The sequence below is a fragment of the Burkholderia sp. AU4i genome, assembly GCF_000466765.1.
Taxonomy (GTDB): domain Bacteria; phylum Pseudomonadota; class Gammaproteobacteria; order Burkholderiales; family Burkholderiaceae; genus Burkholderia; species Burkholderia cepacia.
Genome location: NZ_ASSI01000033.1, coordinates 1 through 46,245 on the forward strand (window position 1 = coordinate 1; position 46,245 = coordinate 46,245).

General features: G+C 66.3%; 42 protein-coding genes and 1 other RNA gene. 14 read left to right on the top strand and 29 right to left on the bottom strand.

Annotated elements, in window-relative coordinates; translation table 11 throughout:
- The 5 genes from L810_RS05845 to L810_RS05865 all read right to left on the bottom strand — a co-directional run.
- The coding region (locus tag L810_RS05845) for an electron transfer flavoprotein subunit alpha/FixB family protein (protein ID WP_042973425.1) at nucleotides 1-703 on the bottom strand (703 nt) is incomplete at its 3' end.
- A 16-nt stretch (nucleotides 704-719) separates the two neighbouring features.
- A complete protein-coding gene (locus L810_RS05850; protein ID WP_021157446.1) occupies nucleotides 720-1,469 on the bottom strand; it encodes an electron transfer flavoprotein subunit beta/FixA family protein in 750 nt (249 codons plus the stop codon).
- A 228-nt stretch (nucleotides 1,470-1,697) separates the two neighbouring features.
- Nucleotides 1,698-2,492, bottom strand: a complete 795-nt coding sequence (locus L810_RS05855; RefSeq protein WP_021157447.1) for a MetQ/NlpA family ABC transporter substrate-binding protein — start codon at nucleotides 2,490-2,492, stop codon at nucleotides 1,698-1,700.
- A 31-nt stretch (nucleotides 2,493-2,523) separates the two neighbouring features.
- Nucleotides 2,524-3,177, bottom strand: coding sequence for a methionine ABC transporter permease (locus L810_RS05860; RefSeq protein WP_006486982.1), 654 nt, complete (start codon nucleotides 3,175-3,177; stop codon nucleotides 2,524-2,526).
- Nucleotides 3,167-4,201 carry a methionine ABC transporter ATP-binding protein gene (locus L810_RS05865; protein WP_027788053.1) on the bottom strand — a complete coding sequence of 345 codons (1,035 nt, stop codon included), beginning with the start codon at nucleotides 4,199-4,201 and terminating at the stop codon, nucleotides 3,167-3,169. Before L810_RS05865 ends, L810_RS05860 begins: the two co-directional genes overlap by 11 nt.
- 216 nt (nucleotides 4,202-4,417) lie before the next feature.
- Between L810_RS05865 and L810_RS05870 the strand changes: the two genes are divergently transcribed.
- Entirely contained in the window at nucleotides 4,418-5,338 is a 921-nt protein-coding gene (locus L810_RS05870) for an alpha/beta hydrolase (RefSeq protein ID WP_021157449.1), read from the top strand.
- Nucleotides 5,339-5,368: 30 nt separating this feature from the next.
- On the opposite strand, the gene L810_RS05875 is transcribed toward L810_RS05870, so the two are convergent.
- Complete coding sequence (locus L810_RS05875; RefSeq protein WP_021157450.1) at nucleotides 5,369-6,292, bottom strand: histone deacetylase family protein; 924 nt, start codon at nucleotides 6,290-6,292, stop codon at nucleotides 5,369-5,371.
- Nucleotides 6,293-6,335: 43 nt separating this feature from the next.
- Here L810_RS05875 and mltB point away from each other — a divergent pair, with 43 nt between their 5' ends.
- A complete protein-coding gene (gene mltB / locus L810_RS05880; protein WP_081712802.1) occupies nucleotides 6,336-7,679 on the top strand; it encodes a lytic murein transglycosylase B in 1,344 nt (447 codons plus the stop codon).
- Between the two features lie 78 nt (nucleotides 7,680-7,757).
- Here mltB and cysM read toward each other — a convergent pair whose 3' ends face one another.
- The 16 genes from cysM to gyrA all read right to left on the bottom strand — a co-directional run bounded on the left by cysM (nucleotide 7,758) and on the right by gyrA (nucleotide 25,504).
- Nucleotides 7,758-8,660 carry a cysteine synthase CysM gene (cysM, locus tag L810_RS05885; protein WP_042973431.1) on the bottom strand — a complete coding sequence of 301 codons (903 nt, stop codon included), beginning with the start codon at nucleotides 8,658-8,660 and terminating at the stop codon, nucleotides 7,758-7,760.
- Between the two features lie 214 nt (nucleotides 8,661-8,874).
- Complete coding sequence (locus L810_RS05890; RefSeq protein WP_021157453.1) at nucleotides 8,875-9,222, bottom strand: ComEA family DNA-binding protein; 348 nt, start codon at nucleotides 9,220-9,222, stop codon at nucleotides 8,875-8,877.
- A gap of 73 nt (nucleotides 9,223-9,295) precedes the next feature.
- Nucleotides 9,296-10,288 carry an ADP-glyceromanno-heptose 6-epimerase gene (gene rfaD, locus L810_RS05895; protein WP_021157454.1) on the bottom strand — a complete coding sequence of 331 codons (993 nt, stop codon included), beginning with the start codon at nucleotides 10,286-10,288 and terminating at the stop codon, nucleotides 9,296-9,298.
- 63 nt (nucleotides 10,289-10,351) lie between these two features.
- Nucleotides 10,352-11,302, bottom strand: coding sequence for a D-glycero-beta-D-manno-heptose-7-phosphate kinase (gene rfaE1 / locus L810_RS05900; protein ID WP_021157455.1), 951 nt, complete (start codon nucleotides 11,300-11,302; stop codon nucleotides 10,352-10,354).
- A 7-nt stretch (nucleotides 11,303-11,309) separates the two neighbouring features.
- Entirely contained in the window at nucleotides 11,310-12,710 is a 1,401-nt protein-coding gene (locus L810_RS05905) for a UDP-glucose dehydrogenase family protein (RefSeq protein ID WP_021157456.1), read from the bottom strand.
- A gap of 90 nt (nucleotides 12,711-12,800) precedes the next feature.
- Nucleotides 12,801-13,973 carry a lipopolysaccharide assembly protein LapB gene (gene lapB / locus L810_RS05910; RefSeq protein ID WP_021157457.1) on the bottom strand — a complete coding sequence of 391 codons (1,173 nt, stop codon included), beginning with the start codon at nucleotides 13,971-13,973 and terminating at the stop codon, nucleotides 12,801-12,803.
- Between the two features lie 53 nt (nucleotides 13,974-14,026).
- Nucleotides 14,027-14,320 carry a lipopolysaccharide assembly protein LapA domain-containing protein gene (locus L810_RS05915; protein ID WP_021157458.1) on the bottom strand — a complete coding sequence of 98 codons (294 nt, stop codon included), beginning with the start codon at nucleotides 14,318-14,320 and terminating at the stop codon, nucleotides 14,027-14,029.
- A 210-nt stretch (nucleotides 14,321-14,530) separates the two neighbouring features.
- Nucleotides 14,531-14,854 (bottom strand): integration host factor subunit beta, encoded by a 324-nt coding sequence (locus L810_RS05920; RefSeq protein ID WP_006486894.1) that lies wholly within the window; start codon nucleotides 14,852-14,854, stop codon nucleotides 14,531-14,533.
- A 22-nt stretch (nucleotides 14,855-14,876) separates the two neighbouring features.
- Entirely contained in the window at nucleotides 14,877-16,589 is a 1,713-nt protein-coding gene (gene rpsA / locus L810_RS05925) for a 30S ribosomal protein S1 (RefSeq protein ID WP_027788061.1), read from the bottom strand.
- 142 nt (nucleotides 16,590-16,731) lie between these two features.
- On the bottom strand, nucleotides 16,732-17,418 hold the full coding sequence (gene cmk / locus L810_RS05930; protein ID WP_006476573.1) for a (d)CMP kinase: 687 nt from the start codon (nucleotides 17,416-17,418) through the stop codon (nucleotides 16,732-16,734).
- A gap of 14 nt (nucleotides 17,419-17,432) precedes the next feature.
- The gene (gene aroA / locus L810_RS05935; RefSeq protein ID WP_042973433.1) at nucleotides 17,433-18,737 is read right to left on the bottom strand and encodes a 3-phosphoshikimate 1-carboxyvinyltransferase; all 1,305 of its coding nucleotides are present in this window, start codon (nucleotides 18,735-18,737) and stop codon (nucleotides 17,433-17,435) included.
- 13 nt (nucleotides 18,738-18,750) lie between these two features.
- Nucleotides 18,751-19,677: a prephenate dehydrogenase/arogenate dehydrogenase family protein gene (locus L810_RS05940; protein ID WP_042973435.1), complete on the bottom strand. Its 927-nt coding sequence runs from the start codon at nucleotides 19,675-19,677 to the stop codon at nucleotides 18,751-18,753.
- Nucleotides 19,678-19,863: 186 nt separating this feature from the next.
- Nucleotides 19,864-20,946 (bottom strand): prephenate dehydratase, encoded by a 1,083-nt coding sequence (pheA, locus tag L810_RS05945; protein ID WP_021157461.1) that lies wholly within the window; start codon nucleotides 20,944-20,946, stop codon nucleotides 19,864-19,866.
- 33 nt (nucleotides 20,947-20,979) lie between these two features.
- Complete coding sequence (serC, locus tag L810_RS05950; RefSeq protein ID WP_021157462.1) at nucleotides 20,980-22,062, bottom strand: 3-phosphoserine/phosphohydroxythreonine transaminase; 1,083 nt, start codon at nucleotides 22,060-22,062, stop codon at nucleotides 20,980-20,982.
- Nucleotides 22,063-22,217: 155 nt separating this feature from the next.
- The gene (locus L810_RS05955; protein ID WP_021157463.1) at nucleotides 22,218-22,817 is read right to left on the bottom strand and encodes a DUF2059 domain-containing protein; all 600 of its coding nucleotides are present in this window, start codon (nucleotides 22,815-22,817) and stop codon (nucleotides 22,218-22,220) included.
- A gap of 83 nt (nucleotides 22,818-22,900) precedes the next feature.
- The gene (gene gyrA, locus L810_RS05960) at nucleotides 22,901-25,504 is read right to left on the bottom strand and encodes a DNA gyrase subunit A (protein WP_042973437.1); all 2,604 of its coding nucleotides are present in this window, start codon (nucleotides 25,502-25,504) and stop codon (nucleotides 22,901-22,903) included.
- 527 nt (nucleotides 25,505-26,031) lie between these two features.
- Here gyrA and ompA point away from each other — a divergent pair.
- The 4 genes from ompA to ssrA all read left to right on the top strand — a co-directional run bounded on the left by ompA (nucleotide 26,032) and on the right by ssrA (nucleotide 28,670).
- A complete protein-coding gene (ompA, locus tag L810_RS05965; RefSeq protein ID WP_021157465.1) occupies nucleotides 26,032-26,700 on the top strand; it encodes an outer membrane protein OmpA in 669 nt (222 codons plus the stop codon).
- A 154-nt stretch (nucleotides 26,701-26,854) separates the two neighbouring features.
- Nucleotides 26,855-27,553: a bifunctional 2-polyprenyl-6-hydroxyphenol methylase/3-demethylubiquinol 3-O-methyltransferase UbiG gene (gene ubiG, locus L810_RS05970; RefSeq protein ID WP_021157466.1), complete on the top strand. Its 699-nt coding sequence runs from the start codon at nucleotides 26,855-26,857 to the stop codon at nucleotides 27,551-27,553.
- 13 nt (nucleotides 27,554-27,566) lie between these two features.
- Nucleotides 27,567-28,283 carry a phosphoglycolate phosphatase gene (gene gph / locus L810_RS05975; RefSeq protein WP_021157467.1) on the top strand — a complete coding sequence of 239 codons (717 nt, stop codon included), beginning with the start codon at nucleotides 27,567-27,569 and terminating at the stop codon, nucleotides 28,281-28,283.
- 17 nt (nucleotides 28,284-28,300) lie between these two features.
- Nucleotides 28,301-28,670: a transfer-messenger RNA gene (gene ssrA, locus L810_RS44280) on the top strand.
- Nucleotides 28,671-28,939: 269 nt separating this feature from the next.
- Here ssrA and L810_RS05980 read toward each other — a convergent pair.
- The 3 genes from L810_RS05980 to L810_RS05995 form a co-directional block, all read right to left on the bottom strand.
- The gene (locus L810_RS05980) at nucleotides 28,940-29,293 is read right to left on the bottom strand and encodes a DUF4148 domain-containing protein (protein ID WP_011351324.1); all 354 of its coding nucleotides are present in this window, start codon (nucleotides 29,291-29,293) and stop codon (nucleotides 28,940-28,942) included.
- 377 nt (nucleotides 29,294-29,670) lie between these two features.
- The gene (locus tag L810_RS05990; RefSeq protein ID WP_042973441.1) at nucleotides 29,671-29,940 is read right to left on the bottom strand and encodes a hypothetical protein; all 270 of its coding nucleotides are present in this window, start codon (nucleotides 29,938-29,940) and stop codon (nucleotides 29,671-29,673) included.
- Nucleotides 29,941-30,041: 101 nt separating this feature from the next.
- Nucleotides 30,042-31,148, bottom strand: a complete 1,107-nt coding sequence (locus L810_RS05995; RefSeq protein ID WP_021157471.1) for a substrate-binding domain-containing protein — start codon at nucleotides 31,146-31,148, stop codon at nucleotides 30,042-30,044.
- Nucleotides 31,149-31,279: 131 nt separating this feature from the next.
- On the opposite strand from L810_RS05995, the gene L810_RS06000 reads away from it, so the two are divergent.
- From L810_RS06000 to L810_RS06015, 4 genes are read left to right on the top strand one after another with little or no spacing between them, the layout of a single operon-like run.
- Nucleotides 31,280-31,780, top strand: coding sequence for an NAD(P)H-dependent oxidoreductase subunit E (locus tag L810_RS06000; protein WP_021157472.1), 501 nt, complete (start codon nucleotides 31,280-31,282; stop codon nucleotides 31,778-31,780).
- Nucleotides 31,777-33,354, top strand: a complete 1,578-nt coding sequence (locus L810_RS06005; protein WP_021157473.1) for a formate dehydrogenase beta subunit — start codon at nucleotides 31,777-31,779, stop codon at nucleotides 33,352-33,354. Before L810_RS06000 ends, L810_RS06005 begins: the two co-directional genes overlap by 4 nt.
- Nucleotides 33,355-33,371: 17 nt before the next feature.
- The gene (gene fdhF, locus L810_RS06010) at nucleotides 33,372-36,323 is read left to right on the top strand and encodes a formate dehydrogenase subunit alpha (RefSeq protein ID WP_021157474.1); all 2,952 of its coding nucleotides are present in this window, start codon (nucleotides 33,372-33,374) and stop codon (nucleotides 36,321-36,323) included.
- Nucleotides 36,324-36,330: 7 nt separating this feature from the next.
- Nucleotides 36,331-36,582, top strand: coding sequence for a formate dehydrogenase subunit delta (locus L810_RS06015; protein ID WP_021157475.1), 252 nt, complete (start codon nucleotides 36,331-36,333; stop codon nucleotides 36,580-36,582).
- An 8-nt stretch (nucleotides 36,583-36,590) separates the two neighbouring features.
- Here the strand turns inward: L810_RS06015 and L810_RS06020 are convergent, their stop codons facing one another.
- Nucleotides 36,591-38,234 (bottom strand): FAD-dependent monooxygenase, encoded by a 1,644-nt coding sequence (locus tag L810_RS06020; RefSeq protein WP_021157476.1) that lies wholly within the window; start codon nucleotides 38,232-38,234, stop codon nucleotides 36,591-36,593.
- 130 nt (nucleotides 38,235-38,364) lie between these two features.
- Here L810_RS06020 and L810_RS06025 point away from each other — a divergent pair, with 130 nt between their 5' ends.
- Entirely contained in the window at nucleotides 38,365-40,203 is a 1,839-nt protein-coding gene (locus L810_RS06025; protein WP_021157478.1) for a tetratricopeptide repeat protein, read from the top strand.
- Between the two features lie 89 nt (nucleotides 40,204-40,292).
- Here L810_RS06025 and L810_RS06030 read toward each other — a convergent pair whose 3' ends face one another.
- Complete coding sequence (locus L810_RS06030; RefSeq protein WP_042973445.1) at nucleotides 40,293-41,588, bottom strand: MFS transporter; 1,296 nt, start codon at nucleotides 41,586-41,588, stop codon at nucleotides 40,293-40,295.
- 358 nt (nucleotides 41,589-41,946) lie between these two features.
- Here L810_RS06030 and L810_RS06040 point away from each other — a divergent pair, with 358 nt between their 5' ends.
- A complete protein-coding gene (locus tag L810_RS06040) occupies nucleotides 41,947-42,885 on the top strand; it encodes a hypothetical protein (RefSeq protein WP_021157480.1) in 939 nt (312 codons plus the stop codon).
- A gap of 78 nt (nucleotides 42,886-42,963) precedes the next feature.
- Here L810_RS06040 and L810_RS06045 read toward each other — a convergent pair whose 3' ends face one another.
- Both L810_RS06045 and L810_RS06050 read right to left on the bottom strand, forming a co-directional pair.
- Nucleotides 42,964-43,656 (bottom strand): DUF2968 domain-containing protein, encoded by a 693-nt coding sequence (locus L810_RS06045; RefSeq protein WP_021157481.1) that lies wholly within the window; start codon nucleotides 43,654-43,656, stop codon nucleotides 42,964-42,966.
- Nucleotides 43,657-43,771: 115 nt separating this feature from the next.
- Nucleotides 43,772-44,962 carry a gamma-glutamyl-gamma-aminobutyrate hydrolase family protein gene (locus L810_RS06050; protein WP_021157482.1) on the bottom strand — a complete coding sequence of 397 codons (1,191 nt, stop codon included), beginning with the start codon at nucleotides 44,960-44,962 and terminating at the stop codon, nucleotides 43,772-43,774.
- Between the two features lie 279 nt (nucleotides 44,963-45,241).
- Here L810_RS06050 and L810_RS06055 point away from each other — a divergent pair, with 279 nt between their 5' ends.
- Both L810_RS06055 and L810_RS06060 read left to right on the top strand, forming a co-directional pair.
- Nucleotides 45,242-45,922: a GntR family transcriptional regulator gene (locus L810_RS06055; protein WP_021157483.1), complete on the top strand. Its 681-nt coding sequence runs from the start codon at nucleotides 45,242-45,244 to the stop codon at nucleotides 45,920-45,922.
- A 6-nt stretch (nucleotides 45,923-45,928) separates the two neighbouring features.
- Nucleotides 45,929-46,245: amidase family protein (locus tag L810_RS06060; protein ID WP_042973450.1), on the top strand; the 317-nt coding region annotated here is incomplete at its 3' end.

The following is a 46,245-nucleotide window of genomic DNA, read 5'->3' on the forward strand; positions in this document are numbered from 1 at the left end:
CGGCGTCGACTGCCGCGCGCGACGCGCCGAGCGCCGCCGACAGCTTGTCGGCCAGCGGCTCCAGCACCTTCGTGTAGTTCTCGCCGCTGCCCAGACCGCGGCCGCCCGACACGATGATGCTTGCGCTCGTGAGTTCCGGACGGTCCAGCTTCGTCACCTCACGGCTCACGAACTGCGACTTGCCGGCGTCTGCCGCCGCTTCGATCTTCTCGACCGCTGCGCTGCCGCCTTCCGCTGCCACCGGATCGAAACCCGTCGCGCGCACCGTGATGACCTTGATCGGGTCGCTCGACTGCACCGTCGCGATCGCGTTGCCCGCGTAGATCGGGCGCTCGAAAGTGTCGGCACTGTCAACCGCCGTGATGTCCGAGATCTGCGCGACGTCCAGCTTCGCGGCGATGCGCGGCGCGATGTTCTTGCCGTACGCAGTCGCAGGCGCGAGGATGTGCGAGTAGTCCTTCGCAATGTTCAGCGCAGTCGCTTCGACGTTTTCCGCGAGGCCCGCTTCGAGCTGCGGCGCGTCGGCCAGCAACACCTTCGACACACCTGCGATCTTCGCTGCCGCATCGGCCGCGCCTTGCGCGTTGTGGCCCGCGACCAGCACGTGAATGTCACCGCCGATCTTCGCTGCCGCCGCCACCGTGTTCAGCGTCGCGGCCTTGATCGACGCGTTGTCGTGTTCTGCAATCACCAGAATCGTCATTTCTTTCCGCTCCCTCTTACAGCACCTTGGCTTCGGTCTTCAGCTTCTCGACCAGCGTCTTCACGTCCGGCACCTTCACGCCGGCTGCGCGCTTCGGCGGCTCGGCCACCTTCAGCGTCTTCAGACGCGGCGCGACGTCCACACCGAGGTCTTCCGGCTTCACCGTTTCCAGCGGCTTCTTCTTCGCCTTCATGATGTTCGGCAGCGTCACGTAACGCGGCTCGTTCAGGCGCAGGTCGGTCGTCACGACCGCCGGCAGCGTCAGCGACAGCGTTTCCGCGCCGCCGTCGACTTCACGCGCGACCGTTGCCTTGCCGTCCGCGATCGTGACCTTCGATGCGAACGTCGCTTGCGGCAGGCCCGCCAGCGCGGCCAGCATCTGACCCGTCTGGTTCGAATCGTCGTCGATCGCCTGCTTGCCGAGGATCACCAGTTGCGGCTGTTCCTTGTCGACCAGCGCCTTCAGGATCTTCGCGACGGCCAGCGGCTCGACGCTGTCGTTCGATTCGACGAGGATCGCGCGATCCGCGCCGATCGCCAGCGCCGTGCGCAGCGTTTCCTGCGCTTGCGTGACGCCCACCGACACGGCGATCACTTCGGTCGCCACGCCCGCTTCCTTCAGGCGCACCGCTTCTTCAACCGCGATTTCGTCGAACGGGTTCATCGACATCTTCACGTTCGCGATGTCGACGCCCGTGTTGTCCGACTTCACACGGACCTTCACGTTGTAATCGACCACTCTTTTCACTGGCACCAGGATTTTCATGCACACGCTCCAAAGTTACGAATACGACCAGAGGCCATTCTATAGCGAGGCCTCATGACTGCGCGGCCAAGCGGACCCAACCATCATGGTTGTCGAGGATACCGCTTCTTGACGACGCGCCAATGATAGCGAACGATCGTTCTATTTTAAAAGAGAAAAAACCCGGACGCAAAGCCCGGGTTTTCGATCATCGACTCTAATCCCGCCGGGCGTCCCGTGCTCTGCCCGTTACCAGGCGGCAATGACCGCGCCGCCGAACTTGCCTTCGATGAACTGCTTCACGTCGGCCGAATGATAGGCCGCGATCAGTTTCGCGACCCACGGCTTGTTCCGGTCCGCCTCGCGGATCGCGAGGATGTTCGCGTACGGGCCGTTCGGCCCTTCGATCGCGATCGCGTCCTGTTTCGGTTTCAACCCCGCTTCCATCGCGTAGTTGGTATTGATCGCGGCCGCATCGACGTCGCCGAGCGAGCGCGGAATCTGCGCCGCGTCGAGCTCGACGATCTTCAGCTTGCGCGGATTGTCGACGATATCGAGCGGCGTCGCCTTCAGTCCCGCGTCCGCGCGCAGTTTCAGGAGACCCTGCTTTTGCAGCAACAGCAGCGCACGGCCGCCGTTGGTCGGATCGTTCGGGACCGCGATACGCGCGCCCGGCTTCAGTTCGGTCAGCGACTTCACGCGCTTCGAATAGATGCCCATCGGGAACGTGACGGTATCCGCGACCTTGATCAGCTTGTAGCCGCGATCCTTCACCTGCGCCTGCAGATACGGATCGTGCTGGTAGCTGTTCGCGTCGAGGTCGCCCGACGCGAGCGCCGCGTTCGGCTGCACGTAGTCGGAGAATTCGACGATGCGGATCTCGAGGCCGCTCTTCGCCGCGACCTTCTTCACCGCTTCCATGATCTGCGCGTGCGGCCCGCCCGTCACACCCACCTTGATGGTTTCGGCCTGTGCGTGCGCGCCCGCGAACAGCGCGGCTGCGCCCAGTGCCACCGCGAACTTCAGCATGAAGCGTCGTTGCATCGTCTGTCTCCCCTAACGGATCAATTTCGTCTTATTTGTGGCTCAGCCGGCGGACGAGCCAGTCGCCGAACGACTGCACGATCTGCACGAACACGATCAGGATCGCGACGACCGTCCACATCACTTCCGGCAGATAGCGCTGGTAGCCATAGCGGATCCCGAGATCGCCGAGCCCGCCGCCGCCGATCGCGCCCGCCATCGCCGAATAGCCGACCAGCGACACGAACGTGATCGTCAGGCCCGCGACAACACCCGGCAGCGATTCGGGCAGCAGCACCTTGAAGACGATCTGCGACGTGGTCGCGCCCATCGATTGCGCGGCCTCGATCAGCCCGCGGTCGACTTCGCGCAGCGCCGTCTCGACGAGACGCGCGATGAACGGCGCGGCCGCGAGCGTCAGCGGCACGACCGCCGCGGCCGTGCCGATCGACGAACCCGTGACGAGCCGCGTAAACGGAATCACCGCGACCAGCAGGATGATGAACGGCGTCGAGCGGACGGCATTCACGATGCCGCCGAGCACGCGATTCACCGCGAGGTTCTGCAGCACGCCCTGGCGGTCGGTCAGGTAAAGCAGTACGCCGAGCGGCAAGCCGACGAGCGCGCCGACCGCCCCGGAGATGCCGACCATGATCAGCGTCTCCCAGAACGACTGCACGAACATATCGAACATCTCACTCAACATACGAAAGCTCCTCTACCACCACACCTTGTTCGCGCAGGAACGCGAGCGCCTGCCCGACCTTGCCCGGCTCGCCGCCTGCGAGCACCGCGAGCGAACCGAATGCCTGCCCCTGGATCTCGTCGATCTGGCCGTGCAGGATGTTGAAATCGAGTTCGTACCGACGGATCGTTTCCGACAGGATAGGCTGGTCGACACCCGAGCCCGTAAACGCAAGCCGCAGCAGATGACCGCTGCCGGTCTTCAGCCGCTCGGCCACGCGCGCCTTCAGCGCGGGCGGCAACTCCTGCGCGATCACGTCGCCGATCAGCGCGCGCGTCACCTCGTGATGCGGCTGCAGGAACACGTCGATCACGCGGCCTTCCTCGACCACGCGCCCCGCATCGAGCACCGCGACGCGATCGCACACCTGCTTGATCACTTCCATCTGGTGCGTGATCAGCACGATCGTCAGGCCGAGTTCGCGGTTGATGCGCTTCAGCAGGTCGAGGATCGAGCGCGTGGTCTCGGGATCGAGCGCGGACGTCGCTTCGTCCGACAGCAGCACCTTCGGCTGGCTCGCAAGCGCGCGGGCGATGCCGACGCGCTGCTTCTGCCCGCCGCTGATCTGCGACGGATAGCGATCCTTCTGCGCGGACAGCCCGACGAGGTCGAGCAGCGGCAGCACCGCGGCCTCGATGTCGGCACGGCTTGCGCCGGCCAGCTCGAGCGGCAGCGCGACGTTGTCGAACACCGTGCGCGACGACAGCAGGTTGAAGTGCTGGAAGATCATGCCGATCTCGCGTCGCGCCTCGCGCAGCGCGCCAGCAGACAGCAGCGTGAGATCGAGCCCGCCGACGACGACATTGCCTTCAGTCGGCCGCGTGAGCAGGTTGATGGTGCGCACGAGCGTGCTCTTGCCGGCGCCGCTTCGGCCGATGATGCCGAACACCTCGCCCTGCGGGATCGTCAGGTTGATGTTGCGCAGCGCCTCGACCCAGCCGCCCGGCCCGGGAAATCGCTGCGAAAGATTGCGTAATTCGATCATGTAAACAAAACGGCGGCCGGCTGGCGAGTTGGCCCGCCAGTCGGCCGCCGATGCATCTGGAATAACCGACGATTTTACCGCAAACTCCTCATTCCCCTTAATAATCGATTTCGATCTTTTCATAACCGCACGAAATTAGAGGGACGCCGCTGGCGCGTCACGACGATGCCGCGACTATGATCCGGAACACCGACCAACCGACAGGGGACACGCCAGATGACCGCCACCACCACGCCGGCCGCCGCACCTGCCACCGCCGGACCGGCACCATCGTCCCCACCCGCGCCGACGATGGGCCGCCTGCGTACCGCCGACGGGCTCGAACTGGCGTCGTACCGCTGGCCGGCTGGCGACGGCACCGAGCCGCCGCGCGCGACGATCGCACTCGTACATGGCCTTGCCGAACACGCGGGTCGTTATGCCGCGCTCGCCGGCCGGCTGAATGCGGCCGGCATCGAGGTGCTCGCGATCGACCTGCGCGGGCACGGCCAGTCACCGGGCAAGCGCGCCTGGGTCGAGCGCTTCGACGGCTACCTGAACGATGCGGATGCGCTGGTCGCCGAAGCCGCACGCGGCAATTCGCCGCTGTTCCTGATGGGGCACAGCATGGGCGGGGCGGTCGCGGCGCTGTACGCGATCGAACGCGCGCCGGCACGCGGCCACGCGCTGGCCGGCCTCGTGCTGTCGAGCCCGGCGCTCGCGCCGGGACGTGACGTACCGCGCTGGATGCTCGCCGTGAGCCGCGTCATCAGCCGCATATGGCCGACCTTCCCCGCAATCAGGATCGATGCCGCGCTGCTGTCACGCGATCCGGCCATCGTCGCAGCCAACCGCGCCGATCCGCTCGTCCATCACGGCGCGGTGCCCGCGCGCACCGGCGCGGAGATTCTCGACGCGATGGCACGCATCGAAAGCGGTCGCGGCGGGCTGCGCGTTCCGGTGCTCGTCTATCACGGCACCGAGGACAAGCTGACCGAACCCGACGGCAGCCGTGCGTTCGGTGCGCACGTCGGCTCGCCCGATCGCACGCTGACGCTGTACGAAGGCGGCTTTCACGAAACGATGAACGATCTCGAACGCGATCGCGTGATCGACGCGCTGATCGCGTGGATTCACGCGCGCGTGCCGGCGCGCTGAGCGCACCCGCTCCGGCCGGTCACGCGACCGTCAGATGCCGGCCAGTACGCGCAGGTGCGCGACGACGCTGCGCCCGAGCGCGGACAGGTTATAGCCGCCTTCGAGGCAGCTCACGATGCGCCCCTGCGCATGCCGGCGCGCCACCTCGACGATCTGCGCGGTCAACCATTCGAAGTCGGCTTCGACGAGGCCGAGGTTGCCGATGTCGTCCTCGCGATGCGCATCGAAACCCGCGGACACGAACAGCATCTGCGGCTTGAACGCATCGAGGCGCGGCAGCCAGAACATGTCGACGGCTTCGCGGATCGCCATCCCGTTGCTGCGCGCGGGCATCGGCAGGTTGACCATGTTCGGCGCCTGGTGATCGACGCCCGAGAACGGGTACAGCGGATGCTGGAAGAAACTGCACATCAGCACCCGCTCGTCGTTCGCGAACGCCGCCTCGGTGCCGTTGCCGTGATGCACGTCGAAATCGATGATCGCGACCCGCTCCAGACCGTGTACGTCGAGCGCATGTCGCGCGGCGATCGCGACGTTGTTGAAGAAGCAGAACCCCATCGCGCGCGCAGGCTCCGCATGATGGCCGGGCGGTCGCACGCCACAGAACGCATTCGCATAGCGGCCTTCGATCACCGCGTCGGTCGCCGCGATCGCGGCGCCGGCCGCACGCAGCGCCGCGCGCCACGTATCGCGGTTCATCAGCGTATCGGGATCGATCTCGACGTAGCCGTCGACCGGCGTCATGCTCCGGATGTAGTCGATGTGCGCCTGCGTATGCACCCGGCCCAGCGCCACCTCGCTCGCGAACGGCGCGGTTTCGTGCACGATCAGATCGTCGATGCGGCTCGCGATCAGTTGATCCTGGATCGCCGACAGGCGGGCCGGGCATTCCGGATGCCATTCCCCCATCTCGTGCAGCATGCAGTCGGGGTGCGTATAGAAAGCGGTTGCCATAAGCTGTCATCCGCGGCGCACGGTGCGCCGCAGGTCTCCATCAATGATGTCCATCGTCTGCCGCGAATTCGCCGCTAACTTACCACAACGGTGGCCTGCCACGCCCCGGCGCGCCGGATCCGTCGGGTATACTGCGCCGAACCCAATCGCCCTGTCCGCCCGCTTCGACATGAATTCCAGCAAGCCTGCCGCCCTTCTCTCCGCGCTGTTCCGTGTTCGCGTTCCGCTCGTCGCGGCCGCTGCCGTCGCGGCCCTCGGCACCGTGCCTGCCGGCGCGCAGACGCGACCCGCGAAGCCCACGGGCACGCTCGTCGCACAGGCCCAGCCGCAACAGCCGACGCCGCAAGGCCAGACCTTCGAAGAGGAAATCGTTCCGCAGCGTTACGCGAACAATGCGAAGGTCGACGCGTTCATCGACGAGATGGTCAGCCGCAACGGCTTCGACTCCGCGAGCCTGCATGCGCTGTTCTCGCGCATCAGCTATTCGGCGACGGCGGTCAAGCTCGTGAAACCGGCCCCGTCGCCGACGGTCAAGAACTGGCGCGTCTATCGCTCGCGCTTCATCGAGCCGATCCGCATCAACGCGGGCGTGAAATTCTGGAAGGCGAACCAGGCAACGCTGCAGCGTGCATCCGAGCAGTTCGGCGTGCCGCCCGAGGTGATCGTCGGCATCATCGGTGTCGAGACGATCTACGGCCGCTACATGGGCAATTTCCGCGTGCTCGACGCGCTGACGACGCTCACGTTCGACTATCCGGACACGCCGAATCGTGACAGCCGCCAGGCGACATTCCGCAAGAACCTCGAGGATTTCCTGGTCTGGACCCGCGACAACCAGCTCGACCCGACCACCGTGCTCGGTTCGTATACGGGCGCGATCGGGATTCCACAGTTCCTGCCGAGCAGCATCCGCGAATATGCGGTCGACTTCGACGGCACGGGCCATGTCGACCTGCGCAGCAGTCCTGTCGATGCGATCGGCAGCGTCGCGAACTACCTGAAGCAGCACGGCTGGGAAACCGACCGCCCGGTGGTCTGGCAGATCACGCCCGACACGGGCAGCCTGGGGATCGCACAGGCCGCCGCCGACGGCCAGCCCGAACCGCACTGGGCACTGTCGCAACTGCTGCGCGCGGGCATGACGCTGAACGAGCCGACGGTCAACATCACGACCGAAGCCGGCACGCCCGTGACGGTGGTCGACCTGCCGTCGCCGGGCCGCGCGACCGAATACATGCTCGGGCTCAAGAACTTCTACGTGCTGACGCGCTACAACCGCAGCTTCTTCTACGCGCTTACCGTGTACCAGCTTGGCGAGGCGGTCAAGGCGCAGATGGAAGCGAGCGGCGCACTTCAGCCGAGTACCACCGATACACAGTCGCAGTAAGCACCGCCCGCCCAATGAAAAAGCGCCGCACAAGCGGCGCTTTCGTTTCGTACGCGCGCGACGCGCATCTGCCCGCGTTCAGGCAGGAAACACGCCCGTGGACAGGTAGCGGTCGCCGCGATCGCAGACGATGAACACGATCGTCGCATTCTCGACCTGACGCGCGATGCGCATCGCGACTTCGCATGCGCCGCCCGAGGAAATGCCCGCGAAGATGCCTTCGACGGCCGCGAGGCGGCGCGCCATCGTTTCCGACGCAGCCTGGCTCACGCTCTCGACGCGATCGACACGGCTGCGATCGAAGATCGTCGGCATATAGGCTTCCGGCCACTTGCGGATGCCCGGAATGCGCGAACCGTCTTCCGGCTGCGCACCGACGATCTCGATCGCCGGATTCTGCTCCTTCAGGTAGCGCGACGTGCCCATGATCGTGCCCGTCGTGCCCATTGCCGACACGAAGTGCGTGACGCGCCCTTCGGTATCGCGCCAGATTTCCGGGCCCGTCGCTTCGTAGTGCGCAACCGGATTGTCGGGGTTCGCGAACTGGTCGAGGATCACGCCCTTGCCTTCGCGCTGCATCTCGTCCGCGAGATCACGTGCCAGTTCCATCCCGCCCTTCACCGGCGTCAGGATGATTTCGGCACCGTAGGCGGCCATGCTCTGGCGGCGCTCGACCGACAGGTCCTCCGGCATGATCAGCACCATCTTGTAGCCGCGGATCGCCGCTGCCATCGCGAGTGCGATACCGGTGTTGCCGCTCGTCGCCTCGATCAGCGTGTCGCCCGGCTTGATGCGCCCGCGCGCCTCGGCCTTGCTGATCATCGACAGCGCCGGACGATCCTTCACGGAACCGGCCGGATTGTTGCCTTCGAGCTTCGCGAGCACCACGTTGTTGCGCGCGCGAATCTCGTCGTCCGGCAAGCGGACCAGTTGGACGAGCGGCGTATTGCCGATCGTGTCTTCGATAGTTTTGTAAGCCATGGATATACCGTGAGTACGAGGCCGATCAATCGATCGATTGTAAACCAGCACCGCTGCTCGCGCCGGCAACCCCATTGCGGCGATGGAATACGCGTGCCGTGCAACGCGTGGACGCCGCATGCGCCGTGGCCACGCAAAAAACCCGCGGCACGCCGCGGGAAGCCGTCGCAACGACGGCGACTGAAGGAGCTTGTTGTCGGCTGCGCGCGACGCGTTACTTCTGCGTGGTGGTGCGGGCAGGTGCGGCCGCAGGCTTGCCGGCGGCCGGCTTGCCCGGGGCCGGCTGCGCGGCACCCGTACCGGCCGCACCGATCGTCAGGCCTTCCTGCTGAAGCCGCTCGACGGTATGGCCGCCCATGCCTTTCACGCGTGCGGCGAGATCCTCCGCATTCCTGAACGGGCCGCGTGCGCCGCGTTCGTCGAGAATCGCCTTTGCCCGCGCCGGGCCGATACCCTTGATGCCGACGAGCGCATCCTCGTTGGCGGTGTTGACGTCGACGGCCGCCCAGGCCGAGGCGATCGTGCCGAGCATTGCCGCTGCGGCCAACCATTTCCTGATCATGTGCTGGATCTCCGATGAATACGGCCGGCGGCTGCCGACCGTGAGACCCAGTCTATCGATGCAACGCTTCCGTTTAAACCTGGCCGGATAGCCAACGCACGTAGCGGTCGACGCCTTCCTGCACGGTCAGGAACGGTGCGTCGTAACCGGCCGCACGCAGTTTCGTCTGGTCGGCCTGCGTGAAGCACTGGTACTTGCCGCGCAGCGCATCGGGGAACGGCACGTATTCGATCAGCCCTTGCTCGACCTGCTGCGCGAGCGTCAGCGGCGGCAGGTTGTCGAGCGCGCGCAACGTATTCACGACCGTCGACGCGATATCGTTGAACGGCTGCGCACGGCCCGTGCCGAGGTTGAAGATGCCCGACTTCTCCGGATGATCGAAGAAGAACAGGTTGACCTTCGTCACGTCCTCGATCGACACGAAGTCACGCGTCTGCTCGCCCGGTGCGTAGCCGTTGTACTCGCCGAACAGCTTCACCTTGCCTTCCGCGCGGAACTGGTTGAAGTTGTGGAACGCGACCGATGCCATGCGGCCCTTGTGCGTCTCGCGCGGGCCGTACACGTTGAAGTAGCGGAAGCCCGCGATCTGGCTCTTCGCGGTCGGCAGCACACGACGGATCACCTGGTCGAACAGGAACTTCGAATAGCCGTAGACATTCAGCGGCGCCTCGACGTCGCGCTCCTCGACGAATCGCGTCGAGCCGCCGTAGGTCGCCGCCGACGACGCGTACAGGAACTGCGTGCCCTGTGCGAGGCAGGTGTCGAGCAACGCGCGGCTGTAGCGGAAGTTGTTGTCCATCATGTAGCGGCCGTCGGTTTCCATCGTGTCCGAGCACGCACCTTCGTGGAACACCGCGCGTACCTTGCCGAAATCGCCGCGTGCGAAACGTTCGACGAATTCCGACTTGTCCAGATAGTCGTCGATCTCGCAATCGACGAGATTCCGGAACTTGTCCGCGCGCGTCAGGTTGTCGACCGCGATGATGCGCGTCTCGCCGCGCTCGTTGAGCGCCTTGACGATGTTCGCGCCGATAAAACCGGCTGCGCCGGTGACGATGAGGGTCATGATCGTCCTGCCTGAAAAGTGCGAGCCATGCGTGCGGCGCGCTCATCGCGCCGCCGCATGCGCTCAATGAAACAGTTCGTCGTAGTCCACCGTGGCCGTGCCGAGCTTGCCGACCACGATGCCTGCCGCGCGATTCGCGAGCACGACGGCGTCGACGAGCGGCACACCGGCGCCGAGCATCGTGGCGACCGTCGCGATCACGGTGTCGCCCGCGCCCGACACGTCGAACACTTCGCGTGCGAGCGCCGGCGCATGCAGCTCGCCGCCCGCGGAAAAGAGCGTCATGCCCTCTTCCGAACGCGTGAGCAGCAGCGCGTCGATGCCGAGCTCCGCACGCAGGTTCGCGACGCGCGCGCGCAGGTCATCTTCCGATTTCCATTGCCCGACCACCTCGCGCAGTTCCGCGCGATTCGGCGTGATCAGCGAGGCGCCGCGATAGCGTGCCCAGTCGTCGCCCTTCGGGTCGACCAGCACCGCCTTGCCGGCCGCACGCGCCTTCTCGATCATCGTCGTGACGTGCGTCAGGCCGCCTTTCGCGTAATCCGACATCAGCACGACGTCGTGCTGCGGCAGCAGCGCATCGAAGCGCGCGAGCCCCGCGAGCAGCACCTCGTGCGTCGGCATGGCCTCGAAGTCGACGCGCAGCAGTTGCTGCTGGCGCGCGAGCACGCGCAGCTTGATCGTGGTCGGCAGCGCCGGGTCGCGTTCGAGATGCGGCGTCACGCCGCTGCTGCCGAGCAGTTCGACGATGCGCTCGCCGGGTTCGTCGCACCCGACGACGCACAGCAACCCGGCCTGGCCGCCGAGCGTCACGGCGTTGCGCGCGACGTTGGCCGCACCGCCGAGCCGCTCTTCCTGACGCTGCACGTGCACGACCGGCACGGGCGCCTCGGGCGAAATGCGATCGACGTTGCCGAACCAGTAACGGTCGAGCATCACGTCGCCAACGACAAGCACGCGCGAGCGCGCGAGTTGCGCACGCGGTACCGGAACGACCTCGCGGAGAGTATTCATCGTGTGATCAGCCACGGGAGGACGACTGGGGATCGACATACGGCCGGCCGATCGCGTAGTAGTCGATGCCCAGTTCGGCCATCGCATCCGGCTCGTACAGGTTGCGCCCGTCGAAGATCACCGGCGCCTTCAGTTCAGCCTTCAGGCGCGTGAAATCGGGGCTCCGGAATTCCTTCCACTCGGTCACGATCACGAGCGCGTCCGCGCCCGTCACGGCGATGTCCTGCGTGTCGACGAGATGGAGCCGCGCCAGCGCGCCAGGATCGGTATCGAAGTCGAGCGCAAACACGCGCCGCGCCTCGTCGATCGCGACCGGATCGTACGCACGCACGGTCGCGCCGCGTTCGAGCAGCGCGGCGATCAGGCGGCGGCTCGGCGCCTCGCGCATGTCATCGGTGTTCGGCTTGAACGCCAGGCCCCAGACCGCGAACTCGCGGCCGGTCAGGTCGGCACCGAAGCGCTGCTCGATCTTGCCGATCAGCACGTCCTTCTGCGCATGGTTGGCCGCCTCGACGGCTTCCAGGATGCGCAACGGCTGGCCGTTCTCGCCGGCCGTGCGAATCAGCGCCTGGACGTCCTTCGGGAAGCACGAGCCGCCGTAGCCGACGCCGGCGTACAGGAAGTGATAGCCGATGCGTGGATCGGAGCCGATCCCGCGGCGCACGGCCTCGATGTCGGCGCCGACCTTGTCGGCAAGATTCGACATCTCGTTCATGAACGAGATACGCGTCGCAAGCATCGCATTCGCCGCATATTTCGCGAATTCCGCCGAACGCACGTCCATGTAGATCGTGCGCTCATGGTTACGGTTGAACGGCGCGTAAAGCTTCTTCATCTTCTCGCGCGCGATCGTGCCCGTCTCGTCGTCGTCGACGCCGATGATGATCCGGTCCGGACGCATGAAGTCCTCGACCGCGGCACCTTCCTTCAGGAACTCCGGGTTCGACACGACCGAGAAGCGATGCGCGACGCTGCCCGCCAGCCCGCGGGCGGCAAGCGCTTCGTCGACCACGCCGCGCACGCGCTGTGCGGTACCGACCGGCACGGTCGACTTGTCGACGATCACCTTGAAGCCCGTCATGTGGCGGCCGATGTTGCGCGCGGCTTCGAGCACGTACTGCAGGTCGGCCGAGCCGTCCTCGTCGGGCGGCGTGCCGACGGCGATGAACTGGATCTCGCCGTGCGCGACGCTTGCCTCGATGTCGGTCGAAAAGCGCAGGCGCCCCGCCGCGCGGTTGCGCGCGATGATGTCCAGCAGCCCAGGTTCGTGAATCGGCATCCCGCCGTTGTTCAGGATGTCGATCTTGCGCGGATCGACGTCGAGGCAGAAGACGTCGTGGCCGATCTCCGCCAGGCAGGCGCCCGTGACGAGACCGACATAGCCGGTGCCGATGATGGTGATTTTCATAGATGTTCCGGTACTTCCCGGTAATTGACTAACTTGGCCGCCGGGACGAACCCGGCGGCAACCGCAGTGCGTTGGCTCCGCGTGCCGGGATCAGCCCGGCATCGCAGGATCGACGCGACGCGGCGCATAGGTTTCCCAGCCGCTGCAGCCCGGACACTGCCAGTAGAAATTGCGCGCCCGGAAACCGCAATTCTGGCACGTATACCGTGGCAAATTCTTGGTGCGCTGCTTGATCAGCGCACGCATCATTTCAAGTTCCTTACGGCGCGGTTCGTCGGCCGCCGCGATCTGCGCATCGAGCAGGTGCAGCATCCCCGACAGGTTCGGCGACTTCTCCATCTGCGTGCGCGCGAGCGTGTGCGCCGCGTCCTGGCCGCACAAGCCCGCGATGTGCTGGTATGCGATGTCGAGAAGGTCGTTCGACGGATAGCGGTCGACATAGCCCATCAGCAGCTCGGCACCTTCGGCGTTCTTGCCGAGCGCGACGTACGCCTTCATCAGCTTGTCGGCGACGAGCGGCAGATACGCCGGATTCTGCGCTTCGACGCGCTTCCAGTGCTCGATCGCGGCCGCATGGTTGCCCTCGGCCGCCGCGGCGTCGCCGGAGAGGATCGTCGCGCGAACGTTCTGCGGGTTCACGGTCAACGCGAGGCGCAACTGTTCGGCAGCCGCTGCCGCGTTCTTGCGCTGCAGCGCGTCCTGCGCAAGTTCGCAGTGAAACTGCGCAATTTCGACGCCGAGCGGTTTGTCGCTCATCGACTCGATGCGCTTCGCCGTATCGATCGACTTGTTCCAGTCCTTCTCGATCTCGTAGATCGTCAGCAGCGCCCGCTGCGCGCCGAGTGCGTAATCGCCGTCGGCGAGTTTGTGGAACGCCTCCTCGGCGCGATCGAGCAGGCCGGCCTTCAGGAAGTCCTGGCCGAGTTCGTACAGTGCGTGGTCGCGTTCGTTGACCGGCAGGTCCGTGCGGCTCAGCAGGTTCTGGTGCACGCGGATCGCGCGGTCGGTTTCGCCGCGGCGGCGAAACAGGTTGCCGAGCGCGAAGTGCAGCTCGACCGTCTCGGGATCCAGCTTGGCGACCTCGATGAACGCGTCGATCGCCTTGTCGGGTTGTTCGTTCAACAGAAAATTCAGGCCGCGGAAATACGAGCGCGGCAGGTTGGCACTCTCCGACAGGAGATTCTTAAGGTCATAGCGTGACGCCGCCCAACCGAGCGCGAACGCGACCGGAATCGCGAGCAACCACCAGAAATCCAGATCCATGCGAAATATCGAAGCAGAGACGAAAACCGCGCGATGATCGCGCGGCGTCCGTGTTAAATGACGGGCGGCATCGGCGGCTGGTCGATGACGGCCGGCGTTTCGCGCGCCGCGCGCAGATCGCGCTTCAGGCGCCCGTTCTCGAGACGCAGGCGGAAGATCGAAGGCAGCGCGGACAGCAAGCCAGCCAGCAGCCCCACGGCGAAGAACGCGAGGCCGATCAGGATCAGCGGCGCCTGCCATGAATAGCCGGCCACGAAATTCAGCGTCGCGGTTTGCGTATTGGCCAGCGCAAGCACCAGCAGCAGTACGAACACCAATACCCGGATCAGCCAGACGATAAACTTCATGAAGCCCTCTCTTTGTTGAGGTTTGCCGCGGCGCGCGACTCCCCTTCGTCGCGCCGAATCGACCCGTATTGTAAAGGAAGCGTTTCCGCGGCTGCGCACATCCTGCTCGCACCCGTTGCGTCGCATTCGCCGAAAATGAAAAAAGCGCCCGCAAGGGGCGCTTTTCTTTTCAGCCTTCGCCGGATGGGTTCCGGGCAATCCGGGTGACGCTCAACGCTCGTCGTCCGGATCGTCAGCCTTCAGCGGTTCACCGGCGCGGCCGTCGACGCGTTCCCGCAACTCCTTGCCAGGCTTGAAGTGCGGCACGAACTTCTCGGGCACCTGCACTTTTTCCCCTGACTTCGGGTTGCGTCCGACGCGCGCCGGGCGACGGTTGAGGCCAAAGCTGCCGAAACCCCGAATTTCGATACGATGCCCTTTCGCCAGAGCGTCAGACATCGCATCGAGCATCGTTTTCACCGCGAAATCCGCATCCTTGAGGACAAGTTGCGGAAATCGCGATGCCAGCTGCGCGACCAACTCGGATTTGGTCATACTTCAGCAGACCTCGTGAGGCTTACTGGTTCTGGCCGTCGAGCTTCGCCTTCAGCAGCGCGCCGAGGTTGGTCGTACCGGTCGCAGCAGCGCTGGTGTCCGACTGCAGGCCGCGGATCGCTTCCTGTTGTTCAGCCGAATCCTTCGCCTTGATCGACAGGTTGATGCCGCGCGACTTGCGATCGATGTTGATCACCATCGCGTTGACCTTGTCGCCTTCCTTCAGCACGTTGCGTGCGTCTTCGACGCGATCCTGCGAGATTTCCGACGCACGCAGGTAGCCCTCGATGTCGCCCGTCAGCGTGACGACCGCACCCTTCGCATCGACCGTCTTCACGACGCCGTCGACGATCGAGCCCTTGTCGTTCATTGCAACGTAGTTGCTGAACGGGTCGCCTTCGAGCTGCTTGATGCCGAGCGAAATACGCTCCTTCTCGACGTCGATACCGAGCACGATCGCTTCGACTTCGTCGCCCTTCTTGTACTTGCGAACGGCTTCTTCGCCGGCTTCGCTCCACGACAGGTCCGACAGGTGGACCAGGCCGTCGATGCCGCCCGGCAGACCGATGAACACGCCGAAGTCGGTGATCGACTTGATTGCGCCCGTGATCTTGTCGCCCTTCTTGAAGTTGCGGCTGAAGTCATCCCACGGATTCGGCTTGCACTGCTTCATGCCGAGGCTGATACGACGGCGGTCTTCGTCGATCTCGAGGACCATGACTTCGACTTCGTCGCCCAGCTGGACAACCTTCGACGGAGCAACGTTCTTGTTGGTCCAGTCCATTTCCGACACGTGGACGAGGCCTTCGATGCCCGATTCCACTTCGACGAATGCGCCGTAGTCGGTGATGTTCGTGACCTTGCCGAACAGGCGCGTGCCCGACGGGTAACGGCGCGAGATGCCTTCCCACGGATCGTCGCCCAGTTGCTTGATGCCCAGCGAGACGCGGTTCTTCTCTTGGTCGAACTTGAGGATCTTCGCGGTGACTTCCTGGCCAACCGACAGAACTTCGCTCGGGTGACGCACACGACGCCATGCGATGTCGGTGATGTGCAGCAGGCCGTCGATGCCGCCGAGGTCGACGAACGCGCCGTAGTCGGTGATGTTCTTGACCACGCCGTTGACGATCGCGCCTTCCTTCAGCGTCTCGAGCAGCTTCGCGCGCTCTTCGCCTTGGGTTGCTTCGATCACTGCACGACGCGACAGCACGACGTTGTTACGCTTGCGATCGAGCTTGATCACGCGGAACTCGAGCGTCTTGCCTTCGTACGGGGTCGTGTCCTTGACCGGACGCGTGTCGACCAGCGAACCCGGCAGGAACGCGCGGATGCCGTTGACCATCACGGTCATGCCGCCCTTCACCTTGCCGGTGATCGTGCCGGTGACGAGTTCGTTGTTGTCGAGAGCCTTTTCCAGCGACAGCCACGATGCAAGGCGCTTCGCCTTGTCGCGCGACAGGATCGTGTCGCCGTAGCCGTTTTCGAGTGCGTCGATCGCGACGGACACGAAATCGCCCGACTGCACCTCAACCTCGCCCTGATCGTTCAGGAATTCCTCGATCGGAATGTAAGCCTCGGACTTCAGGCCTGCATTGACGACCACGAAGTTGTGGTCGACGCGCACGACTTCGGCGGAAATCACTTCGCCGGCGCGCATGTCTTGGCGGGTCAGCGACTCTTCGAACAGAGCCGCGAAAGATTCAGTATTCGGGGTGGAGGTTTGCAGGTCGGACATAAAAATCTGATTGTGCATGGATCGCTGTGCCACGCCGGCCGGAATGGCAGGCTGAAAGGGCCAGATCGATGACCACACGGGGTTAAGGGTTCGAAACACGCTCCGCGCTTGCGACGCGGAACACCTACCGCTACCCGCCTTCTCAGGCGGGCTGGCCGAGCGCCCGGTACCACTGCAGCACCTGGTCGACCGCTTCATCGACCGAAAGCGCCGACGTATCGAGCAGCTTGGCATCTGCCGCAGGCTTCAGCGGCGCGGCCGCGCGATTGCTGTCGCGCGCATCACGTTCACGAAGATCCCGGAGCAAGTCATCTATATTAGCAGAAAAACCTTTTTGCATCAATTGCTTATGCCGCCTGGTCGCGCGCGCCTCGGCGCTGGCCGTCAGGAACACCTTCAACACGGCGTCCGGGAAGATCACGGTGCCCATGTCGCGCCCGTCTGCAACGAGGCCCGGCGTCTTGCGGAACGCGCGCTGACGCGCGACGAGCGCGGTGCGCACCGGCCCATGCACGGCAATCGCCGATGCGCGGTTGCCGACCGCTTCGGCACGGATGTCGTTCGACACATCGACGCCGTCGAGCTGCGCGCAGCCCTCCCGGAACGTGATGTGGAGATCGTCGATCAGCTTCACCAGCGCGTCGATGTCCTCTGCCGCGATGCCGTAGCGCACGCTCGCGAGCGCGGCGAGGCGGTACAGCGCGCCGCTGTCGAGCAGGTGGAAGCCAAGATGCGCGGCGACGAGCGCGGCGACGGTGCCCTTGCCGGAAGCAGTGGGACCGTCGATCGTGATGACGGGAGTCGGGTGAAAGGGTCGGGTCGATTTCATCGGAAACAGTCGGGTCAGGCTTTGGCGAGCGCGGCGAAGCGGTCGAAATAGTCGGGGAACGTCTTGCCGACGCACTTCGGATCGTTGATCCGCACGGGCACACCGCCCAGGCTGACGAGCGAGAAACACATCGCCATCCGGTGATCGTCGTACGTGTCGATCGCCGCGTTCGGCGTGAGCTTTTCCGGCGGCGTGACGACGAGATAGTCAGGACCTTCCTCGACGATCGCGCCGACCTTGCGCAGTTCGGTCGCCATCGCCGCGATGCGGTCGGTTTCCTTCACGCGCCAGCTTGCGATGTTGCGCAGCGTGCTCGGGCCGTCGGCGAACAGCGCCGCGACCGCGATCGTCATCGCCGCATCGGGAATCAGGTTGAAGTCCATGTCGATCGGCTCGAGCTTGCCGTGGTCGTGGCCGATGCCGCGCACTTCGATCCAGTCGTCGCCCATCGTCACGTTCGCGCCCATCTGCATCAGCGCGTTCGCGAAGCCGACGTCGCCCTGGATGCTCGCGCGCCCCACGCCCTCGACACGCAGCGGCCCGCCGCCGAGCGCGCCGGCCGCGAGGAAATACGACGCCGACGATGCGTCGCCCTCGACCATGATCTGCCCCGGCGATTTGTAGCGAACCCCGGCCGGCACGACGAAGCGCTGCCAGCCATCGCGTTCGACGGTCACGCCGAAGCGCTCCATCAGCCGGATCGTGATGTCGATGTACGGCTTCGAGATCAGCTCGCCGTCGATCTCGACGACGAGCCGGCCGTCCTTCGCCTTCACGAGCGGCAGCGTCATCAGGAGCGCCGTGAGGAACTGGCTCGACACGTCGCCGCGCACGCGGATCGGCGCATCGACCGAGATCGTCGCAGGCTTGATCCGCAGCGGCGGGAAGCCTTCGTTCAGCTCGTAGTCGATCTGCGCGCCGATCTGGCGCAGGCCGTCGACGAGATCGCCGATCGGTCGCTCGTGCATGCGCGGCACGCCGTGCACGCGATAGTCGCCGCCGTTCACCGCGAGCGCGGCGGTCAGCGGCCGCACGGCGGTGCCCGCGTTGCCGAGGAACAGGTCGGCCGTCTTCGCGGTGAATGCGCCGCGCGTGCCCGTGACGACACAGGTGTCGCCGTCGCGCGCGAGCTTCACGCCGAGCTTGCCGAGCGCGTCGAGCATCACGCGCGTGTCGTCGGAGTCGAGCAGGTTGGTGATCGTCGTTTCGCCTTCGGCCAGCGCCGCGAGCAGCAGCACGCGGTTCGAAATGCTCTTCGAGCCGGGCAGGCGCACGGTGCCCGATGCGCTGGAGTACGGGCCGAGATCGAGATAGTCCATGGGAATCGTCCTGTTATTTCTTGACCGGTTCGGCAGCGGGCGCGCCGCCGCGCTCCTGCCATGCCTTGCGCGCGGCGCGCGAACGCGTGAACACGGCTTCGAGCGCCGCGCCGTCGCCGGCGTCGATCGCTGCGCGCAGCCGCGTGAGCACGCGCGTATAGCCGTCGAGCTCGTCGAGCAGCGCCGCGCGATTCGCGACGCACACGTCGCGCCACATCTCCGGACTCGACGCCGCGATGCGCGTGAAATCGCGGAAACCGCCCGCCGCGTACGAGAATTTGAGTTCCGCGTCGGCCTCGCCGAGGATCTGCTCGACGAGCGCGAACGACAGCACGTGCGGCAAATGGCTGATCGACGCAAACACGCGATCGTGCTGCTCCGTGGTCATCGTGCGCACGTCAGCGCCGGTCGCGCGCCACATCGCGTCGATCCGCGCAACGGATTCGGGCGCATTCTCCGGCAGCGGGCACAGCACCACGTTGCGGCCGACGTACAGATCCGGCAACGCGGCCTCGACGCCGCTCGACTCGCGACCGGCAATCGGATGCCCCGGCACGAACTGCGCGATGCGTGCGCCGAGCGCGTCGCGCGCGGCCGCGACGACGTCGGACTTGGTGCTGCCGGCATCGGTGACGATCGTCGCCTCTTCAAGCCACGGCGCGATGCGCTTGAGCAACGGGCCCGTTTGCGCAACGGGTGCCGCCAGCAGCACGAGATCGGCGCCGGCCAGCGCATCGCGCAATTGCGCGTCATCGTCGAGCGCCGCCGCGCGATCGATCACGCCGAGCGCGAGCGCGCGCTCGACCGACGCACGCGAACGGCCCACGCCGACGACCTCGCCCGCACCGCCCGGCGCGCGTTCGCGCAGCGCGCGGGCCAGCGATCCGCCGATCAGGCCGACGCCGAAAATGACCAGTTTGTTGAATGCAAAGCCTGACACGACAAGAGCCAAGTTACGCGCGCGGAACGACGCCCCGCATGCGGAATTCCAGATTCCGGGCAACGGGCCCGCACCCGGCGCAACCTGCGCCGGACGCGGGCCGAACCCGCCTTCGGCAGCGCCGACCGGCCTGCCCTGCCCGCCTCGCCGCAACGCCTGCCCGGGCAGGCGACGGGCCGCCGCGTTTCAGCGTGCGCGCGGATACGAACCGAGTATCTTCAGGAACGCGGCCTTCTGGCCGAGTTCCGCGAGCGCGGCCGCTACCGCCGCATCGTCGCGGTGCCCTTCGATATCGATGTAGAAGTAGTACTCCCACGTGCCGACGCGCGCCGGGCGCGACTCGAAGCGCGTCATCGACACGCCGTGCCGCGCGAGCGGCTCGAGCAGCTTGAACACGGCGCCCGGTTCGTTCTTCACCGACACGATCAGCGACGTCTGGTCGTGACCGCTTTGCCCGGCCGGCTGCTTGCCGACGATGACGAAGCGCGTGCGGTTGTGCGGATCGTCCTGGATCAGCGAGAACGCGATCTGCAATCCGTAGTGCGCGGCCGCACGGTCGCCCGCGATCGCCGCGACGGTCGGTTCGGCCGCCGCGAGACGCGCGGCCTCCGCATTGCTCGCCACGGCCTGCCGCTCGAGCTGCGGCGCGTTCGCCGCGAGCCACTGCTGGCATTGCGCAAGCGCCTGCGCATGCGCGCAGACGCGCTTCACGCCGTCGAGCGTGCCGCCCTGCGTCAGCAGGTTGTGATGGATCGGCAGCGCGAGCTCACCGCTGATCAGCAGTTGCGTCTGCAGCAGCAGGTCGAGCGTGCGCGACACGGCGCCTTCGGTCGAATTCTCGACCGGCGCGATGCCGTATGCGGCAGCCCCGGCCTCGACCGAGCGGAATACTTCGTCGATCGACGGGCACGGCAGCCCTTCGATCGACTGGCCGAAATACTCGAGCATCGCCTGCTCGCTGTACGTGCCGACCGGCCCGAGGAACGCGACGTGGATCGTCTGCTCGAGCGCGCGGCTCGCGGCCATGATCTCGCGCCAGATGGCGCTGATGTGCTCGCTCGCGAGCGGCCCCGCGCTCATGTCCTGCAGCCGCGCGATCACCTGCAGCTCGCGCTCCGGCCGGAACACCGGCGCGTTGAAATGCTTCTTGACCTCGCCCACCTCCAGCGCCACCGCGGCGCGCTGGTTCAGGAGCGCGATCAGCTGCGCATCGATCGCGTCGATGCGATCGCGCAGCGGTTTCAGGCGGGAATTCAGTTCGTCGTCCATGCGTTTTGCCGTGCTGTTTGAACAGCGCCGCCGTCAGGCGCCGCGCTGCTCGAAGTCCTTCATGTACTCGACGAGCGCTTTCACGCCCTCGAGCGGCACCGCGTTGTAGATCGACGCCCGCATGCCACCGACGGACTTGTGGCCCTTCAGCTGCAGCAGCCCGCGCGCCTTTGCGCCGGCAAGGAAGTCTTCGTTGCGCGTTTCGTCGGCCAGGAAAAACGGCACGTTCATTCGCGAACGTGCTGCCGGCTCGACCTTGTTCAGATAGAAACTGCTCGCATCGATCGTGTCGTAGAGCAGCTTCGCCTTTTCGATATTGCGGGCCTCGATCGCTTCGAGGCCGCCCTGCCGCTTCAGCCACTGGAATACCAGACCCGCGATGTAGATCGCGTAGGTGGGCGGCGTGTTGTACAGCGAGTTGTTCGCGGCAATGGTCTTCCATTCGAACGCGGACGGGCAGATCGACAGCGAGCGGTCGAGCAGGTCCTCGCGCACGATCACGAGCGTCACACCGGCCATCCCGATGTTCTTCTGCGCACCGCCGAACAGCACACCGTACTTCGCGACGTCCATCGGACGCGACAGGATGTGCGACGAGACATCCGCGACCAGCGGCACGTCGCCGAGATCGGGAATCTCGAACGTCTCGACGCCATCGATCGTTTCGTTGGTGCACAGATGCACGTAGGCCGGATCGTCCGACAGTTGCCATTCGGCGCGCGCGGGCGCACGCGTGAAGCCGTCTTCCGTCTTGCCGGTTGCGGCGAGATGCGGCGTGCCGTACTTCTTCGCTTCGCTGAACGATTTCTGCGACCACGAGCCCGTCACGACGAAGTCGGCCGTCTTGCGCGAGCCGAGCAGGTTCATCGGCACGATCGCGTTTTCGGCGATACCGCCGCCCTGCAGGAACAGGATCCGATGGCTTGCCGGCACGCCGAGCAGGTCGCGCAGGTCGGTCAGCGCGGCCTCGTGGATCGACATGAACTCCTTGCCGCGATGGCTCATCTCCATCACGCTCATACCGCTGCCGTGCCAGTCGAGCATTTCGTCGGCGGCTTGCCGCAGCACTTCCTCGGGCATCGCCGCAGGGCCGGCGGAGAAATTAAAGACGCGCATCGTGAAAACCTCGGAGGGACGCGACCGGCTCGCCGCCGGCAGAACGCGCCAGAAAAGAAATGGCCGCTTGCGCTCGCGCGCAAACGGCCATTATCGCACTGTCGTCAGGCTCCCGCCAAACCCGGCCGAACGGCCGGTAGCGTGCCCGGACGGCTTTACTTGCCCGGCTTGACTGCTGCGACTTCCTTGTCAGCCTGCGTACGCGTTGCCTGGATCGCTTGCGGCATGTACTTCTGCATCAGGCCGTTGACCACGTCGCGACCGACCTGATCCTGAACCTGGATGAACTTGCGGCCCGTCGGGCTCTTGTAGAACGTCGTCAGATCCTTGATCTCCGACGTGCTGTAGTACTTCGCGTAGGCGTCGTACTGAGCCGACATCGCGTCGTTCTGGAACTGTTGCGTACCGAACACCTTGCCTGCGCCGTCGACCAGCTTCGGCACCGCGTTCTTTTGCAGCGTCGGAACGGCAGCCTGCTTCTGCTTGTCGTTCAGCGTCTTGTTTTCCGACAGCGCGTCCGACAGGATTGCCGGCACGAGTTGCTTGGCCTGCATTTCGGCGCTGTTGCCGATTGCCGACACGAGCTTCGGCGCGTCGATCGCGTCGAGCAGATCCTTGATCGCAGCCTTCTTGTCGGCGTCGATCGGCGCAGCTGCCGCGGCAGGCGCCGGTGCGGAATTCGACAGCGCTTGCGCCATCGCGAACGTCGGCACCAGTGCAGCCAGCAGGACCAGTTGCTTGAATTGCTTTTGCATCATCACTCCCTTTTGGAAATATGAATGGTTGCTCGCCGGCCGCGGCGCTTCACGCCCGCGGCGGCCAGAGTCTCATCCGTTCTTCAGGCTTCGCCGTCCGACGCCTCGTCGGCCTCGCCATCGCCCTCCTCGGCCTCCGCGATCTGCTGCAGGCCGGAGAGCTTGGTACCCTCATCGAGACTGATGAGTGTAACACCTTGCGTGGCACGCCCCATCTCGCGAATCTCCGAGACACGGGTGCGAATCAACACGCCGGCCGTCGTGATCAGCATGATCTGATCCTCGGCGTCGACGAGCGTCGCGGCCACGACCTTGCCGTTACGCTCCGACGTCTGGATCGCGATCATACCCTTCGTGCCGCGGCCGTGACGCGTGTACTCGGTGATCGGCGTGCGCTTGCCGTAGCCGTTCTCGGTCGCGGTGAGCACGGTCTGCTCCTCGCTGCCCGCGACCAGCATCGCGATGACCTGCTGCCCGTCCTCGAGCTGCATGCCGCGCACGCCTCGCGCCTCGCGCCCCATCGGACGCACGTCGTTCTCGTCGAAGCGCACGGCCTTGCCGGAATCGGAGAACAGCATCACGTCGTGCGCACCGTCGGTGATCGACGCGCCGATCAGGAAGTCGCCCTCGTCGAGGCCGACCGCGATGATGCCCTTCTTCATCGGACGGCTGAATGCCTCGAGCGGCGTCTTCTTCACGGTGCCAAGCGACGTCGCCATGAAGATGAACTTGTCGGCCGAGAACTCCTTGACCGGCAGCACGACGTTGATCTTCTCGCCTTCCTGCAGCGGGAACATGTTGACGATCGGGCGGCCGCGCGAGTTGCGCGAGCCCTGCGGCACTTCGTAGACCTTGACCCAGTAAACGCGGCCGCGGTTCGAGAAGCACAGGATGTAGTCGTGCGTGTTCGCGATGAACAGCGTCTCGATCCAGTCGTCTTCCTTCATCTGCGTCGCCTGCTTGCCGCGGCCGCCGCGCTTCTGCGCGCGGTACTCGGACAGCGGCTGCGACTTCACGTAGCCCGCGTGCGACATCGTGACGACCATGTCCTGCGGCGTGATCAGATCCTCGGTGTTCAGCTCGGTCGCGTTCAGCTCGATCTTCGAGCGGCGCGCGTCGCCGAACTCCGCCTTCACCGAGGTCAGCTCCTCGCCGATCATCGTCGTGATCCGCTCGGGGCGTGCGAGGATGTCCAGCAGGTCGGCGATCTGCGCCATCACTTCGCGGTACTCGCCGATGATCTTGTCCTGCTCGAGGCCGGTCAGGCGCTGCAGGCGCATCTGCAGGATTTCCTGGGCCTGCGTGTCGGACAGGCGGTACAGCCCGTCGCTCTGCATGCCGAACGCCGGGTTCAGGCCTTCCGGGCGGTACGCGGAGCGGCCGCCGGCCGCCGCGTTCTCGCTCTCGGCGCGCGTGAGCATCTCGCGCACGAGCGACGAATCCCACGGCTTCGCCATCAACTCCGCTTTCGCGATCGGCGGCGTCGGCGCTGCCTTGATGATCGCGATGAACTCGTCGATGTTGGCGAGCGCGACCGCGAGACCTTCGAGCACATGGCCACGCTCACGGGCCTTGCGCAGTTCGTAGATCGTGCGGCGCGTCAGCACTTCGCGTCGGTGCGACAGGAAGCACTGCAGGATTTCCTTCAGGTTCAGCAGCTTCGGCTGGCCGTCGACCAGCGCGACCATGTTCATGCCGAACGTATCCTGGAGCTGCGTCGCCTTGTACAGGTTGTTCAGCACCACTTCCGGCACTTCACCGCGCTTGAGCTCGATCACGACGCGCATGCCGCTCTTGTCGGACTCGTCGCGGATGTCGGAGATGCCTTCGAGCTTCTTCTCGTTGACGAGCTCGGCGATCCGCTCGAGCAGCGAGCGTTTGTTCACCTGGTACGGCAGCTCGTCGACGATGATCGCCATCCGCTGGCCGCGGTCGATCTCCTCGAAGTGCGTGGCCGCGCGCATCACGACGCGGCCGCGCCCGGTGCGGTAGCCGTCGCGCACGCCGGCGACGCCGTAGATGATGCCGGCCGTCGGGAAATCCGGCGCCGGGATGATCTCGATCAGCTCGTCGATCGTCGCTTCCGGGTTACCCAGCAGGTGCTGGCACGCGTCGACGACTTCGTTCAGGTTGTGCGGCGGGATGTTGGTCGCCATGCCGACCGCGATGCCCGACGAGCCGTTGATCAGCAGGTTCGGGATGCGCGACGGCAGGACCGACGGCTGCATTTCGTTGCCGTCGTAGTTCGGCTCGAAATCGACCGTTTCCTTGTCGATGTCGGCGAGCAGCTCGTGACCGATCTTCGCCATGCGAATTTCGGTGTAACGCATCGCCGCGGCATTGTCGCCGTCGATCGAGCCGAAGTTGCCCTGCCCGTCGATCAGCATGTAGCGCAGCGAGAAGTCCTGCGCCATCCGCACGATCGTGTCGTACACCGCGGTGTCGCCGTGAGGATGGTATTTACCGATCACGTCACCGACGATACGCGCCGACTTCTTGTACGCGCGGTTCCAGTCGTTGTTCAGTTCGTGCATCGCGAACAACACGCGCCGGTGCACGGGCTTCAGGCCATCGCGGACATCCGGGAGGGCACGTCCGACGATCACGCTCATCGCGTAATCGAGATACGAACGGCGCATTTCCTCCTCTAGGGAGGTGGGCAGGGTCTCTTTGGCGAATTGATCCATGTATCCGTATCGTTTCGGAGCGAAGACGGCGAACGCCTTTCGCGTGGGCGCTGCATGCGCAACGCAACGCGAGATTCTAACATGCGCCCATCAGCCGCCAATTCGCCGCCCCCTCTATATATAAATAGCGAAAATCGCGGCCACGTCGATTCGACCGAAATCGCGCGCGACTCGACGCCGCAGGCGATCCCTTCACACTTGTTTCACGCGCACGAGTAAACAACCACGCACATTCGCGCAATTTCGCCGACACACTCTTGACAATCTCTGAAAGTTGCGGCAGGCCGGTGTTGCGCATGCACCACAAAGTTGAAGCGATCTTAGGGTGGGGAGGATTTTTTTTCGTAGGAAGGGAACGATATGGCAAAATGCCAACGCACTGAAAGTTAGACGCTGCTCGAAGTCTACACAGAGCGGTGCCGCGTTTTTTGTGCCGCACCAATGTTATACTTCGAGCAATGTATGACTTGTCACCGTCAACAGGCTCGCAGTAAACCTGCGGTAATCTCAATTTCGAGAGGAGAAATATGAATAAACTTTCAAAGCTCGCGTTCATTGCAGCTACCGCAGTTATGGCTGCATCCGCTTCGGCACAGTCGGTGCCGGCGTCGCGTCAAGCCGTCAATGACAACTGGGTGAACGGCACGGGCGAATGGGTGTGGATGAACGGCACGAACGAGCTCTGCTGGCGCGATGCGTTCTGGACGCCGGCCACCGCCAACGCGAAGTGCGATGGCGCACTGGTCGCCCAGGCACCGCAGCCGCCGGTCGCTCCGGTCGCTCCGGCTATCTCGAGCCAGAAGATCACGTATCAAGCTGACGCACTGTTCGACTTCGACAAGGCAACGCTCAAGCCGCTGGGCAAGCAAAAGCTGGACGAACTGGCTTCGAAGATCGAAGGCATGAACACGGAAGTGGTCGTCGCAACGGGCTACACGGACCGCATCGGTTCGGACAAGTACAACGACCGTCTGTCGCTGCGCCGTGCGCAAGCCGTGAAGTCGTACCTGGTCAGCAAGGGTGTGCCGGCCAACAAGATCTACACGGAAGGCAAGGGCAAGCGCAACCCGGTCACGACGGGCTGCAACCAGAAGAACCGCAAGCAACTCATCGCCTGCCTCGCACCGGATCGCCGCGTGGAAGTCGAAGTGGTTGGTACGCAAGAAGTCCAGAAGACGACCGTTCCGGCAAACTAAGCCGCGGTTTTCGACTGCTTCAAAGCCCCGCCCCGGCGGGGCTTTTTCTTTGACGCCCGTCCAGGCGCCTGCCGCTTCGCCGCTCGTCCGCTTCTTATATACTCGGGGCTGACGAATCGCAGTACCGCCCTCCTCTCGTAGCCCGTTTGCCGACATGACCAACGCCGATCCGCACGAACTCCAGAAATTCAGCGACCTCGCCCATCGGTGGTGGGATCCGAACGCCGAATTCAAGCCGCTGCACGACCTGAACCCGGTCCGCCTCGGCTGGATCGATGCGCATGCGCACCTCGCCGGCAAGCGTGCACTCGACGTCGGCTGCGGCGGCGGCATCCTGTCCGAGTCGATGGCCGGACTCGGCGCACAGGTGAAAGGTATCGACCTGTCGACCGAAGCGCTCGGCGTCGCCGACCTGCACAGCCTCGAAAGCGGCATCTCGGTCGACTACGAAGCCATCGCCGCGGAAGCGATCGCCGCGCGTGAACCGGGCACCTACGATGTCGTCACGTGCATGGAGATGCTCGAGCACGTGCCGTCTCCCGGCGATGTCGTCGCCGCGTGCGCGACGCTCGTGAAGCCGGGTGGCTGGGTGTTCTTCTCGACGCTGAACCGCAACCTGAAGGCCTACCTGTTCGCCGTGATCGGCGCGGAGTACATCGCGCAAATGCTGCCGAAGGGCACGCACGACTACGCGCGCTTCATCCGCCCGTCGGAACTGGCCGGCTTCGTGCGTGCGACGGATCTGCACATCGTGGAGATCAAGGGCATCACGTATCACCCGATCGGCAAGCGCTTCGCGCTGTCGAACGACACCGACATCAACTACCTCGTCGCGTGCCGCCGCGGCGCATGACCCTCCACCCTGCATGACGACTCCCCTCTCGACCGCGCGGGCTGCACTCGACGAACCGCGCCTGCTGCACTGCGATGCCGTGCTGTTCGACCTGGACGGCACGCTCGCCGACACGGCCCCCGATCTCGCGGCGGCCGTCAACAAGATGCAACGCGTGCGCGACCTGCCCGAAACACCGCTCGACGTGCTGCGGCCGCTGGCCTCGGCCGGCGCGCGAGGCCTGCTCGGCGGCGCGTTCGGCATCGATCCGCACACACCCGGATACGAAGCGATGCGCGACGAGTTCCTGGCCAACTACGCGACGGATCTGTGTGTGCATACGACGCTGTTCCCCGGCATCGGCGACGTGCTCGACGAACTCGATGCGCGCGGCGTGCGCTGGGGGATCGTCACGAACAAGGCGATGCGGCTCACGGCGCCGCTCGTCGAGTTGCTCGGTCTCGCGCCACGCGCGGCCTGCGTCGTCGGGGGCGACACAACGCCGCACCCGAAGCCGCATCCGGCCCCGCTGCTGCATGCGGCCGACCAGTTGACGCTCGCGCCCGCACGCATCGTCTACGTCGGCGACGATCTGCGCGACATTCAGGCCGGCAGCGCCGCCGGCATGGCGACGATCGCGGCCGCGTACGGCTACTGCGGCGACGGCACCGCACCGGCCGACTGGCAAGCGCAGCATCTCGTCGACACAACACAGCAACTGCGCGAACTGCTGCGCGATGTTGGGCTATAATGATCGATCTTATCCGCGGGGGCGACCTGGTTTCGACAGGGGTTGTGAAGCGGCTAGGGCATGTCGAGGACCCGTCACCTCGTTAATCAATGGGAAAATCGTAACTGCAAACGACGATACGTTCGCACTGGCAGCCTAACGGCCGCCGTCCTCTGCCTAGTTCACTGACGGGCTAGTGTCGCAAGACCGGTAGCAATACCGCCAGAGGTCATTTACGTCAGTTAAGCCCTGTCGGCGTCGCGACGCCAGGGTCGAAAACCTAGCGAATCGCCGTAGTGCAGCGTGTTCGTCCGCGTCGCTGCGGTTAAATCAAATGACTGAACTAAACATGTAGAACTAGTCGTGGAGCGCTTCTGGACGCGGGTTCGATTCCCGCCGCCTCCACCAAATTCCGCGCTCGTCGCACGAACCCCGCATGACGCAAGTCTGCGGGGTTTTTTGTTGCCGCCGAAACGCATGCACCCTTCCCCTTCCGAAAAAGCGCCCAGCCACGGGCGGGCCGGGCGGAATGCCACCGGTATTCCGGCGACAGGAGGTGACGGATGTCCTGCCGCGCCCGCGCAATCATCGATCGCGCCAGGCGGCGGCCGACCCGGGTGCCGCAGTGCCGGACGCGTCGTCGCACCAGCACTCACGCACACCGGGCGATGTGTGGCTTAGCTGCCGCGATACAGCGACTTCATTTCTTCAGCGGTGGCCGGGCGCACACCCATTGCACGCGAACCCGATGCCGACGCACCTTGCGCCTGTGCACCGTAACCGCTGGCGTCGGCGCCTTGCGCTTGCGCCAGCGCGCTGCGCTGTTGCTCTGCAACACGCGCCGTTGCGGCCTGGATCGCTTCCGGATAATGCGGATCTTCGCCGCGAGCCGAGTTGTAACCTGCCTGCTGCAACTGGACCAGTTCGGCCCGAACCTGCGCGCGGGTGATCGTCGAACCCGACTGGGCAAACGACACGACCGGGGCAACGAGAGCAGCGGCAACGACAACAGCTTGAACGAGCGACTTCATGATGACCTACCTCCAGATTTGTCTGTATTCGCGGTGAACACCTTGTTCATCGCTGACAACTCGAAGTTTATGTAGGCGGATGCTTAAGAATAAGGCAGCTTTCTGGAAGACATCCTTCCTGATTTACGGGTTAACCCTAGATCACCTGCCAGGCCGACGATGTGCACATGCAGGCACCGCCAGACATCGAATCGCATGAAGATTCGCCGGAAAGCAAAAGCCCCGCGAAGCGGCAACGCTTCGCGGGGCTCGGACAGAACCGGAATCGCACGAGATTCCGGCAGTCGCCGGTCAACCGGTCAGGCCAGTACGTGGACGAAACGCCCGTCAAGCGAACCGGCGCCGCATGACCCTTGCGGACGCGCCCGTCCGCCCGGTTACTGGCTATCCATCGGACACTTCAGGTTGCAGCCGTTCGGATCGCCCAGGTCGCCCTTGCGGCGCAAGGCCGACTTCTTGCCGCTCTGGTATTTCTGCGACGGCGTCGACGCTGCGAACGGCATCTGCGGATGCTCGTTCAGGCGAAACTGTTCGCTCAGGATACCGCCAGGCACACCAGGGGAATTCTGCGCGAGCGCAAACGGCGAAACAGCGACCAGCAGCCCCGCGGTCAACGCTGCCGCGGCGAGGGGAACGGAAAATTTCATGGCGGGATGACGCTTGAACGGCGTGCTTGTTGGAACGTTGGTCAAGCGGCAAGCGTAGCGCAAATCCCCCGCTGCTGCAGCGCGGTTCGATCGCGCGCGCGTTACCGCGAATTGCCGCCCGGCACACTCGCGCCGTCGCCGCCGGCCAGCCCCGTCGCGATGCTCGTCAACGTTCCGCACGCAGCCGGGTCGTAGCCGTCGAGATGCGCGACTCGCTCGACGAAGCGCGCGTCGCGCAGCAGCGCCAGTACGCCGGCAAGCGGCCGCGCGTCGAGCCGCGCGCGTTCGCACGCGAAATAATAGTCTTCGTCGACGACCGGGATGAAATCGAGCCCGAAATGATGGGCCGCAGGCTCGACGCCGAAGCCGAGATCGGCCATCCCGCTCGCGACGAACGCCGCGATCGCCGAATGCGTGAGTTCGGCCGACGCGTAGCCGTCGATGCGCTCCGGATCAATGCCGATCGCGCGCAGCGCGAGGTCCAGCAGCATGCGCGTGCCCGACCCCGGCTGGCGGTTGACGAAGCGGATGTCATTGCGCGCGAGATCCGCGAGGCCGCGAACCTGCTTCGGGTTGCCGCGCGGGACGAACAGCCCCTGCTGGCGCCGAGTCAGGTGGATCAGCACATGACGCGTATCGTCGAGCCACGGCCGGTAGATTTGCGCGCACTGCGCACGAAACGCACCGCGCGGCAGATGGAAGCCCGCCAGGTCGCACTCGCCGCGGGCAAGCGCCTGCACGGCCTCGACGCTCTCACGATACTTGATGTCGACAGCCGCCTGCGCATCGACGAGCGCGGATACGAGCGTCGCGACCGCGTAGCCATGCGACGCGTGAATGCGCACGGCGCCGTCGCGCTGCGCGAGCCGCCGGTTCAGGTCGCTCGCCACTTCGGCCGCCAGCGTCCGCAGGTTACCGTCGAGCCGACTGCGCGCGAGGCGCTGCGCATCGACGACTGCCTGCCCGAGCGCCGACAGCGTCGAGCCCTTGCCGCGCGCGGTTTCGATCAGTTCCCCGCCGATGCACGCCTCCAGCGCGCGCAGCATGCCCCACGCGTGCCGGTATGAAAGCCCTTTCGCGTGCGCGGCCTGCGCGATGCTGCCCGTGTCGGCCACGAGTTCCAGCAACGGCGCGACATCCGACAGGCTGGCCGCACGGCCTTCCGTGTCGCGTACGGTCAGATACGCGTCGCATTCGATCCGAATCAATTATGCACTCCGATTTCCTATTGCGACTGCCAAATCTTCCGCTTATCGTTGGTTAAAATCAATCAGAACGAAGTCGCGGTGCGCACTATATGAATCCTGAGCGCATATGAGACTTTGGAGGAGCACAACCGATGTCCCCGAATTCCCACGCGCCCGACGCGCTCGTCGAGCGCCATGCACGCGCCGGCCGGTCGCTCGTGGCGATCCTGCACGCGATCCAGGACGACGCAGGCTACGTGCCGCCGGGCTGCGTCGCGCCGCTCGCCAGGGCGCTCAATCTGTCGCGCGCGGAAGTGCACGGCGTACTGACTTACTACCACCACTTCCGCACCGCACCGCCCGCCCGCGTGACGATCCAGATGTGCCGTGCCGAAGCGTGCCGCAGCATGGGCTGCGAAGCGCTGGCCGCGCATGCGGAAGCCCGCACGGGTTGCCGGTTCGACACGGCGCACGGCGATGTCGCGAACGCGCATGCGACCGGTGACGTCGCGCTCGAATCGGTGTACTGCCTCGGACTGTGTGCGCAATCGCCGTCGCTGACGGTCAACGGCGTGCTGCACGCAAAGGTCACGCCGGAGAAATTCGACGCGCTGCTTGCCGAGGCGGTCGCCCATACCCCGGAGGCCGCATGACGACCCGCATCTACGTTCCGCGCGATTCGTCGGCACTGGCACTCGGCGCCGACGCGCTCGCTGCCGCCATCGCGGCGGAAGCACAACGGCGCGGCGTCGCCGTCGAGCTGGTCCGCAACGGTTCGCGCGGGCTGCTGTGGCTCGAGCCGCTCGTCGAGGTCGGCACGGCCGCCGGCCGCGTTGGTTATGCGAACCTGTCGGCCGCCGACGTACCGGCCCTGTTCGACGCAAACTGGCTCGACGGCGGCACGCATCCGAGCGGTGTCGGCCTCGTCGACGCATTGCCCTATCTCGCGCGCCAGCAACGCCTCACGTTCGCACGCATCGGCCTGACCGATCCGCTGTCGATCGACGACTACCTGCAATACGAGGGCCTCGCCGGCCTGAAGAATGCGCTCGCGCTCGACGGCGACGCCGCGTGCGAAACGCTGATCGAATCGGGGCTGCGCGGCCGCGGCGGTGCCGCGTTCCCGGCCGGCATCAAATGGCGCACGGTCCGGCAAGCCAGCGCCACGCAGAAATACATCGTCTGCAATGCAGACGAAGGGGATTCGGGCACCTTCTCCGACCGCCTGATCATGGAGTGCGACCCGTACTGCCTGATCGAGGGGATGATCATCGCTGGCGTCGCGACCGGCGCGACGGTCGGTTACATCTACGTGCGCAGCGAATACCCGCATGCAATCGCCACGCTCGAAGCCGCGATCGTCCGTGCACGCGAAGCCGGCTGGCTCGGCGAGCACGTGCTCGGCTCCGCGCATGCGTTCGAGCTGCACGTCGCGAAAGGCGCGGGCTCGTACGTGTGCGGCGAGGAAACGGCGCTGCTCGAATCGCTCGAAGGCAAGCGCGGCGTCGTGCGGGCGAAACCGCCGCTGCCCGCGCTCGCGGGCCTGTACGGCCAGCCGACCGTCATCAACAACGTGATCACGCTCGCGACGGCACCCGTGATCTTCGCGCGCGGCGCCGCGTTCTACCGCGACTACGGGATGGGCCGCTCACGCGGCACGCTGCCGTTCCAGCTCGCGGGCAACATCCGCCACGGCGGCCTCGTCGAGCTCGCGTTCGGCGTCACGCTGCGCGAGCTGCTGTTCGACTTCGGCGGCGGCACGGCAAGCGGCCGGCCCGCGCGCGCCGCCCAGGTCGGCGGCCCGCTTGGCACCTACCTGCCCGACCATCAGTGGGACGTGCCGCTCGACTACGAAGCGTACACGGCGATCGGCGCGGTCGTCGGGCACGGCGGCATCGTGCTCCACGACGATACGTCGAACCTCGCCGAGCTGGCCGAATACGCGATGAAGTTCTGCGCGATCGAGTCGTGCGGCAAGTGCACGCCGTGCCGGATCGGTTCGACACGTGGCGTCGAGACGATCGCGCGCATCCGCCACGGCGACACGTCGGAGCGGCAGGTCACGCTGCTGCGCGACCTGTGCGACACGATGCTGGCCGGTTCGCTGTGCGCAATGGGCGGCATGACACCCTATCCGGTGCTGTCCGCGCTCGACCATTTCCCCGAAGATTTCGGGCTCGCCGCCGGCAAGGATGCCGCGTCGGGTCCGGTCAAGGCTGCGGCCTGACCCAGAAGGAGCCCTGCATGTCCCTCGACACGAACAACGTCCGCCAAGGCGGCTGCGGCTCGGGCCAATGCGCGTGCAAGAGCGCCGCGCAAGCGCGTGCCCGCGACCCGTTCGACGATACCGACTACGGCACGCCGCAACGGCATGCCGATACCGACGTCACGCTCGAAATCGACGGCCAGCCGGTCACCGTGCCGGCCGGCACGTCGGTGATGCGCGCGGCGATCGAAGCCGGCGTCAACGTCCCGAAGCTCTGCGCGACCGATTCGCTCGAACCGTTCGGCTCGTGCCGGCTGTGCCTCGTCGAGATCGAAGGCCGGCGCGGTTATCCCGCCTCGTGCACGACGCCTGCCGAAACGGGCATGAAGGTGCGCACGCAGTCGGACCGGCTGCAGTCGCTGCGTCGCAACGTGATGGAGCTGTACATCTCCGACCACCCCCTCGATTGCCTCACCTGCCCGGCCAACGGCGACTGCGAGCTGCAGGACATGGCGGGCGTGGTCGGGCTGCGCGAAGTGCGCTACGGCTTCGACGGCGCGAATCACCTGAAGGACGCGAAGGACGAATCGAACCCGTACTTCACGTACGACCCGTCGAAGTGCATCGTCTGCAACCGCTGCGTGCGCGCATGCGAGGAAACGCAGGGCACGTTCGCGCTGACGATCGCCGCACGCGGCTTCGAATCGCGCGTCGCCGCGGGCGAAAGCGAATCGTTCATGGCGTCGGAATGCGTATCGTGCGGCGCATGCGTCGCCGCCTGCCCGACCGCCACGCTGCAGGAAAAATCGGTCGTGCAACTCGGGCAGGCGGAACACTCCGTCGTCACGACCTGTGCGTACTGCGGCGTCGGCTGCTCGTTCAAGGCCGAAATGAAGGGCACGCAGGTCGTGCGCATGACGCCGCACAAGAACGGCCTCGCGAACGAAGGCCATGCGTGCGTGAAGGGACGCTTCGCGTGGGGCTACGCGACGCACAAGGACCGCATCACGAAGCCGATGATCCGCGAGAAGATCACCGACCCGTGGCGCGAAGTGAGCTGGGACGAAGCCCTCACCTACGCGGCGACGCAATTCCGCAAGCTGCAGCAGAAGTACGGCCGCGACTCGATCGGCGGCATCACGTCGTCGCGCTGCACGAACGAGGAAACCTACCTCGTGCAGAAACTGGTGCGCGCCGCATTCGGCAACAATAACGTCGACACCTGCGCACGCGTGTGCCACTCGCCGACGGGCTACGGCCTCAAGACGACGCTCGGCGAATCGGCCGGCACGCAGACGTTCGCGTCGGTCGGCCAGGCCGACGTGATCGTCGTGATGGGCGCGAACCCGACCGACGGGCATCCGGTGTTCGGCTCGCGGCTGAAGCGGCGCGTGCGCGAAGGTGCGAAGCTGATCGTGATCGACCCGCGCCGCATCGACGTCGTCGACGGCCCGCACGTGAAGGCCACCCACCATCTGCAGCTGCGCCCCGGCACCAACGTCGCGATCGTCAACGCACTCGCGCACGTGATCGTCACCGAGGGGCTCGTCGCCGACGCGTTCGTCGCCGAGCGCTGCGAGACGCGCGCATTCGAGCAGTGGCGCGAATTCGTATCGCGTGCCGACAATTCGCCCGAGGCGACCGCCGACGTGACGGGCGTGCCGGCGGAACAGGTCCGTGAAGCCGCGCGCCTCTATGCGACGGGCGGCAATGCCGCGATCTACTACGGGCTGGGCGTGACCGAGCACGCGCAGGGCTCGACGACGGTGATGGGCATCGCGAACCTCGCGATGGCGACCGGCAACGTCGGCCGCGAAGGCGTCGGCGTCAATCCGCTGCGCGGCCAGAACAACGTGCAGGGCTCGTGCGACATGGGCTCGTTCCCGCACGAGCTGCCCGGCTACCGGCACATCAGCGACACGATCGTGCGCACGCAGTTCGAACAGGCGTGGTCGGCCACGCTGCAACCCGAACCGGGGCTGCGCATCCCGAACATGTTCGACGCGGCGCTCGACGGCAGCTTCAAGGGGCTCTACTGCCAGGGCGAGGACATCGTCCAGTCGGACCCGAATACGCAGCACGTCGCGGCCGCACTGTCGGCCATGGAATGCATCGTCGTGCAGGACATCTTCCTGAACGAGACCGCGAAATACGCGCACGTGCTGCTGCCCGGCTCGTCGTTCCTCGAGAAGGACGGCACGTTCACGAACGCGGAACGCCGCATCTCGCGCGTGCGCAAGGTGATGCCGCCGCTCGCGGGCTACGCGGACTGGGAAGTCACCCTGATGCTGTCGCGCGCGCTCGGCTACGAAATGGACTATGCGCATCCGTCGGAAATCATGGACGAGATCGCGCGACTCACGCCGACGTTCTCGGGCGTGTCGTACGCGAAGCTCGACGCGCTCGGCAGCATCCAGTGGCCGTGCAACGAGCACGCACCGGAAGGCACGCCGACGATGCACATCGACGCATTCGTGCGCGGCAAGGGCAAGTTCGTGATCACGCAGTTCATCGCGTCGCCGGAGAAGGTCACGCAACGTTATCCGCTGATCCTGACGACAGGTCGCATCCTGTCGCAATACAACGTCGGCGCGCAGACGCGCCGTACCGAGAACGTCCGCTGGCACGAGGAGGATCGCCTCGAGATCCATCCGCACGACGCGCAGGATCGCGGGATCCGCAGCGGCGACTGGGTCGGCATCGAGTCGCGTGCGGGGCAGACGGTGCTGCGCGCACTCGTGACCGAACGCATGCAGCCGGGTGTCGTCTATACGACGTTCCACTTCCCCGAATCGGGTGCGAACGTGATCACGACGGACAGCTCGGACTGGGCGACGAACTGCCCCGAGTACAAGGTGACGGCCGTCCAGGTGTTGCCCGTCGCGCAGCCGTCCGACTGGCAGCAGGCCTACGCGCGCTTCAACGCGGAGCAGCTCGATCTGCTCGAGCGCCGTGCGGCCGCGACCGCCGGCGTGACCACGGGCAAGTGAGGAAGCGATGGACAACGGACACCTGATCGACATGGCCAACCAGATCGGCGCATTCTTCGAATCGATGCCGGATCGCGACGAAGCGCTGGCCGGCATCGCCGACCATATCCGGCGCTTCTGGGAGCCGCGGATGCGCCGCGCGCTGCTCGCGGCGCTCGACGATCCGTCAAGCGAGGCCGCGCAACGCGCGGCGCCGATCGTGCGCGACGCGATCGCCGTACACCGCGCGTCCCTCGTGCCTGCCGCGGCAAAGGCCTGACCGCCCCGCTACGCGGGCCGCGACATGCCCGCGAACCAGCTTTCGCAGTGGCGCAGCAACGCATTCGCGTCGGTCGCCGTGCGCCCGCGCGCGGCCACGTAACCGTCGGGCCGGAGCAGGTAAAACGACGGCCGCGAGCGGCCGTATTCCTGCGCAAGCCCGGCATCCCCGCCTTCGGCATCGGTGACGCGCCAGACGCGCACCGCGTCCGGCATGATCCGTTCGAGCCCCTGCGCGAGCACCTGCGCATCGGCCGGTATCGGCGGCAACGCGCCGGCGTCGGCATCCGGCGGCTCTTCCAGCAGCAGCAACGTGAAGCTCGCGGGATCGTGCAGGTCGTATAGCCGCGCCGTGCCGGGCGCCTGACCGAGCGGCCCGTCGACCACGCGCACGAACGCATCGGGTGCCCGCTCACCTGCGCGCGGCCCGCCGTCTAGCACGCGCTCCAGCGTGAGCGGGCTCTTCCGGTACTGCACGCCGAGCTCGCTGACCGTACGCCGCACGGCGTCGCGCATCGGCCCGAACGACGCCAGCAGCGGCACGACATGATCGCGCAGCAGCTTCATCGCGCCGCGCTCGGCTTCGACGACCTGCGTGACGAAACCGGTCTGCCGCAACACGTCGCGCTCGATCGGATGACGTTCCGCGTGATACGTGTCGAGAAGCCGCTCGGGTGTGCCCGCGCCGAGCACGCGCGCGAGCTTCCAGCCAAGATTGAACGCTTCCTGGATGCCGGTGTTCATGCCCTGCGCGCCGGCCGGACTGTGGACGTGCGCGGCGTCGCCCGCGAAGAACACGCGGCCGTGACGCAGCCGGTCGACCATCCGGCTGTGCAGGTGAAAATAGGACGACCACACGAGATCGCTCGGCGATATCGACACACCGGCACGGGCACGCACGATCGCGTCGCATTCCGCGAGCGACGGGACCGGCGCATCGGACGACGCGTCGCTGCCGGGCGGCCGGTCGGCCACGAGCCGGTAACGGCCGCCGCCCATCGGAAACAGGCCGGCCATGCCCTCGGGCGTCGCGAACAGGTGGATCTCTTCGTCCGGCCAGTCGGGAATCGCCGCGAAATCGGCGAGCAGGAACGTCTGCTCGAACGCCTGCCCGGTGAAGCCCAGGCCGAGCAGATGCCTGACCGTGCTGTGCGCGCCGTCGGCGGCGATCAGGTACGACGGCGCGAACGATTCGTCGCGACCGTCGGCGCGACGGATCGACACGTCGAGCGACGCACCGCCCGCATCGCATGCGGTCAACGTCGCGCCGCGCTCGACCGTCACGCCGAGCCGGGCCAGATGCTCGGCGAGCAGGCGCTCGGTGACCGTCTGGTCGAGAAACAGCAGGTACGGATAGCGCGTGTGCAGCGGATCGAAATCGAGCCGCGCGATCACGCGGCCGTCGGCATGGAGCGCGGCCGCATGCGCACGATGGCCGAGCGCGAGAAACGGTTCGACCGCGCGATGCTGCTCCAGCAGTTCGAGCGTGCGCGCCTGGATGCCGATCGCGCGCGAATGCGGCGCGGGCGCGGCTAGCCGGTCGATGATGCGCACCGGCACGCGGGCCCGCGCGAGGCTCATCGCCGCGGCAAGGCCGGTCGGCCCCGCGCCGACGATCAGCACGGGCCGGATATCGGGCAGTGTGTCAGCCATGAGAACCTCGATGACACGCGATCCTGCAAGTCTACGCCGCTCCACGTGACGGGGCCATATGCCGATCGGCCGACGCGCGGCACCGCCGCGCGGTGTGGGAAAATACGCCCTTTCCGTCAGTTTTCGCGTCATGGATACCGCATTCGACCGGGCGTATGCCGCACACCGCGCGGGCCGCCTCGCCGAGGCCGAGCACGGCTATCGCAACGCGCTCGCCTCCAATCCCGCCAACGCCGACGCGCTGCATCTGTTCGGCGTGCTGCGGCACCAGCAGGGCCAGCACGCCGAGGCGGCCGACCTCGTCGGCCGCGCCGTCGCGCTGCGTCCGGACGATGCCGCGCTGCAGCTCAATCTCGGCAACGCGCTGAAGGCGCTCGGCCGGCTCGACGAAGCGGTCGACCGCTTTCGCAACGCGCTGACGCTCGCGCCCGAATTTCCGCTCGCGCACTACAACCTCGGCAACGCGTATGCGGCGCTGCAGCGCCACGACGATGCGATCGATGCATTCGGCCGCGCGCTGCGGCTCACGCCCGACGATGCATCGATCCACAACAATCTCGGCAACGCGCTGAACGCTCTGGGCCGCCACGACGACGCGCTCGCCGCGTTCCATCGCGCGCTCGAGTTGCGGCCGGGGCATGCGGGAGCGCACAACAACCTCGCGATGGCGCTGAACGCGATGGGCCGCGCCGACGACGCGATCGCGCACTTCCAGGCCGCGATCGCCGCGCAGCCGCGCTTCGTCGCCGCGCACTTCAATCTCGGCAACACGTTCGACGCGGTCGGCCGGCATGCCGAGGCCGCCGCCGCGTTCGAAGCCGCGCTCGCGTTGCATCCGCCGTTTCCGCTCGCGCTGTTCGGGCTCGCGAACGCACTGAGCGCGCAGGCGCGCCACCGCGACGCACTGCCCTTCTACGAGCGTGCGGTCGGTCTCGATCCGTCGTTCAGCCTGGCCTGGCTGAACCTCGGCAACGCACATCACGCGCTCGGTGCGCACGAGATGGCGCTGCGCGCGTTCGACCAGGCGCTGCGCGTCGCCCCCGATCTCACGCTGGCAAAGCTGCACCGCGCGGTCACGCTGCTGACGCTCGGCGACTTCACGCGCGGCCTGCCCGCCTATGAAGCGCGCCACGACACGCCGGGCGCGACGCCGCTCGGCACGCTGCCGCGCTGGCAAGGCGAACCGATTGCGTCGCGCACGCTGCTGATCCGCGCGGAACAGGGCTTCGGCGACACGCTGCAGTTCGTCCGCTTCGTGCCGCTCGCGCGCGCGCGCTGCGCGCGCGTCGTGCTCGAAGTCCAGCCGGAACTCGTTACGCTGCTGGCGCCGGCGGCAGCGCGCTGGCGCGTGACCCTCGTTGCACAAGGCACCGCGAAACCACCGGCCGCCGATGTCGCCTGCACGCTGATGAGCTTGCCGTTCCTGCTCGGGCTTCAGGCGGAGGACATCGTCGCGGGCTCGCGCTACCTCGACGCCCCCGACGGCGCCGGCCGGCGCTTTCGCGGCTCGCTCGGCGGGCAGTCGAAGCGCAAGTTCGGCCTTGCATGGTCGGGGCGCCGGCAGGCGCAGGAAAACCGCTCGATGCCGTTCGACGCGCTCGCGCCGCTGCTCGCGCTGCCCGATATCGACTGGATCGTGCTGCAACCCGCACTCGACGAGGACGGACGCGCGCGCGTCGACGCGCATCCGCGCGTGCATCGGCTCGACGGCCGGTTGAACGACTTTGCCGACACGGCCGCGCTGATCGGGCGGCTCGACGGCGTCGTCACGATCGATACCGCGGTCGCGCACCTCGCCGGCGCGCTCGGCAAGCCGCTGTGGGTCATGCTGCCGTTCGCGCCCGACTGGCGCTGGTTCACCGGCGACGACTGCCCGTGGTATCCGCAGGCCAGGCTCGCCCGCCAGCCCGCACCGGGGCAATGGCTCGACGTGGCGGCAGCAGTCGCCGGCATGCTGCGCGAAGCCTGAACGCGAACGAAAAAAGGAGCGCCGTTCACCCGGGCTCCCTTTTTCCATGCGACGCGTGCGGCCGGCGCCGCGCGGCATGCGCTTGCCCGTCAGGCCGCCTTGTACTGGTTGCGAGCCTCGGGCGTGCGATACAGCACGAGTGTCGCGATCAGCCCGCAAATCGCGGCAACGCTCAGCCACAGCCCCGGCGCGGCCTTGTTGCCGGTCTGATGAATCAGCAGCGTCGAGATCGCGGGCGTGAAGCCGCCGATCGTCGTCGCCAGGCTGTATGCCAGCGAGAAACCGGCCGTGCGCACGTCGGCCGGCATCACTTCGGTCAGCGCGACGACCATTGCGCCGTTATACGACGCATACAGGAATGACAGCCACAACTCGACCGCGAGCAGCCGCAGGAACGACGGATCGCCGACGAGCCACAGCACGGCCGGGTAAGCCGACAGCAGCGTCAGCACGGTGAACGCAATCAGCACCGGGCGGCGACCGATACGGTCGGACAACGCACCGGACAGCGGCAGCCACACGAGATTGGAAATCCCCACGCAGACGGTCACGACGAGCGCGTCGAGCGACGACAGGTGCAGCACTTCCTTGCCGAACGTCGGCGTATAGGCGGTGATCATGTAGAACGACACCGTCGTCATGATCACCATCCCCATGCCCGCCACCACGACGCCCCAGTTGTCGAGCATCGAACGCATGATCTCGCCCATCGTCGGACGATGACGCTTCGCGAGGAACTCGTCGGTCTCCTTCAGCGAACGCCGGATCAGGAACAGGAACGGCACGATCAGGCAGCCGATCAGGAACGGAATGCGCCACCCCCACGCGGTCATCTCCTCGGCCGGCAGCGCGCGGTTGAGCAGCACGCCGACGAGCGCGGCGAACACCACGGCCACCTGCTGGCTGCCCGACTGCCACGACGTATAGAACCCCTTGTGGCCCTTCGTCGCGATCTCCGACAGATAGACCGACACGCCGCCGAGTTCGACGCCCGCCGAAAAGCCCTGCAGCAGCCGGCCGAGCAGCACGAGCACCGGCGCGAGCACGCCGATCGTCGCGTAGCCGGGTATCGCGGCCACCGTGAGCGTGCCGAGCGCCATCAGCCCGAGTGTCAGGATCAGCCCCTTGCGCCGGCCGTGGTGGTCGATGTACGCACCGAGCACGATCGCGCCGACCGGCCGCATCAGGAAGCCCGCGCCGAACACCGACAGCGACAGCATCAGCGACGCGAATGCGTTGCCGCTCGGGAAGTAGGTTTTCGCGATGGCCGACGCGTAATAGCCGTAGACCATGAAGTCGTACATTTCCAGGAAGTTGCCGCTGACGACCCGGAACACGGTGCGGAATTTCGATTCCTGCGTGATGGCGTGTGACGCTGTGGACATGTTTTTCTCGCTCAGCTCGGATGGCGCGAATCCGCGCCGCATGGATCCGACGACGCACGCGGCGCCGGGCCGGCGCGCACGGGCATCGCTGCCCGCCGGCGGCGCGCCGCGCGACGACGCGCGCACCGGCATGGTTCGCGCATCATGCCACGCCAACCCGACATTTGCCTTGTGCCGCCGCGACCGTCGCCATTGCCGTCGCAGCACGCTTCTCGTACGAATCGTCCCGAATCGGAAGCAAAAATCGGATTGATCTGATCGACCTGCTCTCGCCGCCTGACCACAATGTCACGATTAGCGACGACATTTCCGCGCCGCGGCCGGCACGGTTGCCCGTGTCGCACGGCGTACTGCCCTCATGACCCCATCGCCCCTCGTCCCCGTCGAAGGCGCACTCGCCCGCCCTCGCGTCACGCCGCTCGATATCGTTCCGTCGTTCGGCCGCGAATGGACCTTTCGCGGCGCCCCCGGTGCGCGGCCCGGCAGGCACTGTCTCGCCACACTGACGACATCCTGCATCGACGTCGACCGGCCGCACAGCGCATGCCGCTGGCAGCCACGGCCCGTGGCGATACCGATGCCGGTTTCGGCTGGCACGCCGGTCGTGCCGGCTGCCGTTGCCGGCACGCGCATCCGCCGCTCTCACGACCGGCGTGCGAGGTACGCGATCTGCTGGAGCATCGGCGCGCTCGGCATCATCGGCTGGCTGATCGCCGAATATGAACCGCCCGCGGGATTCGGGCCCGCATACGCGATTCACGCGGCCGGCAGCGTGCCGGATCACGCTACGTCGTCGTCCGGCACCGTGCGGGTTGCGACGGTGCAGCCGGATACGTCGACGAGCGCGCCGCCGCAGCGCACGATGGCCGCACCTGTCGCGACAACGGCCGAAGCGCCGCAGGTCATGCCCCCCGTCACGCTTCGTCCGGCATCGCTTCGTCCCGACGCAACGACCAACGTGCCGCCCACGGCATCGTCACTCCGTTCGAACGACAAACGCGGCGCGACGACGGCGGCGCCGGCCCGGACCGCGACCCCGTCTCGGCTGGCCTCGCGCCCACCGGTCCGGAGCAGCACGGCCGCTCCAAGCGCACATGATCAGTTCGCCCCCGCGTCGCCCGCAATCGCCGAACCACGCGACACGCTCGACGATCCGCTCACGCTGATCGCGACGGCAAGCACGCTGCGCGCTGCCCAACCCGCCCACGCAACGCGCACGCCCGCCGCCGGTTTCGACTGGACGGCACAACTGTCCCACCGCCGCCTGACCGATACGCCGGACGCGTTCGCGCGCTGACGGCCGCGCCATGAAAAAACCCGGCGAAGCAAGCTTCGCCGGGTTTTGCCCGTCTCTCTCCGTCCGTCTGACGAATCGTTACTTGTGTGCCGGCAGCCCCGTCTCGGTCTGCTTCTCGAGTTGCCGCACCTGCTCCTGCAGATCACGCAACTGCATCTGCGCGGCCCGCTTCTCGACCTGCAGCGCCTGTGCCTGCTCCTGCGCCGAACGCTGCCGTTGCGCGACTTCGGCCTGCTGGCTACGCGCAACGCTCAGGTCGGCCTGCAACTGCTGCGCGCGATTTGCCTGCAGCGCGATCACACGCTCGAGAAACGCTTTCTGCGCCTCCAGCTCGGTACGACGGATCTCGATATCGGCGAGTTGTACGGTCTGCTGAACGAAGTTCGCGTACACCATCTCCGCGCGGCTCTTCTCCTGCGACCGGATCACCCGCCACAGGTGCTTGTCCTGGAACAGCGCGACGTAGTACGTCATCTCGCGCGGATCGAACATCAGGCTCGCACCGTAGCTGCCGTTGTACGTCGTGCGCATTTCGACGATCCGGCCATCGTGCAGCATCTGCGTCAGCTCGGCGACGTTGCCTTGCGCGGATGCATCCGTCGCCACCGCGGTGGACGCCGCCGCGTCGCCGCGCAGGCTCGTGACCGCCGGGCGCGTACCGGCGGCCGGCGCGGTCGCGTCGGCGGACCAGGCCGTGCCCGCTTGCGTGCAGGCAGCCAGCGCAACGATCCACGTTGCGCATCGTGCAGGGGAAAAATTTCGGAAAACCAACGTCGAACTCCGGCGAACGAATCGGAACTCGCGATTATCGTTCAAAACGAAACGGCCGCATCTCGAATTTATCGGGATGCGGCCGGCCTTCGTACGACGCGAAAAAAGTAGCTGGCTACAGGCGGGTTTCGCGCGCCGCGCGCAGGAATGCATCGAGCAGCGGCGTGCAGTCGAGCAGCTCCGAGCCGCCGGCGCGATGGAACTCGGGGTGCCACTGCACGCCGACGACGAACGGCGAACGCCGATGACGGATGCCTTCGATGATCCCGTCGCCCGCCGACACGGCCTCGATGTTCAGATCGCGGCCGAGATCGCGGATCGCCTGATGGTGAATCGAGTTGACGATCGCCTCGCTGCGCCCGGGAAACATGCTCGCGAGCGTCGACGAATCGGGAAAGCGGATCGCGTGTCGATGTTGGTCGTAATGCTCGCTCACATGCGCATTCGCGGTCGGCACGTCGGTGGCGATGTCCTGGTACAGCGAGCCGCCGAACGCGACGTTGATCAGCTGGCAGCCGCGGCACACGCCGAGGACGGGTTTGCCGGATTCGACGAACTCGTGCAGCAGCTCGAGTTCGTACATGTCGCGCACGCGATCGCCCGGCCATTCGGGGCGGGCGTCGGACGCGGCGTAGGTTTGCGGCGATACGTCGGCGCCGCCCTGCAGCAGCAGCCCGTCGAGATGCTTCGCGTAGTCGCGCAGGCGGATGTTGCTCGGGTGAATCATGCCCTGGTGTCCGACGGTCGGAATCATGAACACGAGCACGTCGCGCGACATCACCCAGTGCGCGATCGATTCCTCGAGATACTGCAGCGTCTTGCCCCGCAGCCCCTTCGCACCCGGTTCCGGATGGAAGATCCGCGCCGACACGCCGATGCGCAGCGTGCGCTGCGTGATGCGCTGGCCGGCGCGGTCGAACAACCGGCGCGCGCGCGCGGCCACGATCCGGCCAAACACCGACCACGGCGTGTCGCTCTGTTTCAGGTAGGCCGGCGGCGCATTCTGCGCGCTCGCCGGCGGCGGGCGCGGTGTGTCGAAGTCGGGCTGTGCGCCGAACCCCGGCGGCGGCGCGCCATGCTTCGGCGGCGCGGCAGCAGCGCCATCGACGGCGGCGCCCGTTGCACCGGGCGCGCCCGGCTCGGACGCCGCCGTGACCGGCGACGCGCCGTCCGCGGCGACGTTCTGCGCGGCGGCGGCCTGGGCTGCCGGCGCATCGGGCGCTTTCGCCGGATCGGTACGGGGGGAATCGGAAGAAACGGAGGAGGTGCCGGGCAGACCGGCCGGGGAAGGCGTGTTTTCGCTCATGACGATGGTCTGGTACGTCGCTCACGCGTATGGATAAACGAGGATTCATTATGCTTCAGCGCACGATCGCGCGGCAAACCGGCAACATCCTGTCGATATTGTTGCAAGTCGGCGGCAAACTGCGCCGGCAAGCGCCCCGTCCCTCGTACCGGCAAGCCGGTGCACCGCCGCCGGTACTGGACACCAGTGATATATCACAATAATATCCAGGCATCGTCCACGCTTCCCGATCGCCCGCGCCATGATCGCGCCCCGGCCGGCCGCCGCGTCGCACCCCGCATGAATGCCCTGACCGACGTCACCCGCGACCGCCCCGCCGCACCGGTGGCCAGCCTCGCCGACCGCGCGTACGCACTGATCCAGCGCGACATCATCACGATGCGCCTGAAGCCCGGCGCCGCACTCAACGAAGCCGACCTCGTCGCCCGCACCGGGATCGGCCGCACGCCGGTGCACCAGGCCGTGCATCGGCTCGTGCTCGAAGGACTGCTGTCCGTGATGCCGCGCAAGGGATTGATGGTGCAGCCGCTGTCGCTCGACGACATCGTCGCGGTGATCGACGTGCGGCGCATCAACGAAGCGCACTGTGCGGAACTCGCCGCGCGCCATGCGACGCCCGACGATCTCGCGCGCCTGGCCGCGCTGCTCGACGAAGGACAGGCGTGCGTCGACACGTACGACGTCGAGGGCATGATGGAACTCGACCGCGCGTTCCACCAGGCGATCGCCGCGGCCGCGCGCAATGCGGTTCTCGCCGACATCCTGCGCGCGCTGCACGAACGGTCGCTGCGCTTCTGGTTCGTCACGCTGTCCGAACCCCACCATCTCGCCGACGTCCAGCACGAACATCGCGAACTGTTCGACCGGCTGTCCGCGCGCGATGCCGCCGGCGCACGCGCGGCCGTCGAAAACCATATCGACTCGTTCCGCTCCACGCTTCTTCAACATCTTCGCCCCTGAGCCGCCATGACCACTTTCACGCCCTTTCCCCCGCTCGCCCAGCTCGCCGCCGACCTCGCCGCCGGCCGGACCACGAGCCGCGCGCTCGTCGACACCGCGCTCGACCGGATCGCCGATCCGTCGGGCCAGGGTGCGGTCGTCTTCACCGAAGTCGATGCCGACAACGCGCGTGCGGCCGCCGACGCGCACGACCGGCTGCGCGCCGCGGGCACCGTGCTGTCGCCGCTCGCGGGCATTCCCGTGTCGGTCAAGGACCTGTTCGACGTCGCGGGCCAGGTGACGCGCGCGGGTTCGCGCGTGCTCGACGGCGCGCCGGCCGCGCG

Coding starts and splice junctions, on each gene's coding strand:
- L810_RS05850 (WP_021157446.1), bottom strand. CDS start 1,469: ATGAAAATCCTGGTGCCAGTGAAAAGAGTGGTCGATTACAACGTGAAG.
- L810_RS05855 (WP_021157447.1), bottom strand. CDS start 2,492: ATGCAACGACGCTTCATGCTGAAGTTCGCGGTGGCACTGGGCGCAGCC.
- L810_RS05860 (WP_006486982.1), bottom strand. CDS start 3,177: ATGTTGAGTGAGATGTTCGATATGTTCGTGCAGTCGTTCTGGGAGACG.
- L810_RS05865 (WP_027788053.1), bottom strand. CDS start 4,201: ATGATCGAATTACGCAATCTTTCGCAGCGATTTCCCGGGCCGGGCGGC.
- L810_RS05870 (WP_021157449.1), top strand. CDS start 4,418: ATGACCGCCACCACCACGCCGGCCGCCGCACCTGCCACCGCCGGACCG.
- L810_RS05875 (WP_021157450.1), bottom strand. CDS start 6,292: ATGGCAACCGCTTTCTATACGCACCCCGACTGCATGCTGCACGAGATG.
- mltB (WP_081712802.1), top strand. CDS start 6,336: ATGATGTCCATCGTCTGCCGCGAATTCGCCGCTAACTTACCACAACGG.
- cysM (WP_042973431.1), bottom strand. CDS start 8,660: ATGGCTTACAAAACTATCGAAGACACGATCGGCAATACGCCGCTCGTC.
- L810_RS05890 (WP_021157453.1), bottom strand. CDS start 9,222: ATGATCAGGAAATGGTTGGCCGCAGCGGCAATGCTCGGCACGATCGCC.
- rfaD (WP_021157454.1), bottom strand. CDS start 10,288: ATGACCCTCATCGTCACCGGCGCAGCCGGTTTTATCGGCGCGAACATC.
- rfaE1 (WP_021157455.1), bottom strand. CDS start 11,302: ATGAATACTCTCCGCGAGGTCGTTCCGGTACCGCGTGCGCAACTCGCG.
- L810_RS05905 (WP_021157456.1), bottom strand. CDS start 12,710: ATGAAAATCACCATCATCGGCACCGGCTATGTCGGTCTCGTCACGGGC.
- lapB (WP_021157457.1), bottom strand. CDS start 13,973: ATGGATCTGGATTTCTGGTGGTTGCTCGCGATTCCGGTCGCGTTCGCG.
- L810_RS05915 (WP_021157458.1), bottom strand. CDS start 14,320: ATGAAGTTTATCGTCTGGCTGATCCGGGTATTGGTGTTCGTACTGCTG.
- L810_RS05920 (WP_006486894.1), bottom strand. CDS start 14,854: ATGACCAAATCCGAGTTGGTCGCGCAGCTGGCATCGCGATTTCCGCAA.
- rpsA (WP_027788061.1), bottom strand. CDS start 16,589: ATGTCCGACCTGCAAACCTCCACCCCGAATACTGAATCTTTCGCGGCT.
- cmk (WP_006476573.1), bottom strand. CDS start 17,418: ATGAAATCGACCCGACCCTTTCACCCGACTCCCGTCATCACGATCGAC.
- aroA (WP_042973433.1), bottom strand. CDS start 18,737: ATGGACTATCTCGATCTCGGCCCGTACTCCAGCGCATCGGGCACCGTG.
- pheA (WP_021157461.1), bottom strand. CDS start 20,946: ATGGACGACGAACTGAATTCCCGCCTGAAACCGCTGCGCGATCGCATC.
- serC (WP_021157462.1), bottom strand. CDS start 22,062: ATGCGCGTCTTTAATTTCTCCGCCGGCCCTGCGGCGATGCCCGAGGAA.
- L810_RS05955 (WP_021157463.1), bottom strand. CDS start 22,817: ATGCAAAAGCAATTCAAGCAACTGGTCCTGCTGGCTGCACTGGTGCCG.
- gyrA (WP_042973437.1), bottom strand. CDS start 25,504: ATGGATCAATTCGCCAAAGAGACCCTGCCCACCTCCCTAGAGGAGGAA.
- ompA (WP_021157465.1), top strand. CDS start 26,032: ATGAATAAACTTTCAAAGCTCGCGTTCATTGCAGCTACCGCAGTTATG.
- ubiG (WP_021157466.1), top strand. CDS start 26,855: ATGACCAACGCCGATCCGCACGAACTCCAGAAATTCAGCGACCTCGCC.
- gph (WP_021157467.1), top strand. CDS start 27,567: ATGACGACTCCCCTCTCGACCGCGCGGGCTGCACTCGACGAACCGCGC.
- L810_RS05980 (WP_011351324.1), bottom strand. CDS start 29,293: ATGAAGTCGCTCGTTCAAGCTGTTGTCGTTGCCGCTGCTCTCGTTGCC.
- L810_RS05990 (WP_042973441.1), bottom strand. CDS start 29,940: ATGAAATTTTCCGTTCCCCTCGCCGCGGCAGCGTTGACCGCGGGGCTG.
- L810_RS06000 (WP_021157472.1), top strand. CDS start 31,280: ATGTCCCCGAATTCCCACGCGCCCGACGCGCTCGTCGAGCGCCATGCA.
- L810_RS06005 (WP_021157473.1), top strand. CDS start 31,777: ATGACGACCCGCATCTACGTTCCGCGCGATTCGTCGGCACTGGCACTC.
- fdhF (WP_021157474.1), top strand. CDS start 33,372: ATGTCCCTCGACACGAACAACGTCCGCCAAGGCGGCTGCGGCTCGGGC.
- L810_RS06015 (WP_021157475.1), top strand. CDS start 36,331: ATGGACAACGGACACCTGATCGACATGGCCAACCAGATCGGCGCATTC.
- L810_RS06020 (WP_021157476.1), bottom strand. CDS start 38,234: ATGGCTGACACACTGCCCGATATCCGGCCCGTGCTGATCGTCGGCGCG.
- L810_RS06025 (WP_021157478.1), top strand. CDS start 38,365: ATGGATACCGCATTCGACCGGGCGTATGCCGCACACCGCGCGGGCCGC.
- L810_RS06030 (WP_042973445.1), bottom strand. CDS start 41,588: ATGTCCACAGCGTCACACGCCATCACGCAGGAATCGAAATTCCGCACC.
- L810_RS06040 (WP_021157480.1), top strand. CDS start 41,947: ATGACCCCATCGCCCCTCGTCCCCGTCGAAGGCGCACTCGCCCGCCCT.
- L810_RS06050 (WP_021157482.1), bottom strand. CDS start 44,962: ATGAGCGAAAACACGCCTTCCCCGGCCGGTCTGCCCGGCACCTCCTCC.
- L810_RS06055 (WP_021157483.1), top strand. CDS start 45,242: ATGAATGCCCTGACCGACGTCACCCGCGACCGCCCCGCCGCACCGGTG.